Source organism: Streptomyces sodiiphilus, from assembly GCF_039529215.1.
Taxonomy (GTDB): Bacteria; Actinomycetota; Actinomycetes; order Streptomycetales; family Streptomycetaceae; genus Streptomyces; species Streptomyces sodiiphilus.
Window position 1 is genome coordinate 1 of record NZ_BAAAMJ010000070.1, and the last position, 54,550, is coordinate 54,550.

A 54,550-nucleotide genomic window follows, 5' to 3' on the forward strand; every position below is an offset into this window, starting at 1 on the left:
GCTGGTCGATGCGGTCCAGGCCCCAGGAGGGCGGGTTGGTCTGCGTGGCGGTGATGGACACCGTCTCGTTGGCGACCACCGACTCGACCGCCGGGTCGGCGGCCAGGGCCATGGCCTGCTTCTCGTCGGCCTCGATCGCGTAGCCGTTGAGGGCGTGCGTGTAGGTCTCGGTGATCTCCGCGTCGTACTTGTCGGCCAGCTTCTCGGCCTTCTTGGAGTCCGCGGTCATCACCGTGTCGCGCAGGGTGACGATGTAGCTGCCGTCGATCGCGTCGGGTGAGTCCGCGTTGGCGATGAACGCCGTGGGCTCCACCGGGGCCGCGGACGCGGCGGCGGGGAGTGCGGCGCCGACGCCGAGCGCGACGACTGCCGCGGCTGCCACGGCTGCCACGCTTCTCCGGCGGGGGGTGCGGGGGTGACGCATCGCTGCCATCGAGGGGTCCTCCTCAGAGGTAATGCGCTGACGTGGGGGACGATGCGCATCGGTCATGGACATGTTCACGACCGCTGCCGTCGTAAAGATTCAAGGACCCAGAGGAATCCGGCAAGAGGCCGACGCGTTGGACACGTACATGTCACATGTGCGTGACATGGCAACGTCAAATCTCACACCGAACCGCCACACCCGCGGCGCATGACGGGACGTCAAGTGCGTACGGTGAGCGGTCCGATCCACTCCGTCACAGTCGGGCGGGCGTCCGGATGCCCAGCAGCGCCATGCCCCGGTGCAGCGTGCGCGCCGTCAGATCGCACAGGAACAGACGGTTCTGCACGGCCGCCTCGCTGTCGGCGGTCAGCACCGGGCACTGGTCGTAGAACGTCGTGAAGTGCGACGCGAGTGTGTACAGATAGGCCGCCAGCCGGTGCGGCTCGTAGGTCTCCGTCACCGACCGCAGCGTCTGGTCGAACTCGTCCAGGTGCAGCGCCAGAGCCCGTTCGGCCGGCTCGGGCGTCAGCGAGGGATGCGCCAGCGGACGCACGGAGTCACCCCGGTCCGCGCCCTTGCGCAGGATGGACTGGATACGGGCGTAGGCGTACTGCAGGTAGACGCTGGTGTCGCCGTTGAGGGACACCATGCGGTCCAGGTCGAAGACGTAGTCCCGGGACATCGAGGTGGACAGGTCGGCGTACTTCACCGCGCCGATGCCCACCTGCGCCGCCCGCTCGGCGACCTCCGCCTCCGTCAGCTTCGGGTCCTTCTCCGCCACCACGCCGGCCGCCCGGCGCACCGCCTCCTCCAGCAGGTCGATCAGTCGGACCGACTCGCCCGCCCGGGTCTTGAACGGCTTGCCGTCCTTGCCCAGCACCGTGCCGAACTGGAGATGGACAGCCCTCACCTCGTCGTGGAGCCAGCCCGCCCGGCGCGCCGTCTCGAAGACCATCCGGAAGTGCAGCGCCTGCCGGGCGTCCACCACGTACAGCAGGGTGTCGGCGCCCAGCGTGCCCACCCGGTCGCGGATCGCGGACAGGTCGGTGGCCGCGTACCCGTAGCCGCCGTCGGCCTTCCGCACGATCAGCGGGACCGGCGAGCCGTCCTGGCCCTTGATGTCGTCGAAGAACACGCACAGCGCGCCCTGGGAGATCTCGGCGACCCCGGACTCCTCCAGCAGCCGGCAGGTCTCGTCCAGCATGTCGTTGTAGGCACTCTCGCCCACCACGTCGGCTTCCTCGATCTCCACGTCCAGCAGGTCGTATACCGCCCGGAAGTAGATCATGGACTCGTCGACGATCCGGTGCCACAGGTCCAGCGTCTCCCGGTCGCCGGCCTGCAGGCTCACCACCCGGGCGCGGGCGCGCTCCTTGAAACCCTCGTCGGAGTCGAAGAGCGCCCGGGAGGACTTGTAGAGGCGGTTCAGCCGGGACATCGCGGCCTCGCCGCCGTCCTCGCCGCCCCCCGTTTCCCCGCCGTGGTCCAGCTCCTGCGGATGCTCGGTCAGGTACTGGATGAGCATGCCGAACTGGGTGCCCCAGTCGCCGATGTGATGGCGCCGGATCACCTTCTCGCCGCGGTGCTCCAGGATCTTCACCAGCGCGTCCCCGATCACCGTGGACCGCAGGTGGCCGACGTGCATCTCCTTGGCCACGTTCGGCTGCGAGTAGTCGATCGCCGTGACACCGGGCCGCTGCGCGAACGGCACGCCCAGCCGGTCGTCCGCGGCCCGCTCGGCCAGCGTGGACAGCAGCGCCTCGTCGGACACCGTGATGTTCAGGAAGCCCGGGCCGGAGACCTCGACGGACGAGATCACCTCGCCGTCGCCGGCCGGCACCCGCTTCACCACCTCGGCGGCCAGCTCCCGCGGGTTGCGCCCCAGCCGCTTGGCCAGCGCCAGGATGCCGTTCGCCTGGAAGTCCGCGCGGTCGCTGCGGCGCAGCAGCGGGTCGGCCGCGACGCCCTCCCGCTCCGGCAGGACGGCCGCGAGGGCGTCCGCGAGGCGCTGGTCGACCAGGGAGGCGAGGGACTGAACCGCGGCCATGGGAGGGGGCACCGTTTCGTCGGGACGGACGCGCTGCACGCGTGGCTGTACCCGTCAGAGACTAGCGGGTCATGGCGGGACGCCGCGCAGGTGCACAATGGAGCCGCCAGGCTTACGAGCGCAGCAGAGCACAGCGAAGAAGGACGTGCTTCACGTGGAGCGGACCACCCCGGAGACCGACTGGGTCTCCCGACTCGCGGACGAGGTCATCGCCGAGGCGGAGCGCCGCGCCCCCGGCAAACCCGTCGTCTGCGCCTCGGGGCTCAGCCCGTCGGGGCCGATCCACCTGGGCAATCTGCGCGAGGTCATGGTGCCGCACCTGGTCGCCGACGAGATCAAGCGGCGCGGCATCGACTGCGTCCACCTGCTGTCCTGGGACGACTACGACCGCTTCCGCAAGGTGCCCGCCGGGATCGACCCGTCCTGGAACGAGCACATCGGCAAGCCGCTGACCTCGGTGCCCGCGCCGCCCGGCAGCGAGTACCCGAACTGGGCCGAGCACTTCAAGGCCCCGATGACGCGGGCGCTCGCGGAACTGGGCGTCGAGGTGCGCGCCGTCAGCCAGACCGAGCAGTACACGGCCGGTGCCTACCGGGACCAGATCCTGTTCGCCATGCGCGAGCGGCGGCGCATCGACGAGGTGCTGGACCGCTACCGGACCAAGGCCAAGGCGGCCCCGGCGGCCGGCGGCCGGAAGCAGGGCGCCAAGCCGCTGGACGAGGCCGAGGTGCAGGCGGCCGAGGGGTCCGGCGCGGCGGCCGAGGACGACGGCAGCGCGGCGGGCGGGGAGTACTACCCCTACAAGCCGTACTGCTCGGTCTGCGCCCGTGACCTGACCACGGTCACCGGCTACGACGACGACACCACCGAACTGTCCTACACCTGCGCCTGCGGGCACGGCGAGACCGTCAGTCTCACGGAGTACACCGGCGGCAAGCTGGTGTGGAAGGTCGACTGGCCGATGCGCTGGGCCCACGAGGGCGTGATCTTCGAGCCGGCCGGGGTGGACCACCACTCGCCCGGATCCTCCTGGGTGGTCGGCGGCCGGCTGGTCCAGGAGATCTTCGGCGGCGAGCAGCCGATCGGCCCGATGTACGCCTTCGTCGGCATCAGCGGCATGGCCAAGATGTCCAGCTCCAAGGGAGGGGTGCCGATCGCGGCCGACGCCCTGGAGATCATGGAGGCGCCGCTGCTGCGCTGGCTGTACGCCCGCCGCCGGCCCAACCAGTCCTTCAAGGTCGCCTTCGACAGCGAGATCCAGCGCACCTACGACGAGTGGGACGCGCTGGCCCGCAAGGTCGCCGAGGGCACCGCGCAGCCGGCGGACTCCGCCGCCTACAGCCGCGCGGTGCGCACCGCGGCCGGTGAACTGCCCGCCACACCGCGGCGGCTGCCGTTCCGGACACTGGCGTCGGTGGCGGACATCACCACCGGCGACGCGGAGCAGACGCTGCGGATCCTGAGCGAGCTCGACCCGGAGCAGCCGGTCCGCTCGCTGGAGGAGGTCCGGCCGCGGCTGGACCGCGCGGCGCACTGGGTGTCCACCCAGGTGCCCGAGGAGCAGCGCACCCGGGTGCGCCAGGAGCCCGACACCGAGCTGCTGGAGTCGCTCGACCAGGAGCAGCGGGAGTCGCTGCGGCTGCTGCTGGAAGGGCTGGACGAGCACTGGTCGCTGGACGGGCTGACCACCCTGGTCTACGGGGTGCCGAAGGTGCGCGTGGGGCTCGCGCCGGACGCCCGGCCGACGCCGGAGCTGAAGACCGCTCAGCGCGGCTTCTTCGCGCTGCTGTACCGGCTGCTGGTGGGCAAGGACACCGGGCCGCGGCTGCCCACCCTGCTGCTGGCGGTCGGGGCCGGCCGGGTCCGCAAGCTGCTGGGCGGCTGACGGGGCGGGGCGGCCGGCGGGGGCTCAGCCCGCGGTGCCCATCTCGGCTCGGTAGCGCATGCGGCACTCGCGCAGGTAGTCGCGGAGATAGGACTCGGTGAGCAGCGAGCCGTCGGCGTCCGTCACGCCGTGCCGCTCGTGCAGGAACCGGGAGAGCTGCCGGGCGTTGGGGAAGTCGCCCTGCTCCAGCACGTACTCGCGGTAGGCGGCGTAGAAGGCGTCGCCGTGCGGCGTGTCCCGCGGCAGCCCGCGCGGCTCGACGGCCGGGAGGGGCTCCTCCGGTGCGGGCGGGGCGGGCTCCGGTGCGGGCGCCGGGAGCGGGGCGGCCTCGGCCGGGGCGTTGCCGAGGCTGCGGCGCCGGCCGCCGTGCACGACGGGGACCGTCACCTCCTTGCGGCCGGCGCGCGGTCCGGCGGCGTAGACCGGCAGCGGCTGGTGCTCCTCGGCGGGCCGCGGCGCGGGTTCGGGTGCGGGCCGGGGCCGCGGCCCGGCGGTGTGCGGCGGGGGGCCGTCATGGGCGCCGGCCTGCCGGGGGACGGTGTCGTGTCCGGGGGCGGCGTCGTGTCCGGTGGTGTGCTCGCCGGGGTGCGGGTCCGGCTGCGGCGCGGCCGGCTCCGTGGGCCGCTCCGCGGGCCCCGGGGTGTGGTCGGTGAGTTCGTGCCGGGGCTGCGGGGCGGGGGCACGGCGGCCCGCGGCCGCGGCGGCCGTGCCGGCGGGGGCGGTCTCCGACAGCGGGACGCCGTAGCGGGCCAGCTTCAGCGGCATGCGGGCCTCGACCGGTGCCCGCCGGCGCCAGGCCCGGCCGTAGCGGGCCCGAAGCTGCGCCTGGTACACCAGGCGGTCCCGTTCGAGGTTGATGACCTCCTCGTAGGAGCGCAGCTCCCACAGCTTCATCCGACGCCACAGCCGGAAGGTGGGCACGGGGGAGAGGAACCAGCGCCAGAACCGGACGCCCTCCATGTGCCGGTCGGCGGTGATGTCGGCGATGCGGCCGATGGCGTGCCGGGCGGCCTCGACGGTGATGATGAACAGCACCGGGATGATGGCGTGCATGCCGACCCCGAGGGGGTCGGGCCAGGAGACGGCGCCGTTGAAGGCGATGGTGGCGGCCGTCAGCAGCCAGGCGGTCTGGCGCAGCAGCGGGAACGGGATGCGCAGCCAGGTCAGCAGCAGGTCCAGGGCGAGCAGCACCACGATGCCGGCGTCGATGCCGATCGGGAAGAACGGTGCGAACTGCCCGAAGCCCTTGCGCTCGGCCAGCTCGCGCACCGCGGCGTAGGAGCCGACGAAGCCGATGGTGGCGATCACCACGGCGCCGGCCAGCACGATGCCGACGAGTATGCGGTGCGAACGTGTCAGCTTGATCGCGGCCACTCGGCGGACCCTCCTGGATGGGAACTGGCGTTCTGGAGGGGCCCAGCCTGGCACACGCCGGGCGGTCGTGTACGCGCCGGAGCCCGGTTCCTCCGGGTATCCGGGGGAACCGGGCTCGCGATCGTTGCCTGCGGGGCGCGGCTCAGGAGTCGGTGCCGGCGCCCTCGGTGTCCTCGCCCCGGCGGGCGTCGGCCTCCTCGCCGTCGGGGTCCTCCGCGTCCTCCGCGTCCTCGCCGTCCGTCTCACCACCGTCCTCGCCGGTGGGAGCGGTGGCGTCCACCGCGGCGACCGCCTCCTCGGCGACGGCCTCCGCCGCCTCCTGGATGTCCTCGGCGCCGGGCGTCTTGGCGTCCTCGAAACCGGCACCCGAATAGTCGACGGTCACCACCACATTGGCGGTGCGGGCCACCACGCGGTGCTGGCGGTACTCCTGGCCGTCCTCGTCGTCGTCGCCGGACTTGGTCACGGTGTAGGCGAGGGTGTGGGCCTCGTCGCCGGCTCCGCCCCAGGGGGCGTCCTCCACCTCGGAGTTCTCCTCGTCGCCGGTGATCTCCGCGACCTGCTGCCGCAGGTAGTCGGCGGCGCGTTCGTCGCCGTGGCCCAGCGCGGTGTCGGAGTCGAACCGCTTCAGGGAGACCGTCAGGGAGCGGAACTGGTAGCCGTCCAGGCCGTTCCACAGGCAGGTGCCCGAACTCGTGGTGTCCTTGGAGTTCAGCGCCTGGCCGCCCTCCTGGTCGGCCTCGGGCACCACCTCGCCCACCGTGTCGGCGCCGACCGTGGAGCACGGGTCCGGCAGCCCGGTGTACTTCGCGGGCTGGGAGGGCGCGGGGGCGGGGGCCTGTTCGTCCGGCGTGCCGCTGCCGCCGGTGTCCGAGGAGCAGCCGGCGACCAGCAGCACGGGCACCGCGGCCCAGGCCAGCGCACGGACGGCGAGTCGCGAGACGGTACGGTCCATGGTTCCTTCGCTTCCGGATGGTCGGGGGACACCGTACGTCCCCGCTGGGAGGAACGGTACGCGGCCCGGCCGCCGGGCCGCCCGAACCCCGGCGGGCCGTGTCACCCGGGGGAGGTCAGGACGAGAAGCGCTCGGCGAGGTGCCGGGCCACCTCGGTGGCGCCCTCCTGCAGGCCGGCGCTGCCGGGGGACCGGGCGGGTTCGGTGACCGCCTGCGCGTAGCGCACGGTCACGATGACGTTCCCGCTGTGGAAGGCGAGGGTGACGTCCCGCCGGGCGCCGGACTGAGTGGTGGTCAGCCGGTCGTCCACGTAGGCGGCGTTGCCGATGCCTTCCAGGGCCCGCGGGGCGAACTCGCCGGCCGGCGCGTCGCTGGGGACCGGCCGCATCCTCTCGGGGGGCGGGCCGGCGGGCGCGGTGCCCTCCCGGGGGTCCAGCCGGATGCCCAGATCGGCGGCGCGCCGCCGGAAGTCCTGCGCGGCCTGGTCGTCGTCGCTGGTGCCGCGCACGTAGGAGACGACCCGTTCGAAGTCGATCTCCAGCCGGTGGGTGCCCGCGTCGGAGGGGCTGCGCCAGGTGCAGCCGACCCGGCGCCCGATGTCGTAGGTCAGGGCCGGTTCGCCGTCCAGCGCCTGGGGCGCGGCGTCCGGCAGCAGGCCGCTGAGAGTGCTTTCGGGGACCGCGCCGCAGGGCTCGGGCAGCACCGAGTGGCTGCCCGGCGCGGCCGTCGTGGACGCGGCCCCGGCCGCGCCGTTGCCTCCCGCGGTGTCCTCACCGGTCAGGCTCCCGGTGCAGGAGACGGCCACGGCGCCGGACAGCGCGACCGCGAGAGCGGCACGCGCCGCGGTGACCCTGCGCTGCACCTGTCGGCTCCCTCGGATCGGTGACGGCGGAACGCACCATGTCTACCGCAGAGAGCCGTGCCGCGTCCGGTCGCCGGTGCCCCTTGGGCGGAAAGGTCCGCAATGTGCGCCGCGCGGGGCGGGCTGGGGAGGCGCGGGGCGGGCGGGGTGGGGGGAAAGCCGCTCAGGGCCAGACGAGGCAGTAGGGCTGGTGGCCGGCCTCGTGCAGCCGGCGGGAGAAGTCCTGCCACTCGTTCAGCAGCCGGTAGACGTCGAACGCGTCGCTCGGGCCGCTGCGGTCGGGGACCGTGGACCAGATGAAGGCCGCGGCGCCCACCGTCTCGTCGCCGACCCCGCGCAGCGGGTCCACCACGGTTGTGGGCAACTTCACCACCGCGTAGTCCGAGTGGAGGACCACCAGCTCCAGCGGCGGCACCCGGTGCAGCGGTATCCCCTCGATGCCGGTCAGCACCATGGCGGCCATGGTCTCCGGCTTGATCCGGGTGAACATGCCCTGTCCGAGCTCGTCACCGCCGAGCTCCTCGGGGCGCATCGACAGCGGCACCCGTGCCGCCGTCGCGCCGTTGGGAGCGCCGAAGTACTTGTACGTCACGTCCATCCGGCCGGTGCTCCGCAGTTCGCTGCTGGCGCTCTCCTCCGCCTTGCGGCGATGACGTCCGCGGCGTGAGCGCGCGCGTGAGGAAGGCTCCGGTCCGAGATCCCCGGTTCCCTCACCAACTCCGCCACCGCGCTGCATGTCACCACCCGACTACTCGCGACCCCCGTCGCGTGACCCGATCATCGTCTCAGAGACTTCCCCCGCCGGACAGGGAGGAAAACGCCCGGGCCGGGCCCTTCTGTCCTGACGGACGGGAGGAGCACCGGGACCAGGAATCCGTCTCTGTCACCATGGACCGCGTGAGCTACTCCTACGACGCCCCAGTCTCGCAGACACTTTTCGACCGCGCTGCCTCAGTAACGCCCGGAGGCGTGAACTCTCCGGTACGCGCCTTTCGCGCCGTGGGCGGAACGCCCCGGTTCATGGTGTCCGGTACCGGTCCGTACCTGACCGACGCCGACGGCCGCCAGTACGTGGACCTCGTGTGCTCCTGGGGGCCGGTCATTCTCGGCCACGCCCATCCGGCGGTCGTGGAGGCGGTCCGGGAGGCCGTGGGGCACGGCACGTCCTTCGGCACCCCCGGCGTGGGCGAGGTCGAACTGGCCGAGGAGATCGTCGCCCGCGTTCCCCCTGTTGAGCAGGTGCGGCTGGTCTCCTCCGGGACCGAGGCCACGATGTCCGCGATCCGGCTGGCCCGGGGATTCACCGGCCGCGCGAAGATCGTGAAGTTCGCCGGCTGCTACCACGGGCACGTCGACGCGCTGCTGGCCTCGGCCGGTTCGGGCGTGGCGACGTTCGGGCTGCCGGACACCCCGGGCGTCACCGGGGCGCAGGCCGGCGACACGCTGGTGCTGCCGTACAACGATCTGGACTCGGTGCGGGCGGCGTTCGCCGCGCACCCCGGGGAGATCGCCTGTGTGATCACCGAGGCGTCGCCGGGCAACATGGGAGTGGTCCCGCCGGAGGAGGGCTTCAACGCGGGGCTGAAGGAGCTGTGCGCCGAGCACGGCGCGCTGTTCGTCTCCGACGAGGTGATGACCGGCTTCCGGGTCGGCCGCCAGGGCTGGTTCGGCATCGACGGCGTCGTGCCGGACCTGATGACCTTCGGCAAGGTGATGGGCGGAGGCTTCCCGGCCGCCGCGTTCGGCGGGCGCGCCGACGTGATGGCGCATCTCGCCCCGGCCGGGCCGGTGTACCAGGCGGGCACTCTCTCGGGCAACCCGGTGGCCACCGCCGCCGGCCTGGCCCAGCTGCGGCACCTCGACGACGCGGCCTACGCGGCGGTGGACACCGCGGCGGACCGGGTGCGGTCGCTGGTGACCGAGGCGCTGGCCAAGGAGGGCGTGGCGCACCGGGTGCAGAGTGCCGGAAACATGTTCTCGGTGTTCTTCACCGACCGCGAGGTCACCGACTACGATGCGGCCCGCTCCCAGGAGGCGTTCCGCTTCACCGCCTTCTTCCACGCGATGCTGGAGGGCGGCGTGTACCTGCCGCCCTCGGCGTTCGAGTCGTGGTTCGTCTCGGCCGCCCACGACGACCGGGCCGTCGAGCGGATCGCCGAAGCCCTGCCCGCCGCCTCGCGCGCCGCCGCCGAGGCCACCGAAGGATGAGTGACATGACCAACGGCGAGGCCGCCTCGGACATCACCGTCGTGCACCTGATGCGGCACGGCGAGGTCGACAACCCCGGTGGCGTGCTCTACGGCAGGATGCCCGGCTACCACCTGTCGGAGCTGGGCCGGAAGATGGCCGAGCGGGTCGCCGGGCACCTGGAGGGGCGTGACATCACCCACCTGGTGTCCTCCCCGCTGGAGCGGGCCCGGGAGACCGCCGAGCCGATCGCCGGGGCGCTGGACCTGGAGCCGGTCATCGACGGCCGGCTGATCGAGGCCGCCAACGTCTTCGAGGGCAAGACCTTCGGGGTCGGCGACGGCGCGCTGCGCAAGCCGCGGAACTGGCCGCACCTGCGCAACCCGTTCCGCCCCTCCTGGGGCGAGCCGTACGTCGAGCAGGTGGTGCGGATGAAGGCCGCGCTGGACGCGGCCCGGGACGCCGCCCGCGGCCACGAGGCGGTGTGCGTCAGCCATCAGCTGCCGATCTGGATCGTGCGCAGCTTCGTCGAGCGCCGCCGGCTGTGGCACGACCCGCGCAAGCGGCAGTGCAGCCTGGCGTCGCTGACCAGCTTCACCTACCACGGGGACGAGATCGTCGCGGTCGGCTACAGCGAGCCGGCCCGCGATCTGGTGCCCGCCCATCTGCTGCCGGGGGCCAGACAGCGGAAGGGCGCCCCGAAGGCCGGTGCCTGAGCAGCGGGGAATTCCGGACAAGGGGGGCGCGGAAGATCACGAACGGGCGCATGGGAAACTTTTCACATGAGCCCGAGCCGCGCCTCCCTCCGCCGTGTCCCGCGCCGTGCCGCCGTCCTCGCCGCGGCCCTGGCCGCCGGAACGCTGGCGCTGGCCGGGTGCACCGGCCAGCAGGCCGGTCCCTCCGGCGGCGACAGCAACATCGTCCAGGGCACCGGTGAGATCACCCGGGTGGCCGCCGCCGACCGGCAGCAGGCCCCCGACCTGACCGGGGAGGGCACCCACGGCGAACAGCTGGCGCTGGCCGACTACCGCGGGCAGGTCGTGGTGCTCAACGTCTGGGGGTCGTGGTGCGCGCCCTGCCGGGCCGAGGCCCCGAACCTCGCCAAGGTCGCTGCGGACACCGCCGGCCAGGACGTGCAGTTCCTCGGAATCAACACCCGCGACCGGGACGTGGTCAACGCCCAGCGCTTCGACGAGCGGTTCGGGATCGAGTACCCGAGCTTCTTCGACCCCAGCGGGCGGCTGATCCTGGAGTTCCCGCGCGGCAGCCTCTCCCCGCAGGCCATCCCCTCCACCCTGATCATCGACCGCGAGGGGCGGATCGCCGTCCGGGCGCTGAAGCCGCTCAGCGAGGAGGATCTGCGCGCGGCGCTCGACCCCGTGATCGCGGAGAAGTGACCCCCTGATGCAGTACCTCGCGGCGGTCACCGACGTCAACCAGACCGTGCTCGGCGGAGCGCTGCTGCTGGCGCTGCCCCTGGCGGCGCTCGGCGGCCTGGTCTCCTTCTTCTCGCCCTGCGTGCTCCCGCTGGTGCCGGGCTACCTCTCGTACGTCACCGGCGTCGGCGGCGCCGACCTGCAGGATGCCCGGCGCGGCCGGATGGTGGCGGGCGCCACGCTGTTCGTGCTCGGGTTCTCCGCCGTGTTCGTGTCCGGGGGCGCGCTGTTCGGCGGCTTCGGCGCCACGCTGCACGAGCACCGGGAACTGCTGTCGAGGATCTTCGGCGGGCTGACCATCGCGCTCGGCCTGCTCTTCATGGGGCTGGTGCCCCGGCTGACGCAGCGCGAGTTCCGGCTGCACACCCGTCCCGCCGTCGGGCTGGCCGGGGCGCCGATGCTGGGCGTGGTCTTCGGCATCGGCTGGACCCCGTGCATCGGGCCCACCCTGGCGGCCGTCAACGCCCTGGCGTTCAACGAGGCCAGCGCCGGCCGCGGGGCGCTGCTCACCGTCGCCTACTGCCTGGGCCTGGGGCTGCCCTTCATCGTCGCGGCACTGGCGTTCCGGCGGACCCTGGGGGCGTTCGGCTGGGTCAAGCGGCACTACGCCTGGGTGATGCGGATCGGCGGCGGGCTGCTGATCCTCACCGGGCTGATGCTGGTCACCGGCCTGTGGGACCGCATCGTCTACGACCTCCAGGTGTGGTCGTCCGAGTTCACCGTCTTCATCTGAGGGATGCGCGCATGACCGACGACGTACGGAACCGGCAGCCGGAGGGCCGGGGCCCGGATGCCGACGGCCCGGATGCCGACGCCCCGGCCGGGGCCGGCCTGTCCACGGCGCCCTCCCCGGAGGAGGCGGACGCCGGCAAGGCCGTCCCGGGCTCGTTCGGCGGTGTGCGGGCGCCCGGTGCGCGCGGCGCGGCGGCCTGGACGGCGCGGGAGGCCATCGGCTGGGGCCGCTGGTTCTGGCGGCAGCTGACGTCCATGCGGATCGCCCTGATCCTGCTGTTCCTGCTCGCGCTGGCCTCGGTCCCCGGCTCGCTGATCCCGCAGAACGGTGTGGACGCCACGCTGGTGGCCGACTTCCGGGCCCGCAACGAGACGCTCGCCCAGGTCTACGACCGGCTGCAGCTCTTCGACGTGTACTCGTCGGTGTGGTTCTCCGCGATCTACCTGCTGCTGTTCGTCTCGCTCATCGGCTGCATCGTGCCGCGCACCTGGCAGTTCGCGCTCCAGCTCCGCGGCCGGCCGCCGCGCGCCCCCCGGCGGCTGTCCCGGATGCCCGCGCACACCGCCTGGCGCACCCGGACCCCGCCGGCCGAGGTGCTGGACTCCGCGGAGCGCCTGCTGCGCTCGCGCCGCTTCCGGCGGGCCCGCGACGAGGACTCGGTGGCCGCCGAGAAGGGCTATCTGCGGGAGGCCGGCAACCTGGTCTTCCACGTCGCGCTGATCGTGATGCTGGTCGCCTTCGCGGCCGGCCAGCTCTACAGGTCCGAGGGCGGCAAGCTCGTCGTGGAGGGCGACGGGTTCACCAACACCCTCACCCAGTACGACGACTTCAACTCCGGCGTGCTGTTCGACGTGAACGAGCTGGAGCCGTTCGGTTTCACCCTGGAGGAGTTCCACGCCGCGTTCGTCCGCGAGCCCGGCCCGGACTTCGGCAGCCCCAGCGAGTTCCGCGCCGACATCACCTACTGGCGGGCCGGGGAGGACACCGAGACCGCCACGTCCATCGAGGTCAACCACCCGCTGACGGTCGGCGAGGCCAAGGTCTACCTGATCGGCCACGGCTTCGCGCCCGTCGTCACCGTCACCGACGGGCAGGGCGAGACCGCCTTCACCGGGCCGGTGCCGTTCCTGCCGCAGGACGAGGCGCTGCACTCCACCGGCGTCATCAAGGTCACCGACTACCGGGACGAGAACGGTGAGCCCGGCCAGCTCGGGTTCCAGGGCTTCTTCAACCCCACGTACGGCATCAACGCCGAGCGGGGACCGCACTCCACGTTCCCCGACCCGGACTTCCCGGTGCTCACCCTCAACGCCTTCCATGGTGACCTGGGCCTGGACTCGGGGCTGCCGCAGAACGTCTACCAGCTCGACACCACCAACATGGAGCAGTTCGAGGACGGCGAGGGCGACCTGTTCCGCCAGGACCTGCTGCCGGGCGAGTCCTTCGACCTGCCCGACGGCAAGGGCACGCTGACCTTCCACGGGTACGAGCGGTGGGCGAGCTTCCAGATCTCCACCCGGGCCGGCACCGGCTGGGCGCTGGCCGGTTCCATGGCCGCCGTCGTCGGACTGGCCGCCTCCCTGCTGCTGCAGCGCCGCCGGGTGTGGGTGCGCGCCACCGAGGGCCCCGACGGACGCACGATCGTGGAGATGGGTTCCCTGGGCCGTACCGAGTCGCCGCGGATCCCCGAGGAGCTGGCGGATCTGGCGGCCCGGCTGCACGCCATCGCGCCCGCCCTGCCCGGACCGCACCCCGCCCCGGGCACCGCCGGCGACCCTGCCGGTGCCCCCGCCTCCGACCAGGCCGACGGCTCTGCCGACGCCCCTGCCTCCGACCCAGCCGATGACCCCGCCGAAGGAGCACGCCGGTGATCCTGGCCGCCACCACCGAACAGAACATCGCCGACCTCAGCAATCTGCTGATCTACTCGGCCATGGCCGTCTACGCCCTGGCCTTCCTCGCGCACATCGCGGAGTGGATCTTCGGCAGCCGCAGCAAGGTGGCCCGCACGGCCGCCGCGCTGGGCGCCGGGGAGGCCGACGGGACCGTACAGCGGGACGCGGACGCCGCCGCGGCCGGTCCGCCCGCGGTGACCGTCCGCACCGCGTCCGGCACCTCGGTGCTGGAGCGCCCGGTCGTGAGCACCCGCTCCGGCACCCCGGACCGGGACGTCATCCCGGACGGCCCGGGCGCGGCCGGGGGCGACGAGCAGGGCGACCTGTACGGGCGGATCGCCGTCTCGCTCACGGTGCTGGCCTTCGCCATGCACCTCGGCGCGGTGCTGTTCCGCGCCTTCTCGGTGCAGCGCGCCCCCTGGGCGAACATGTACGAGTTCTCCACCGCGTTCTCCATGGTGGTGGTCGGCGCCTACCTCGGCTTCCTGCTGCTGAAGAAGAACGTCCGCTGGCTGGGCCTGCCGCTGGTCACCACGGTGCTGCTGGACCTCGGCCTGGCCGTCACCGTGCTGTACACCGAGAGTGACCAGCTCGTGCCCGCCCTGGACTCGGTGTGGCTGTGGATCCACGTCTCGCTGGCGATCGTCTGCGGCGCGCTGTTCTACCTGGGCATGGTCGCCACCGTGCTGTTCCTGTTCCGCGACCGTTACGAGAGCAAGCTGGCCGCGGGCAAGGTGCCCGGTGCGTTCGCCACCTCGGTGCTGGAGCGGCTGCCGTCGTCGGTGTCGCTTGACCGGTTCGCCTACCGCATCAACGCGGCCGTCTTCCCGGTGTGGACCTTCACGATCATCGCGGGCGCCATCTGGGCGGAGAACGCCTGGGGCCGCTACTGGGGCTGGGACCCCAAGGAGGTGTGGTCGTTCATCACCTGGGTCGCCTACGCCGCCTATCTGCACGCCCGCGCCACCGCGGGCTGGAAGGGCCGCAAGGCCGCCTACCTGGCCATCGTGGCCTTCGCGACCTTCCTCTTCAACTACTACGGCGTCAACATGTTCGTCGACAGCCTGCACTCCTACGCCGGCGTCGACTGACGGCGCCGCCGGGCCCGCCCGGACACGACGCGGCCCCCGCCCGGTCAGGGCGGGGGCCGCGTCGTGTCAGAGGTCCGTGCTGTCAGGGGGCCGTGCCCGGGGAGCCAGGGGACTCAGCCCTTGCCGGGCGGGTTGCTGTCCGGGGAGCCGTCGTCGCCGTCGTTGCGGCGCAGTTCCTCCTCGCGGCGGCGCAGGTCCTCCTCCCAGCTCTCCAGCAGTTCCTTGTCGCGCTGGTTCTCCTCGCGCAGCTTGTCCTCGTTGATGGACTGCAGGAAGTCGGGGTTGTCGTCCGGGGCGAGCCAGCCGCCCGGGCGGCGTCCGGCGGGGCTGCGGCCGGGGGCGCCGGCGCGGCCGGGCAGGCGCCGCTTGCGGCCGACCAGCAGCCAGGCCACCGGCCCGATCACCCAGGCCAGCACGATGACCATCAGCCAGACGAACTTCGGCAGGTGCTTGACGTCCTCGTCCTTGGTCGTGACGCAGTCCACGACCGCGTAGATGGTCAACCCGAGCAGTACCAGGATCATCAGTACCCTGAGCATGAATCTTGTCCCCCTGGGAGAGGTGAACCGGGCCGGGAGGAGGCCCCCTGACAAGGCCAGGGTAATGCGTCCGGAATACTGGGGGGCATGGCATACGACGACCTCCGCTCTCTGCTCCGCGCCCTCGAGAAGGACGGGGACCTGCGGCGGGTGCGGGCCGAGGTCGATCCGTATCTGGAAGTGGGCGAGATCACCGACCGGGTCAACAAGGCCGGTGGCCCCGCGCTGCTGTTCGAGAACGTCAAGGGCTCGGACCTCCCGCTGGCGATGAACGTGTACGGCACCGACCGGCGGCTGCTGAAGGCGCTGGGGCTGAAGTCCTACCGGGACATCAGCGACCGGATCGGCGGGCTGCTCAAGCCGGAGCTGCCGCAGGGCTTCGTCGGCATGCGGGAGGCGTTCGCCAAGCTCGGAGCCATGACGCACGTGCCGCCGAAGAAGGTCAAGAGCGGCCCGGTCCAGGAGGTCGTGCTGCGCGGCGACGACGTGGACCTCGACCGGCTGCCCGCGCTGTTCACCTGGCCCGAGGACGGCGGCTCGTTCTTCAACCTCGGCCTGACCCACACCAAGGACCCCGACAGCGGTGTGCGGAACCTGGGCCTGTACCGGCTCCAGCGGCACGACAAGCGCACCATCGGCATGCACTGGCAGATCCACAAGGACAGCCGCAACCACTACCAGGTGGCGGCCCGGCGCGGCGAGAAGCTGCCGGTGGCGATCGCCTTCGGCTGCCCCCCGGCGGTGACGTACGCCTCCACCGCGCCGCTGCCCGGCGACATCGACGAGTACCTGTTCGCCGGGTTCGTGCAGGGCAAGCGGATCGAGATGGTGGACTGCAAGACGGTCCCGCTGCAGGTCCCGGCGAACGCCGAGGTGGTCCTGGAGGGCTGGCTGGAGCCCGGCGAGATGCTGCCCGAGGGCCCCTTCGGCGACCACACCGGCTTCTACACGCCGCAGGAGCCCTTCCCCGCGCTCACCATCGACTGCGTCACCATGCGCGAGCGGCCGCTGTTCCAGTCGATCGTCGTCGGCCGCCCGCCGACGGAGGACGGCCCGCTGGGCCGGGCCACCGAGCGGTTCTTCCTGCCGCTGCTGAAGGTGATCATCCCGGACATCGTGGACTACCACCTGCCGGAGGCCGGCGGCTTCCACAACTGCGCGATCCTCTCGATCGACAAGAAGTACCCCAAGCACGCGCAGAAGGTGATGTCGGCGGTCTGGGGCGCGCACATGATGTCCCTGACCAAGCTGATCATCGTGGTGGACTCCGACTGCGACGTCCACGACCTGCACGAGGTCGCCTGGCGGGCGCTGGGCAACGTCGACTACGCCCGCGACCTGCTGCTCACCGAGGGCCCGGTCGACCACCTCGACCACGCCTCCTACCAGCAGTTCTGGGGAGGCAAGGCCGGCATCGACGCCACCGCGAAGTGGCCCGAGGAGGGCTACACCCGCGACGGCGGCTGGCCGCGGATGGTGGTGTCCGACCCGGACACCGCCGAGCTGGTCACCCGGCGGTGGAAGGAGTACGGCCTGTGAGCACGGCCCCGGAGGCGGTCTCCGCCCGCCGGGGACGGGTCCGCGCGTTCCTGAGGCTGGTGATGATCGAGCACTCGGTCTTCGCCCTGCCGTTCGCCTACATCTCCTCGCTGACCGCCATGTTCCTGGCGGACGGCTTTGTGCACTGGGATGTCCTGCTGCTGGTGACGGTGGCGATGGTGGGGCTGCGGACCTTCGCCATGGCCGCCAACCGGATCATCGACCGGGAGATCGACGCCCGCAACCCGCGCACCGCGGGCCGGGAGCTGGTCACCGGGGCGGTGTCGGTGCGCACCGCCTGGACCGGCGCCGCCGTCGCGCTGGCGGTGTTCCTGGCGGCCTGCGCGCTGCTCAACCCGCTGTGCCTGGCGCTGGCGCCGGTGGCGGTGGTGCCGATGGTCGTCTATCCCTACGGCAAGCGGTTCACCCACTACCCGCACGCCATCCTCGGGCTGGCCCAGGCCATCGGCCCGATCGGCGCGTGGCTGGCGGTGACCGGAAGCTGGTCCTGGGACGCGGTGATCCTCGGCCTCGCGGTGGGCGTCTGGATCGGCGGCTTCGACCTGATCTTCGCCTGCCAGGACGTGGCCGCGGACCGGGCCGAGGGCGTCCGCTCGGTGCCGGCCCGCTTCGGGATCGCCGCCGCCCTGTACGGGGCGCGCGGGGCGCACGCCGTCACGCTCGGCCTGCTGGTGTGGTTCGGGCTGGTCACCGGCGCCGGGGCGTTCTTCTGGGCCGGGCTGGCCGTGGTGGCGGCGGCGTTCGTCTACGAGCACGGCATCGTGCGGCCCGGGGACCTGTCCCGGCTCAACCGCGCGTTCTTCACGGTCAACGGTTTCGTCGGGATCAGCCTCTTCCTCTTCGCCCTGCTGGACCTGATCTCCCGCGGCCTGACCGTCTGACCCGCCCGGCCGTCCGGAGCGGCCGTCACGGGTAGCGCCGGAACCGCCCGGTCGGCACGGTGACCTCGACCGGCGCGGGGACCACCACCGGCTCGCCGAAGACGCCCTTGTGCACGGTCCGGTACTCCGTGCCCTCCGGATCGGTGTGCAGCCGCCAGGTTCCGTCGTTCGGATCGACCAGCAGGTAGACCGGGATGCCGCCCTGCGCGTAGATCTCGGGTTTGTCCTCGTAGTCACGGCGGATGGCAGGCCGGGTGGTGGACACCACTTCGAGAACGAACAGCACCAGTGCGGAGGGCAGTGCCGTGAAGTAGTCGTCACCGTGATCGGCGTGGGTGACGGTGAGGTCCGGATCCGGACGGTCGGTCTGCGCGGTGATGGCGACCGCCTGTGTGCTCCACGGCGCGAAGCGCTCGCCGGGAAAGCACCCCCGGACCAGATGGACGATCCGGTTGTGCACGGTGTCCGGGATCGCGGTCAGGACGATGTCGCCGCGGACGTACTCCATGGAGAAGCCCTCGACCGGGCCCAGGCGCTCGTACAGCTCCAGTCCGGGATCCCTGATGCCGCCCATCGCGAGATGCTCCGGTGTTTCACTGCCCGGGCCGGCCGGCGGCGGCAGGAGGCGGCGGGACGTCCTCGACGAAGTGGTCGAACTCGTTGTTCTGCACACCCAGGACGAACGCGTCCCACTTGGCCCGGGTGGTGGTGACGATCTTGTCGGGCTCGTCCGTCTGCCGGATGTGGATCAGGTCGCCCTCCCCGGCGGCGACCTCGAAGCAGTGCTCGTCGCTGCCGTCCTCGACCTCGGCCCGGATCCAGTCCAGCCCCTCCGTGTTGATCTCCGGCATGGCCGTGTCCACCCCTTCCTGTGACCGGTCCCCTGCGGACCGTTTCCGGCCCTCCACGCTAGCGCCTTCCGCAAGAGCGCGAAGCCGTCCGCACGTGCAGTTCTCCAGTGGTGCCACAACTGGCGAGAGGTAACGGAACGGACAGCAACTCGCAGCCCGTTGTCCCGGTTTGCGGTGATGTCATGTCATGGTGACAAGGTGTAATTTTCAGCTCGCCGGCAGTTCCCGGGCCGTCCATTGACAGCCGTTCACCTGTCACGGACAGTTCTCCGCATTCGACCGGGCTCAGCCTGAAAACCGTCCTGGACAGAAGGAGAACCCCGTGGGCAGACGATCTCCTGGCGCGCTGCTGCGGCGCACCACCGCCACCGCGCTCGCCGGCGGCGTGGCCCTGGCGCTCGTGGCATCCGAGAGCGCGCGGGCCGAAGGACAGGACGGCGGCAAGGAAACCCTCATCGTCGGGACGTCCGGCCTGGACAACATCCCGCACATGAACCCGCTGGACTCCGGCTGGCTCATCCAGGGCGAACTGAACAACCTCATGTACGACCCGCTGATCCGCTGGGGCCAGGACGACTACAGCCCCTCGCCGGGCATAGCCGAGTCCTGGGAGCACTCCGAGGACCAGCTCACCTGGACCTACCGCATCGACCCCGACGCCCGGTGGTCCGACGGCGAGCCCATCACCGCCCACGACGCGAAGTTCACCTACGACCTGCTCATCGAGAACCCGGTCTTCAACAGCCGTCACGGCGACCTGGTCAACAACTTCGCGTCCGTCGAGGCCCCCGACGACCACACCCTGGTCATCGAGGTGGAGCGGCCCAGCGCCACCATGGCGCACCTCAAGGGCACCAGCATCATGATCATGCCGCGGCACGTCTGGGGCGAACTGGAGGCACCCGAGGAGTACTTCGCCGAGCCGGGCCGGCCGACCTCCGGCGCCTTCCGCCTCGCCGAGTTCCGCGAGGGCGAACGCGTGGTGCTCACCGCCAACGAGGACTACTGGGCCGGGCCCGTCGCCTACGACGAGTTCGTGCTGCAGAACTTCGAGACCCCCGAGGCCATGGTGCAGGCGCTGCAGAGCGGCGAGGTCGACCTCGTCGGCGGGCTCAACCCGCAGCAGTACTCCGCGCTGGAGGCCGCCGACTCCATCACCACCAGCACCGGCCCCGGCCGCCGCCTGCAGTCCCTCACCTTCAACACCGGCGCGCGGACCAAGGACGGCGAGGAGTTCGGCAACGGCCACCCCGCGCTGCGCGACCCCGAGGTGCGCCGCGCCATCCACCACGTCATCGACAAGGAGCACCTGGTCGACGTCGTCATGGACGGCCACGGAGTTCCCGGCGTCAGCTATGTGCCGCCGATCTTCTCGGACTTCGCCTGGGACCCGGGTGCGGACCGCATCGCGCCGGACGCCGAGGAGGGCAACCGCATCCTCGACGAGGCCGGCTACGACGAGCGCGACGGCGACGGCATCCGCGTCGACCCCGAAAGCGGACTCCCCCTGGAGTTCCGCCTCTTCTACCACTCGGACCGCCCGTCCTACGCCATCATCCAGGACTTCGTCGTCGACTGGGTCGCCGACCTCGGCATCCGCCTGAACGCCGTCGCGATGGACACCACCCCGCTCAACGAGGAGAGCGAGGCCGGGAACTTCGACATCGCCTTCGGCACCTGGAACGTCGGCCCCGACCCCAGCGAGACCCTCGCCTACCACACCTGCGACCGGCTGCCCGACGAGGCCCAGCCCACCGACCTCACCTTCTCGTTCTACTGCGACGAGGACTACGACGAGCTGTACCGGGCGCAGCTCGCCGAGTCCGACCTGACCGCCCGCGGCGACATCGTCCGGGACATGCAGCGCCTGCTCTACGACGAGACCCCCGCCATCCAGATGTACTACGAGAACCAGCTGGAGGCGTACAGCTCCGAGCGCTGGAGCGGCTTCGAGACCCAGCCCTCCGCCGGCGGCATGATCCGCGAGCAGCAGGGCGCCTTCGGCTACCAGTCGGCCGTCCCGGCAGGGGCCTCGGCGGACACCGACGGCGCGGCAGGAGGGGACGACTCCGGTTCCGGGGCCATGCCCTGGATCCTGGGCGGCCTGGTGGTCGTGCTGCTGGCCGGCGGCGGCTACTACCTCGTGCAGCGCCGCAAGACCGCCGACGAGCGGGAGTAAGGAACCACCGGCCCGATGGACATCCAGCCCACCACCGGGGTGCCGGCACCGCCGCACGGCGAGTCCGGCACCCCCGGTGGGGACTCCCGCCACCGCCCGGCCGGTGCGGCCGGCGACTTCTGGCGCTTCCTCGCCCTGAAGGCGTCGGGCGCCGCGGTCTCCCTCGTCCTGGTGCTGTTCAGCGCCTTCTTCATCTTCCGCGTCATCGGCGGCGACCCGGTCAAGGCCATCGGCGGCGACTCCGCGATGACCCCCGAGCAGCGCGCCGAGATCGAGGAACGGCTGGGCCTGAACGAGCCGTTGAGCGTCCAGTTCTGGGAGTACCTGCGGTCGGTGTTCACCCTCGACTGGGGCACCTCCTACGTCAACAACCAGGACGTGACGGCCCTGCTGTGGGACCGGCTGCCGGCCACGCTGCTGCTGACCGGCACCGCGCTGGCCGTCGCGGCCGGCCTCGGGGTGTGGATCGGGGCCCGCGCGGGCTGGACACAGGGCAGCCGCTTCGAGCGCGTCCAGGTCGGCCTCTCCCTCGCCCTGTGGTCCGCGCCGACCTTCTGGCTCGGCATGATCGTCATCATCGTCTTCGCCCGCTACCTGGACCTCTTCCCGGTCAACGGCATGCGCTCGGCCCGCGGCGTCGGCGGCGACGCCCTCTCCCAGGCCCTGGACGTGGCCCACCACCTGGTGCTGCCCGCCCTCACCATGGCCGCCGTGATCTACGCCCAGTACGTGCTGATCATGCGCTCCTCGATCCTGGAGGAGAAGGGCAACGACTACCTCACCGTGGCCAAGGCCAAGGGCCTGCGCGACGACGTGGTGCGCCGCCGCCACGCCATGCCCAACGCCCTGCTGCCCACCGTCACCCTCATCGCCCTGCAGTTCGGTGCCATTTTCAACGGGGCGCTGCTGACCGAGACCATCTTCAGCTGGCCCGGCCTCGGCCTGCTCTTCTACCAGGCCATCCGCATCCCCGACATCCCGCTGCTGCAACTGCTGTTCATCTTCTTCGCGGGAACCACGATCCTCGCCAACCTGCTGGCGGACATCCTGTACCGCTTCCTCGACCCGAGAGTGCGCACGTCCGCATGAGCCCCCACGCACCCGGGAGCACCGGGAACCCCGAAGGCGGCGGGACGCCCCAGGACGCCCGTCCCGCCGCCCCCGCCTCCCCCCGGGCCATCGCCTGGGCCCGCCGCCGCGCCGCCCTCGCCGCCTTCTGGCGCTCCTACCGGCGGCAGCGGGCCGGCGTGGTCGGCCTGGTGCTGCTGGTGGGCATCGCCGTGATGACCCTGGCCGCCCCCCTCTACACCGACGAGTCCGAGCTGCGCGCGGTCAACGCTCCCGGCGGCCGGCTGGAGCCGCCCGGCACCGAGTTCTGGCTCGGCACCGACGAGGTGGGGCGCTCGATCCTCCTCCAGGTCATCTGGGGGGCGCGGGTGTCCCTCCAGGTCGGGGTGGTCGCCGCGCTGCTCGCCGTCGTCCTGGGAACCCTGGTCGGGATGTTCGCCGCACACTTCGGCGGCACGCTGTCCTGGCTGCTGATGCGGCTGACCGACTGGTTCATCGTGCTGCCCAGCCTGGTCCTGGCCATCGCCCTGGTCATCGCGCTGGGGTCCAGCCGCTCCACCATCATCGTCGCCATCGCCCTCACCTCCTGGGCGGGCACCGCCCGGCTGGTGCGCGCCCAGACCATGGCCATCGAGGGCCGCCCCTACCTGGAACGCGCCCGTGCCCTGGGCGCCGGCCACTGGCACCAGATGTCCCGGCACGTCCTGCCCAACCTGATGCCGCTCATCCTGGCCAGCGCCACCCTCCAGGTCTCCAGCGCCATCCTGTCCGAGGCGTCGCTGTCCTTCCTCGGCCTGGGCGACCCCAGCCAGATCTCCTGGGGCACCTTGCTGGAACGCGCCTTCCACGCCGGCGCCATCTCCTACGGCGCCTGGTGGTACATGCTCCCGCCGGGCGCCGCCATCCTGGTCGTGGTGCTCGCCTTCACGCTGTGCGGCCGCGCCATGGAGGCCGTCCTCAACCCGCGGCTGCGCGGAGGTCAGTGATGCCCGTGCCGGTACTGGAAATCGACGACCTGCGGGTCACCTACCGCGGCTCGCGCGGCGAGATACCCGCCGTGCGCGGCGTCTCGCTCAGCCTCCGGCCGGGCGACACGCTCGGGGTGGCCGGGGAGTCCGGCTGCGGCAAGTCGACGGTCGCCGCCGCCGTGCTGCGGCTGCTGCCCCCCGGCACCGAGGTCACCGGGCGCGTCCTCCTCAACGGCGAGGACACCCTGGCCATGTCGTTCGGCCGGCTGCGCGCCGTGCGCTGGGCGGGCGCCTCCATCGTCTTCCAGGGCGCCATGCACTCCCTCAATCCGGTGCACCGGATCGCCCGGCAGGTCGCCGAACCCCTCGTCCTGCACGAGAAGCTGTCCCGCCAGGCGGCCGAGAAGCGGGCCGTGGAACTGCTGCGGCAGGTCGGCCTGCCCGACTGGCGTGCCCGCAGCTACCCGCACGAACTCTCCGGCGGGCAGCGGCAGCGCGTCATGATCGCCATGGCGCTGGCCTGCGCGCCCGACCTGATCATCGCCGACGAGGCCACCACCGCCCTGGACGTGATGATCCAGGCCCAGGTGCTGCGCCTGCTCAAGGGGCTTGTCAGCGAACGGGACATCGCCCTCGTCATGATCAGCCACGACCTGTCGGTGCTCGCCGACACCTGTGAGCGGCTGGCCGTCATGTACGCCGGGAGGATCGTCGAACAGGGGCCCTCCCGGGAGGTGTTCGCTGCCGCCCTGCACCCCTACGCGCAGGCGCTGTCGGCCGCGTTCCCCACCGTCGGCGACCCCGCCGAGCGCCGCAACCCCTCCGGCCTGGCCGGAGACCCGCCCGACCCGGCGGCCCTCCCCGGCGGCTGCCCGTTCCACCCGCGCTGCCCCGTGGTCATGCCCGAATGCTCCACCACGGCAGTGCGGATGCGCCGCGCCGCCGACGGCCGGCACGCCGCCTGCCTGCGCGTCGAGGACCAGCCCGCACCGGCGGGGCACGACGAGCACCGGGCCCACCCGGCCGGCCAGGAGAGCACATGAGCGAGACGACCGGGAAGCGCCGGACGAGCGAGATGAGTGAGACGGGCGGGGCCGGCGCGATGGGCGGGGCCGGCGAGACGGGCGGGACGAGCGAGTCCATCATCGGCGCCCGCGATCTCGTGGTCCGCTTCCCCGCCCCCGGCGGCCGCACCGCCCGCGCGGTGGATGGCGTGCACCTCGACCTCGCCCCCGGCGAGATCCTCGCCCTGGCGGGGGAGTCCGGCTGCGGCAAGACCACCGTCGCCCGCACCCTGCTCGGCCTGGAGAAGCCCACCGCGGGCCAGGTCTTCTTCCAGGGCAAGCCGCTGTCGTACCGGGGCAGGGACCTCAAGGCGTACCGCCGCGAGGCCCAGCTGGTGCTCCAGGACCCCAGCGGCGCGCTCAACCCCCGCCACACCGTCTACGACGCGGTGGCCGAGGGCCTGCGCATCCACGGCATGCACCGCGACGAGCGCGAGCGGGTGGCCGACGCCCTGTCCCGCGCCGGGCTGCGGCCCGCCGAGAAGTTCTTCCTGGCCTACCCGCACGAACTCTCCGGCGGGCAGCGGCAGCGCGTCGTCATCGCCGGGGCACTCGTCCTGGACCCCAAGGTGATCATCGCGGACGAGCCGGTCGCCTCCCTCGACGCGTCGGTGCGCGGCGAGATCCTCGCCCTGCTGCTCCGGCTGCGCGACGAACTGGGCCTGGCCGCCGTCGTCGTCACCCACGACCTCGGCCTGGCCTGGAACATCGCCGACCGCATCGCGGTGATGTACCTGGGCCGGATCGTGGAGTACGGCACGGTCGACGAGGTGCTGACCGCGCCGCGGCACCCCTACACCCGGGCGCTGGTCTCCGTGCTGCCCGACAGCCCGGTCGGCCGCTCCCAGGTCCTGACGGGTGAGCCACCGGACGCCACCACCGTTCCCGGCGGCTGCCGCTTCCACCCGCGCTGCCCCGCCCTGGCGAGCGGCGCGGCCGAGGAGGCCGGCGTCGCGGACGACTGCCGGAGCACCCCGCTGCCCCTCCTCGACCCCCACCGGCCGGGCGCCGCTTGCCACTTGATCGCCGCCGGGCACAAGGTGTGACACGCTGGCCCTGAGCCGCCCGCAGCGGCGAGGGGCCCGCGACAGGGCAGTTGAAGAACGTGGGGAGACGGGCGATGGCGGCAGGCCGCACACGTATCCACCGGACGGCGGCGGCGACCCTGCTGGCCGCCGTGCTGGCATCCTGCGCCTGGGGCCCGGCAGCGGACCGGGCCGGCGACCAGCCCCCGCCCCCACCGGACCAGGGCAACGGCGACATCCCCGGCCCCGGCCCCACCGGCGACGGCGGCCCCGGAGACGGAGGCACGCCCGAACCGGACCCCACCCACACCGTCCCCGACCCCGAGCCGCCCCCCGCCGAGGGCAGCGTCAAGGTCGAGGAGATCGTCGCCGAGAACCTGAACTCCCCCTGGGGCCTGGCCCGGCTGCCCGACGGCGACCTCCTGGTCGGCTCCCGCGACACCGGCACCATCCACCGCGTCGACCACACCACCGGCACCCTCACCGAGGTCGGCACGGTCCCCGGCGTCGAATCCGGGGGTGAGGGAGGCCTGCTGGGCCTGGCCGTGGACTCCGGCTACATCTACGCCTACTACACCACCGCCTCCGACAACGGGGTTTCCCGCTTCGTCTATCAGGAAGCCAGACCCGAAGGCAACCAACTGAGTGCCGCCGACCACGTCCTCACGGGCATTCCCAGAGGGCTGGTCAACAACGGCGGCGCCATCGGATTCGGGCCTGACGGCATGCTCTACATCGGTTCCGGCGATGCGGGTGAGCCGAACGCCGCCCAGGACCCCGAATCTCTGGCAGGAAAGGTTCTCCGCCTGGAACCGAACGGTCGCACCCCCGATGAGGGCAACCTGGCGTCTGCATCCCCCGTGTACTCGCTTGGGCACCGGAACGTGGTGGGCTTGGCCTGGGATACGACCGGGCGTCTGTGGGCCGCCGAGACCGGCACCGAATCGTCGGGCGAACTCAACCTGCTCGATTCCGGGGGCGACTACGGATGGCCGACTGCGGCCTTTCGGTCCATCGACCCCGTGGTCATGTGGGACGCCGCCCAGAACTCACCCGGAGGACTGGCTTACACGGACGGTTCTCTGTGGGTGACGGCTCTGCGAGGAGAGGGCCTCTGGCGGGTGCCCATGGATGGTGCGGAGCCCTTGGCAGAACCCGAACTCTTCCTCGCGGAGGAGTTCGGGAGCCTGCGACAGGTGGTCCCCACCAACGACGGTGGCCTTTGGGTTCTGACCGGCAACACCGGTGGGCCGGGCAGCCCGGGAGCCGGGGACGATCGGTTGTTGCGGCTGGCCGTCCACTGACCTCTCAGACCGCCATGCCGTAGACGATGGTGAACAGGGTGCCGAGTGAGCCGATGATGAACACGCCGGTCAGCCCTGCGACGATCAGGCCCTTGCCTTGCTCGGCGCTGAACGTGTCACGCATGGCAGTGGCGCCGATGCGCTGCTTGGCTGCTCCCCAGATGGCGATCGCCAGACAGATGATGATGGCCAGTGCCATGATCACCTGGACCATTGTCCGGGCCTCGTTGCCCAGGGTGGCGAAGGGCCCCCAGTCCGGTGCGATTCCACCGATGATGGTAGTGATATCGCGTTCTTCCGCTGCCAGGAACATCCGGGCTCACCGCCTCTCGCGCTGTACTCCTTCGGATTGTGCCACGACGAACTGACCGAAGTAGACGGCAACGAGGGCGGATTCAGGCCAGGCGAGGCCCCGCCGAGGCCAGCGCGAGCAGCCCGCGCAACCGATCCTGCGAGGTCACGAGCACCAGCGCCGGGGACTCGGACTCCCGCAGGAGCACCGGGCCATCCGGCACGGAGGCCAGTTCCAGGCAGGCGGAAGCATCAACGCTGTAGGAAGACTTCTGCCAGGTGAGCGCGCCGACTGACATGTCGATCTCCATCCCGTGCGGTTGCCGTACAGCAGCCGAGCTCACACGCGAGCGTTCGATGCGAGGGTGAGCAGGGCGCGGAGCCGTTCTGGAGCTGTGGAGAGCACGGTCTTCGGTTCGTCCGATTCCCGGACCAGCAGAAGGCCGCCAGCCGTCCATGCCACCTCCAGGCAGGCGCTACCTTCGCTGCTGTATGAGGACTTCTGCCAGGGAAGAAGGAGGAAGTTCACGGGCTCTGCCTTCCAGCGTGGTGGACCAGCAGTGCCTTTGCTTAGAGGTTGACGTTCGACGCGAGGGTGAGCAGAGCACGGAGCCGTTCCGGGCCGGAGGCGAGTACGGTGCCGGGGGCCTCTGATTCTCGGAGAAGGACCCGCCCGCTGCCGTCGGCAGAGAGTTCGACACAGTTGTTGCCCTGACTGCTGTACGAGGACTTCTGCCAGTCGGCAGACTCGGGGAGCGTGGACACAGGGGCCTCCATCACATGGTCTTGAGAACGCGGTGGATGATGTCTCTGGCGCTCGCAGAAGCAAGTCCTGCTTCCTCGAAGCGCCTCAAGAAGGTTCGGTAGTTGCTCAACTGGATGGATGAGTGCAGTAGTTCAGATCCATGTTCGCTGTCCAGCTGGACAGTGTCCAGAGACGGAACTGGACCCTCGGCGTAGAGCACCGACTGGCCTGAGCCCGGGCAGTCGTCTGTGCTGAACGGAATGATCCTGAGCGTGATGTTGGGCCGTTCGCTTGTCTCCGCCATGTGGACCAGTTGCCGCCGCGTGGTCTCCAGTCCCCCGAACCGCATGTGCAGTGCCGCCTCGTGGACCGTGGCGGTGTAAGAAGTGCCGGTCTCCAGGATGACGTGCTGTCTCTTGATGCGGTGAGAGGTGCGATGTTCAAGCATCGAGAGAGACAGCTCAGGGACGTTCTGCCGGAAGACCGCCCGTGCGTAGTCCACGGTCTGCAGGAGGCCGGGGAGGTGGGATACCTGCGCGGTGCGGATCGCGTGGGCGTGGTGTTCAAGTTCTGCCAGGTCCAGAAGCCCGGCGGGAAGGATGTCGCGGTACTCGTCCCACCAGTGGCGCCGTCTCCCCTTGGTCATGTCGGCGAGAGCGTCGACGAGGGCGAGATCGTCGCAGCCGTAGGCGCGTGCGAAGGTCCGCACGCGCTCCCCGCTCACCCCGTAGCGCCCGGCTTCAATGGCGCTGATACGCGACTGGCCCACGTTCAGCCGACGAGCTGCCTCGACGGTCGACAGGCCGGCATTTTCGCGGAGTTTCCGCAGCTCGGAACCCAGTCGGCGCTGACGCCCGGTGGGGGCGCTTCTCGGGGGCACGGAACCTTCCTTCCTCACTGAACTGGTGTACGGAGTCGCTAGGTCACGACGTGGGTAGCAACTAGGCCACTGCGCCTCCTACGCTCGGCATCCAGTCAATCACCCTTCGTGTCGAACGGGGGGTGGAAGCAGCAAGTTCCTCATGACGTCCGACTTGTCGCCGTCTTCGGTCCGAAGCCCATCGCAGGTGTCCGGAGAGGCGGGGGAGCCGGACATTGACCGGACTCAGCCACGCATGTGGGAGGAAGAAACAGTGAACGTGATGATGACTCAGCCCGTGTACTGCCCGGAGGACTGGGAGGTCAGTCTGCATCTTCAGTCGGACGCGCACGCGCCCCGGCTGTGCAGGCGGACGGCCGTGCACGCCGTGCGGGAGTACGGACTGCCGTATCTGGCCGATGCGGCAGCGCTGTTGACCAGTGAGCTGGCGACCAATGCCGTGCGGCACGGCAAGGGGCCGCTGGCCTACCGGGTGGCCTGGTACGCGGGACGGGGTCGTCTGCGGCTGACGGTGTGGGACGAGGGGGAGGGGCGGGCACCGGTCAATCCCTCGCCACCACCCGGACTTCCCGAATGCGGCCGAGGGCTGCTCATCGTCGCCGTGATCGCGGAGGACTGGGGGCAGCACAGCACGCCGGGAGGCGGGAAGGCCCTGTGGGCGGAACTCGGCGTGCCGCAGTCGCCTCCTTGAGCGGTGGCGGGCCCCTGAGCGACGGGCCGGTGCACTGACCCCTGCCGCCCGGTCCCGGCCGTGTGGGATGGTCGGGGCATGGATGCGCTGCGGTCGGTGGATCCGGCCCGGATCGGGCCGTTCACGCTCCTGGCCCGGCTGGGGGCGGGCGGTATGGGACGGGTGTATCTCGGCCGTTCCCCGGGCGGGCGGCTGGTCGCGGTGAAGGTGATCCGCGAGGACATCGCCGAACATCCCGAGGCCATGGCCCGCTTCCGCCGCGAGGTGGCCACCGTGCGGGCCGTGCGCAGCGCGTGGACGGCGAACCTCGTGGACGCCTCGCTGGACGCTCCGCCGCACTGGCTGGCCACCGAGTACGTGCCGGGACCGACACTGCTGCGTGCCGTGAAGGGGGCGCCGCCGATGGCGGCCGGGGCGGCGGCGGGGCTGTTCGCGGCGCTCGCCGAGGCGCTGGCGGACGTGCACCGGTACGGGGTGGTGCACCGTGACCTGAAGCTGCACAACATCATCCTCGCCCCCACCGGCCCTCGTCTGATCGACTTCGGCATCGCACGGGCCGACGGGCACACGGCCCTCACCCGCACCGGGCAGGCGCCCGGAACTCCCGGGTACACCGCGCCGGAACTCCTCACCGGCGGGGAGGCGGGGCCCGCAGCGGACGTCTTCGCGCTCGGCGCCACCATGGCGAGGACGGTGACCGGCAGGCCTCCCTACGGCAGCGGCGAGTGGGCGGCCGTCAGCTACCGGGTGGTGCACGGCGAGATCGATGTGGCCGGTGTCGAGCCGTGGCTGGCCGGGCTGATCCGGGACTGCGTGGCGCGGGACCCGGAACGGCGGCCCGGCCTCCGGTCGGTGATCGAGCGGTGCGGTGTGACCACCGCGCTGGCCGACACCCCGGCCTACCGGGTGCTGGCGTCCGGCGGCGACCGGGCCCCCTCCGATCTGGCCACGGCCACGGCCGCCGGCCTGGTTCCGCCCGGGCACGGTGGGGCGGGCGAAGCGGCGCCGCAGCCGGTGCCGACGCCCACGCAGTTGGATGCGGGGCCGTGGCGCTCGCGGAGCCGGACAGGTGCTGTCGCGGCAGGCGTTGCTGCGGCTGCCGTCCTCGTCGGCGTCGCTCTCTGGGTCCTTCCCGGGAGCGACCCAGGAGGTGAAGAGGCATCGCAGGGTGAAGCGCGGGTCCCGGAGACGGGGGAGACCGACCGGGCGGAAGCTCCGGACAGGGGTACGGAGGGCGTGTCCGGAGGCGGCGAGGAGCAGGGACAGGATGCCGGCCGGGAGACCCCCGGGGAGGGAAGCGATGAGGGAAGGCCGGGGGACGGGGACAGCGGGACCGGAACAGGGACGCCTCCCCGACTCGACCCCGGTCTGGTGGTGCGGGAGTTCTGGTCACCGTCCACCGGCTTCTGCAACCTGCCGCCGGAACAGCGGAACGAGCACTTCCAGTGGAGCGTCTCGGCCGATGAGGTGTCGGAGGGAACGGCAAGGATCGGGTGGCGGCTCAGCTACGACTCCGGACAGCTCTCGTCTCCCTACTACGTGGCCATGGCGGTCCGGCCGCCCAGCGAGGGGGGAGGGTCGTCACATCTCGGTGCCGTCTTCCTCTCGGAGCCGGAGGACCTCTTCGACGGCACTCCCGAGGAGTGGGCGTATGCGACATACCCGGATGACTTTCCGGACGCGCTTCCGCTGACGGAGGACCCCGGAGCCTGGACGGTTGTCTATTTTCATGTCCAGTCGTCGGAGCAGTACGAGAGCATTGCCTGTGACGGTTTTACGGTGCCCTGAGGCACCGACGGCCCGCGAGGGGGGATGGACAGCACATGCGGAAGATCGCGTTGGCGGTTGGTCTCGGCTTCGGGGCCGTGCTGTGCTTCATGGCGCTGCTCGTGATCGGGGTCTACAGCGCAGCGGCCGGTCTGCTCGGAGGGGGCAGCAGGGCCGGAGGGCAACTCCAGCGCAACGCGGTACCCGCCGAGTACGCCGACCTGGTGCAGCAGTGGGGGAATCTCTGCCCCGAACTCACCCCGGCGCGACTGGCGGCACAGCTCAACCAGGAGAGCGGCTGGCGCCCGGATGTGTCGAGCGGGGCCAACGCTCAGGGCATAGCCCAGTTCATCCCCGGCACGTGGGCCACGCATGGGCTTGACGCCAATGGTGACGGCAAGGCAGATGTCTGGGACCCGGAGGACGCGATCCCGTCGGCAGCCTCCTACAACTGTTCTCTCGCCGAGTACGTCCGGCATGTGCCGGGTGATCCCGTGGACAACATGCTCGCCGCGTACAACGCGGGGCCCTATGCCGTCATCCAGTACTCCGGGATACCCCCCTACCAGGAGACGCAGAACTACGTGCGGGTCATCCGGGCGGCGGAGGAGAGCTTCGCGGCGCCGGTGACGGAGGAGCGGCTGCCGCCGTCCGAACTGGCGGCCGGGGCCGTGCACTTCGCGCAGGAGCACCTGGGGACGCCGTACCTGTGGGGCGGGGACGGGACGCCGGAGGACGACGGGCGGTTCGACTGTTCGGGTCTGACCAAGGCCGCCTACGAGGCAGTCGGCATCGAGCTGCCGCGGGTGGCCAACGACCAGTGGCACGCGGGTCCGCATCCGGAGCGGGACGAGCTGCTGCCGGGTGATCTGGTGTTCTTCTCCACGGATCTGACGGACTCCCGGGCGATCCATCACGTGGGGCTGTACGTCGGGGGCGGTTACATGATCAACGCGCCGTACACGGGTGCGGTGATCCGGTTCGACCCGATCGACTCCCCGGACTACTTCGGGGCGACCCGGCCGTCCGCTTCCTGAGACGATCCTGCACACTAGGTGAACCTCCCCCCAAAGCTGCGCGGTTGAAGTGCGACGATGCGTCTCTCTTCGATAACACTGTGGTGATCTTTGGGTGGATGTCGGAACGCCGGAGGGTATGCATGCAGTTTCCTGTTGTGCAGCGCGTTCCACCCTCTGCCGCCCCCTCGGCAGGACGCCTGTCCCTCCCCCACATTCCCCCACAACGATGAAGGGGCCGCACGGCACATGGCTGGAATGGACAACCCCGACGTCGACGTCCTTCGGCGGATCAACCGGATCGCCGACTCCCTGCCCGACTGGTCGTACGGCGGCGTGCGCCTGATGGGTGAATTCGGCTTCCCCCTGCTGCTCGGCCTCCTGGTGGTTCTCGCCTGGTGGTCGGTGCGCCGCAGACCCGATGCCCCGCAGGCCGTCGCCGCAGTGGCCTGGGCGCCGCTGGCCGCTGTCCTGGCCTACCTGGCCAACAGTCCGATCCGGGAGTTCGTCGCCCGGCCCAGACCGTTCCTCGATCACGACCTGCACGTGATGCTCGACGGCAAGACCGGTTACTCCTTCGTCAGCGACCACGCGACGGGGGCCATGGTGCTGGCCGTCGCGCTCTTCCTGGTCCACCGCCGGATCGGCGCGATCGCGCTGGTGCTGGCACTGGGCCAGGGCTTCGCGCGGGTCCTGATGGGCCTGCACTACCCCACGGACGTGATCGGCGGCTACGCACTGGGAACGGCCGTGGTGCTGCTGCTCTCCCCGGCCGCCCTGGCGGTGCTCACTCCGCTCGCCCGGGTCTGCTCGCGGACCCGCGGGCTGGGCTGGCTGGTGTGCCCGCGGGAGGAGCCCGCGGGGCCCGGACCGTCCGGGGACGGGCCGGGCAGCTCCCGCGGCCACGGGCAGGAGGAGCGGGCGGACGAGCCGCCGGCCGGTCCGGTGCCGCCCGGCACCGGCCGGCACCGGGCGCGGGCGAAGGCGCGGGACTACGCCGCCTAGCTGTATTGCCCTGACCGGCCGCCGCGCGAACGAGGGCGGTACGGAGAGGACGAAACACGCGGGCCCGCCCCCGGTGATCCACCGGGGGCGGGCCCGTGGCGTGTGCGCGGTGCGGGGTCAGGCGGCCTCGGACTCGGCCGCGACGTGCGCGGCGGCCTCGTCGCGGGCCAGCGGCCGGGACCGCCGGGCGGGCCCCGACCAGCCGCAGGAGCAGCGGGGGGCGAGGAAGGGGCCGCGCTCGGAAAGAGTGATGTGGTGGGTGGGGTGCTGTTCCCGCTGGGCCGGCGGGGGCGGATGTTCTTTCCTCCGGTAGTGCACGCCACCACCGTATCGAGGCACAGGCGCGCCGCGCCCGTGACGGTCGCCCCGGGACCTCGTTAAACGGTACGACTTTGAACGACGGCTGTTGGGGGTCGCGGGCCATGGTGGTGCGGCAGCACGGGCGGACGGGACGGAACGCCGTGGTGGCTGCGGGGTGCGCGGGCCTGCTCCTGGCACTTCTCGCGGTCAGCGGCTGCTCGGAGCAGGGCGCCGCCGCCGACAGCGGGGGCGGCGCGGTGACGCGGGCGGAGCCGCAGGAGGTGCTGCGGCAGGCGGCGGACGTGCTCGCGGGGACCGGCAGCTCCCAGGCCCGTACCGCCATGCGGATGGCGTCGGGGGGCACGCGGATCACCCTTCACGGCGAGGGCGGCTTCGACTACACGCGGGGCGTCGGCGAGCTGCTGGTGAGCCTGCCCAACCAGGAGGAGCCCGTCACCGAGCTGTTCGTGGACGGCGCGCTGTACATGAAGAACCGGGGCGCGGGGGTGCCGGCCGACAAGTGGGTCCGGCTGGAGACCGCCGAGCTGTCGGACGGCAACCTGGTCACCGGCGGGGCCACTCATCCGATGGCCGCCGCCGAGCTGCTGCGGGGCGTGCAGCAGGCCGCGGAGCTGGGGACGAAGGAGGTGGACGGCGAGATCCTGTGGCGCTACCAGGGGGTCACCGACATCGCCGTGGCCGCCGAGGCGGCGCAGGGCCGGGCGGGGGAGCAGCTCGCGGCCGCCATCGGCGGTTTCATGGACACCGCGGTGCCGTTCGAGGCGTATGTGGACGGGAACGGGCTGCTGCGCAAGGTCCGTCACCGCTTCCGGTTCGCCAGCAGCTCCGCCGGATTCCCGGACGGCATCGACGTGGTCTCCACGGTCACGGTGTACGGCTTCGGGACGCCGGTGCGGGTGGCGCTGCCGGAGCCGGGGGACATCTACGCGGGCACGATCGGCGCGTCCGTGGGCTGAATCCCCGCCCCCCGGTCCGCAGCCGGTCCGCCGCAGCCGCCACGCCGGCGGCGCGGTCAGGTGCGCAGCAGGCGGGCGATGGCCGCGGTGGCCTCCTGGACCTTGGCGTCGATCTCCGGACCGCCCTCCTCGGCGGCGTGGGCGACGCAGTGCCGCAGGTGCTCCTCCAGCAGTCGCAGGGCGAAGGACTGCAGGGCCTTGGTGGAGGCGGAGACCTGCGTCAGTATGTCGATGCAGTAGACGTCCTCCTCGACCATCCGCTGCAGGCCCCTGATCTGCCCCTCGATGCGGCGCAGCCGCTTGAGGTGGGAATCCTTGTCCTTGCTGTACCCGTGGGGGCCCGGGGCGCCCTGCGGGTGCTGCACGACGGTGCTTTCCTCGACAGTGGTCATGGCGTCCTCCCACGGACAGTGGTTCCCGGAGGTTCTTCCCAGCGGATATATACCCCTCAAGGGTATAGCGTACCGAATGCCCGGTGCGGTGCGGCAGGGTGCGCAGGTGGTCATTCTGCCGCCGGAGGCACCGGTGTGTCGCGGGGGCGGTCCGGGGGGTTCCCGCCCGGACAGGTTTCCGTCCGGCGGCCGCCCGGAATGACTGCACAGCGTGGGAGGGCGGGTGCCCAGGGCTATCGTTCCAGGGCGGGTCACCGGCCCGACCCGAGCGGTTCATCTTCTGTTCACTTACGACCGTCGGCCACTTCACCTGTTCTGCCTACGTTCATTTCGTAAGCATGTCTCCGTGGCGAGCCCCGCCTTACGGGAAGGAACTGAACGACAGTGAAGCTTTCGCGCGCGATCCGGCCCCGCGCACTGCCTGTCGGCGCGGCCGCCGTTCTCGGCGCCCTGGTCCTCACTGCCTGCGGTACCGACGACAACACAGGGCTGCCCGGGGCGATCGACTACACCAATGAAAACGTCGAGTGCGGCCCGGAGGGTTCCCTGCTGGCCTCCGGCTCCACGGCCCAGGCCAACGCCATGGAGGTCTGGGTGAACGCCTACCAGGCCAACTGCGACAACAGCCACATCAACTACAAGGCCACCGGCTCCGGCGCGGGCATCCAGGAGTTCCTGCAGGGCACCACGGCCTTCGGAGGCTCCGACTCGCTGCTGGGCGAAGCCGAGATCGCCGAGTCCGAGCGGGTGTGCCGCGACGGCGGCCGGGCCATCCACCTGCCGATGGTCGCCGGGCCGATCGCCATCGGCTACAACCTGCCCGGCATCGACGACCTGGTGCTCGACGCGGACACCCTGGCGAAGATCTTCGACTCGCAGATCACCCGGTGGGACGACCCGGCCGTCCAGGAACTCAACCCGGATGCCGATCTTCCGGACATGAGGATCACCCCGTTCCACCGGTCCGACGGCTCGGGCACCACCGACAACTTCACGTCCTACCTGCACGCCGCGGCGCCCGACGTGTGGCGCTACGAGCCGGACAAGAACTGGCGCGGCAAGGGCGGCCAGGCCGCCGACGGCTCCTCCGGCCTGGTCGGCATGGTCCAGCAGAACGCCGGGGCGATCAGCTACTTCGAGCTGTCCTACGCCTACGAGAACGGCATCAGCGCGGTGACGCTGGACACCGGGGCCTCCGAGCCGGTGGTGGCCACCGTGGAGAACGCCTCCACCGCGATCGCCTCCGGTGAGGTGATCGGCACCGGCAACGACCTGGCCCTGGAGCTGGACTACGCCACCACGGCCGAGGGCGCCTACCCGCTCGTCCTGGTCGCCTACGAGATCGTGTGCGACCGGGGCAACGCCCCGGGGACGCTGGATCTCACCAAGGCCTTCCTCACCTACACCTCCAGCGAGGACGGACAGGAGACCCTCAAGGAGATCCACTACGCGCCGATCTCCGAGAACATCATCGAGCAGGTCCGCGAGCGCGTCGCCGCGCTCTCCTGAGGCCTCACGAGCCTCGCCGCCCCCACGGCCCCCGGCCCCGCACCGAAAGATCACAGGGAATGTCCGCGTCACAGTCCGTCCAGCCACCGCCGTCCAGCGGCCCGGCGGCCACGCCGGCCAAGAAGGCCGTCCGCCCCGGCGACCGGATCTTCAGCGGCCTCTCCAAGGGCTCCGGCATCGTCCTGCTGGTGATCATGGCCGCGATCGCGGTCTTCCTCACCATCCGGGCAGTCGTGGCCATCCGCGCGAACGAGGGGAACTTCCTCACCACCTTCGAGTGGAACGCCAACGCCACGCCGCCCTACTTCGGCATCGCGGTCCTGCTCTTCGGCACGGTCGTCAGCTCGGTGATCGCGATGATCCTGGCGGTGCCGGTGGCGGTGGGCATCGCGCTGTTCATCTCGCACTACGCGCCGCGCCAGCTGGCCGGGCCGCTCGGCTACGTCATCGACCTGCTGGCGGCCGTGCCCAGCATCATCTACGGCCTGTGGGGCGCGCTCTTCCTGGTGCCGCGGCTGACCGGACTCTACGAGTGGCTGGACATGACGTTCGGCTGGACCGGGGTCTTCGCCTACGACGGCACCCCGGCCCGCTCGCTGATGACCGTCGGCATCCTGCTGGCGATCATGATCCTGCCGATCATCACCAGCGTCACCCGGGAGGTCTTCAAGCAGACCCCCAAGGCCCACGAGGAGGCCGCGCTGGCGCTGGGCGCGACCCGCTGGGAGGTGGTGCGGATGACCGTGCTGCCGTTCGGGCGGTCCGGGGTGATCAGCGCGTCGATGCTCGGCCTGGGCCGCGCGCTGGGCGAGACCATGGCCGTGGCCACCGTGCTGTCCCCGGCGTTCCTCATCCAGATCAGCCTGCTGGAGTCCGGCGGCGGGACCTTCGCGCAGAACATCGCGAGCCAGTTCAAGGAGGCCGGCGCCATGGGCCGGGACGCGCTCATCGCCTCCGGGCTGGTGCTGTTCGTCCTGACCCTGCTGGTCAACGGCGCGGCCCGGCTGATCATCGCCCGCCGCAAGGAGTACTCGGGGGCCAACGCATGAACAAGACCACCCTTCGTGACGCTCAGCGGGCCGGGAGCACCGGGCCGCAGGGCAAGCGCTCCCGGAAGTCCGGGGGCTCCCCGGCCGTGACCCGCCCCGCCACGCTGCGCCAGCCGCGGCTGCCGCGCTGGGCCCCGCTCGCCATCATCACGGTCTCCGTGGCCCTGGGCGCCCTGATCGGCCTGGTCGCCGGGCTGGAGAGCCGCGTCCAGTGGGGCCTGCTGGCGGTGATCATCTTCGTGGCCGGCACGTTCGCGCTCACCAGCGCGGTGGAGGGCCGGCGGCAGGCCGTGGACCGGCTCGCCGGCAGCTTGGTGTGGAGCTCCTTCGTCGTCGCCGTGCTGCCGCTGGCCTCGCTGCTGTGGGAGACCATCGCCCGCGGCATCCCCGGGGTGAGCTGGTACTTCCTGACGCACTCCATGAACGGCGTGCTCAGCTGGCAGGACGGCGGCGGTATCTACCACTCCATCCTGGGCACCGTGCAGCAGGTGCTGATCGCCTCCGCGATCAGCATCCCGATCGGTCTGCTGACGGCCGTCTACCTGGTGGAGTACGGGCGCGGGCGGCTGGCCAAGGCCATCACCTTCTTCGTCGACGTGATGACCGGTATCCCCTCGATCGTGGCGGGCCTGTTCATCCTCAGCATGTGGATCATGATGCTGGGCTTCGGCTACTCCGGCTTCGCCGGCGCCATGGCGCTGTCCATCCTGATGATGCCGATCGTGGTCCGTTCCACCGAGGAGATGCTCAAGCTCGTCCCCAACGAGCTGCGGGAGGCGTCCCTGGCGCTCGGGATCCCCAAGTGGCGCACCATCCTGAAAGTGGTGCTGCCGACCGCCATCGGCGGGATCACCACCGGCGTGATGCTGGCGCTGGCCCGGATCGCGGGCGAGACCGCGCCGCTCATCCTGCTGGTCTTCGGCAGCAATATGATCAACGCCAACCCGTTCGAGGGCGCGCAGTCCTCGCTGCCGCTGTTCGTGTACGAGCAGTGGGCGTTCGGCACCGAGTCGGCCTACGACCGGGCCTGGGCCGCCGCCCTGGTACTGATCGTCTTCGTCATGCTCCTCAACCTGCTGGCCCGCGGCATCGCCCGCTGGAAGGCACCCAAGACCGGCCGCTGACGGCCATCGAAGAGATAAGCGAGAACCAGCCATGGCCAAGCGCATCGACATCACCGGCCTGAACGCCTACTACGGGGCCCACAAGGCCATCGACGACATCACGATGACGGTCGAGCCCCGCTCGGTCACCGCCTTCATCGGGCCCTCCGGGTGCGGCAAGTCCACCTTCCTGCGCACCATCAACCGGATGCACGAGGTCACCCCGGGCGGCCGGGTCGAGGGCAAGGTGATGCTGGACGACGAGGACCTGTACGCCCCCGGGGTGGACCCGGTGTCGGTGCGCCGGACCATCGGCATGGTCTTCCAGCGGCCCAACCCGTTCCCGACCATGTCGATCTACGACAACGTCGCGGCCGGGCTGAAGCTCAACGGCTCGTACAGCAGGTCCGAGCTGGACGACATCGTGGAGAAGAACCTGCGCGGCGCGAACCTCTGGAACGAGGTGAAGAACCGCCTGGACAAGCCGGGCTCCGGTCTCTCCGGCGGCCAGCAGCAGCGGCTGTGCATCGCCCGCGCCACCGCGGTGGAACCGGACGTGCTGCTGATGGACGAGCCCTGCTCGGCGCTGGACCCGATCTCCACGCTGGCCATCGAGGACCTGATCGACCAGCTCAAGTCGCGGTTCACCATCGTCATCGTGACGCACAACATGCAGCAGGCCGCCCGGGTCTCGGACCGCACGGCCTTCTTCAACCTGTCGGCCATCGGCGAGCCGGGCAAGCTCATCGAGATCGACGACACGGAGAAGATCTTCTCCAACCCCTCGGTGCAGGCCACCGAGGACTACATCTCCGGCCGTTTCGGCTGATCCCCGGAGCCGCCGTGAACGCGGACCGCCGCCCGGCGCTGCCGGGCGGCGGTTCTCGCGGGGGGCCCCGGCCCTCCCGGCGGTGCCGCGGGCACCTATCCGCGCAGGGCGGCGAGGGTGGCGTTCAGGTCGCCGGAGGGCCGCCGGTTGTGCGGAAGCCTGCCCAGCAGCACGGCCATTCCGCAGGTGTTCGTCACGGCGGAGAAGACCAGACCGGCCGCCACCCCGCCGGCCAGCAGCAGGGCGGGGGTGAAGAACAGCCCGGCGACGACCCCGGTCAGGACCAGCAGCCCGGCGGTCAGGCGGACCTGGCGCTCCATGGCCCATCCGGTGCGGGCAGCGGCCGGGCGCTCGACCTCGTTGCCCTGCGTCTGCCAGGCGATCGTCCCGCCGGTGAGCGTGGTGGCGGGGATATGGTGCTCGGCGAGAAGCGCGCAGGCCGTCGCCGAACGGCTGCCGGAGGCGCAGACCACCAGCAGGTCTCCCCGCCCTGCGGCTTCCTTCAGGGCGGGCAGCGCCTGCTGGAGCTGGTCCAGCGGGATGTTGTGGGCACCGGGCAGGTGCCCGGCGGAATACTCGGCGGGGGTGCGCACGTCGATGACGGTGAGCTCGTCGAGCCGGCTGCTTGCCTGATCGGGGGCGAGTGCGGAAGGCGTGGGCATGTGAGGGAAGCCTCTTCTCATGTCGGGCAGGGGTTTCGGGACCCGCGGGTATGATACCGGCGGGGGTATGAGAGGCAGGTAGGCATGCAACTGGAGATGGCAGCCGAGGAGCTGAAGACGGTCGTCAACCGGCTGCGCCGGGCGCAGGGCCAGATCGCCGGTGTGATCAAGATGATCGAGGAGGGCAGGGACTGCGAGGAGGTCGTCACGCAGCTCGCCGCCGCCTCCCGGGCGCTGGACCGCGCGGGGTTCGCCATCATCGCCACCGGCCTGCAGAACTGCCTGGCCGACCTGCAGGAGGGCGACGGCTCCGCCGAGACGGCCGTCGACCGCGACCGCACCCGTGCCCGCCTGGAGAAGCTCTTCCTCTCCCTGGCCTGAGCAGCCGTCCGTCCGGCGCACGTCCGCCCGCACGCCATCCGCGTGCGTNCGGACGTGCGTGCGGGCGAGGGTGCGGTCGGTGCGCAGCCGGAAGGGGTCAGACGACGGTGCCCGGACGGCCGCGGCCGTCCACGACCGGCAGGCCGGCCCTGGACCAGGCCGACATCCCGCCGGCCACGTCCGTCACCGCCACGCCGCGCCCGGCCAGCAGCCGGGCGGCCTGCCGGGACCGGGCGCCGGACCGGCACACCGCCACCACCGGGCGGCCCTGGGCCTTCTTCGGCAGCGCGGCTCCGGTGCTCAGCCGGGACAGCGGCAGATGGACGGCCGCGGGCGCGTGCCCGGCACGCCACTCGTGGGCCTCGCGCACATCCAGCAGTACCGCCTCGCCCGCCTCGGTGCGGCGGGCGGCCTCGGCCGGGGCGACCCGGCTCCGGCGGCGGCGCAGGAACGTCAGCACGGTGTTCTCCTCCGGTCTTCTCGCTTGCGGGATCCGGTTACTGGCTCCGGGGTTGTTCCCGACCGGGAACATGACAGGCCCGGGCGCGGAACGCTCGAGGGGAACGGCGTTCCGTGCCCGGGCCAGGGGCCCGTCCGCCCACGGCGCGAAACCAGGACAGGGCGGACGGGGGCTGTCGGCCGCCGGGATCAGCCGCCGGTGACCACGGGGAGGCCGGCCTCGGCGGCGGCGTCGAAGCCGTCGTCGATGGCGACGACACTGCGGCCGGTGGAGTCCAGCAGTGAGGCAGCGATGCCGGCCCGCATGCCGCCGGCGCAGTGCACCCACACCTGCCCGGCCGGTATCTCACCGAGGCGGGTGCGCAGCTGGTGGACGGGGATGTGCACCGAGCCCTCGATGCGGGCGCCGGCCCGCTCCGAGCCGCGCCGCACGTCCAGCACCACGACCTGCTCGCCGCGCTCCCTGGCCGCGGCCAGGTCGGCGAACACGGCCCGCGGGAAGGAGGCGAGCTTCTCGCCCTCGGTCACCCAGGTCTCCGGGTCGCCGGTCGCCGCGGCGGCCGGCCGGTCGATGCCGACCCTCACCAGTTCGCGCTGCGCGGCGGCGAGCTGCTCGGGGGACTCGGCCAGCAGCGTGACCGGCTTGCCCCACGGGATCAGCCAGGCCAGGTAGGTCGCGAGCTGCCCGTCGGCCTCGAAGTTGACCGTGCCCGCGACATGGCCCTCGGCGAACGCCACCCGGTTGCGCAGGTCCACGACCCACTCCCCGCCGGCCAGCCGGTCGGCGATCTCCGCGGCGTCCGCGAGGCGCGGCGGCGTGAGGTCCACCGGAGCCGGGCCCTCCGCGTTGGCGGGGCCCATGTGCGCGTAGTAGGCGGGAATGTCGTCCAGTCCGGCCAGCAGCCCGGCCACGAAGGCGTCCACGTCCTGGGTGAACGCGGCGTTGGTCTCGCGCTCCTTGCCGATGGTGGTGGCGCTGCCCTCCGCCTGGGACGAGGAGCAGAAGCTGCCGAAGCCGTGCGTGGGCAGCACCTCGACCTCGTCGGCCAGCAGCTCGGCGAGCCGGTGGGCGGAGGCGTGCTGTGCGCGGGCGAGGTGCTCGGTGAGCCGCGGCTCCACCAGGTCGGGGCGGCCCACGGTGCCGATCAGCAGTGATCCGCCGGTGAACGCGGCAACGCCCCGGTTGTCCTCCTGCAGGACGTAGGCGGTGTGGTGGGGAGTGTGTCCCGGGGTGGCCACGGCGCGCAGGGTGAGGTCGCCCTCCAGGGGGACCACGTCCCCGTCCGACACCGGGACCCGCTCGAAGGAGACGCGGGCGGAGGCCGGCACCAGGTAGCGGGCGCCGGTCAGCCGGGCGAGCTCCAGGCCGCCGGTGACGTAGTCGTTGTGCAGGTGGGTCTCGACCACCAGGCCGATCCGTACGCCGCGCCGTGCGGCTGCCGCGATCACCTGGTCGACGTCGCGGGGCGGGTCCACGGCCACGGCCACCGACTGTCCGCCTGCCAGGTAGCTCCGGTTGCCCAGTCCGGCCACCTCGATCGTGTCGACGAAGAACACCGTTTTCTCCTTCCGATGGGGTACCCCCTGGGGTATCTGTTGACCACCATAACAGGAATACCCACGGGGGTATTTCCAGGTGCGTTCGACGGGCGTGTCGCGAGACGGGGAAGGGCGCCGGCGGTGGTCACCGGGACAGGGAAACGCGCAGGCCACAGCGTCGGAAGGGCGTTGCCTGGGCGCGGGGCGGCGGGCCGCCGGAGGATCAGACGAAGACCGCGCGCAGCAGCCAGGAGAAGACCGCGGCCACGGCCGCCGCAGCCGGGAGAGTGACGAGCCAGCTCATGACGTAGCTCCTCGCGACCGCCCAGCGGACCGCGCTCAGCCGCCGGGTCGCGACCACGCCCATGTTCGCCGAAGTGATCACATGTGTGGTGGAGACCGGCGCCTGGAACAGGTACGACGAGGTGTACAGGACGGCCGAGGCGGCCGTCTCCGCGCAGTGCCCGCGCGGCGGGTCGAGCTGGATGACGCGGCGGCCCAGCGTCCGCACCAGGCGCCCGCCCCCCGCCCAGGTGCCCGCCGCCAGCGCCGTGGCGCAGGCGATCCGCACCCACAGCGGGACGGACGCCCCCTGCTCCTCGGTGCCCGCCACCACCAGCGCCAGCACCACGACGCCCATCGTCTTCTGCGCGTCCTGCAGGCCGTGCCCCAGCGACAGACCCGCCGCCGAGACCGTCTGCGCGATACGGAACCCGCGCTGCGCCCGGTGCGGGTTGGCCCGCCGGAACGCCCACAGCAGACCCACCATCGTGAGGTAGGCCAGCAGCAGAGCCGCCACCGGGGCGGCCAGCAGCGGCAGCACGACCAGCGTCAGCAGGGCGTCCCAGTGCACGACGCCGGCCCCCGCCACCACGGCCCCGGCCAGCGCGCCGAGCAGCGCGTGGGTGGACGCGGCGGGCAGCCGGACGTACCAGGTGATCACATGCCAGGCCATCGCGCCCGCCAGGGCGGCCAGCAGGATCAGCAGACCGGGCAGGCCGTCGGGCGGGTCCACCAGGCGTTCGCCGACCGTCCGGGCGATCCCGGTGCCGAGGAAGGCGCCGGCGAAGTTCATCAGGGCCGCCATCAGCAGCGCGATCCCGGGCGTCAGTGAGCGGGTCGACACCGAGGTCGCCACCGTGATCGACGCGTCCCGGAAGCCGTTCGTGCAGGTGAAGAACAGCGCCGCCGCGACGACGACGACGAGCGTCCAGGTGTCCACCGCTGTCAGGACTCCTTGACCACGATGGTCTCCACCGTGTTCGCCACGTGCTCGAAGGCGTCGGCCGCCTCCTCCAGCACGTCCACGATCTGCTTGAGCTTGAGCACCTCGATGGCGTCGTAGGCGCCGTTGAACAGATGCGCCAGCAGCTTGCGGTGCACCCGGTCCGCCTGGTTCTCCAGGCGGTTCACCTCGATCCAGTACTCGGTGAGGTTGTCCATGGTGCGCAGCTGCGGCATCGCCTCGGCGGTCAGCTCGGCGGCCCGGTGCAGCACCTCGATCTGCTGCTCCACGCCCTTGGGCAGCTCGTCGATCTCGTACAGCACGACCAGATCGACGGCCTCGTCCATGAAGTCCATGATGTCGTCGAGCCGGGAGGCGAGCCGGTAGATGTCCTCGCGGTCGAACGGGGTGATGAACGACGAGTTGAGCTGGTGGAAGATCGCGTGCGTGGTGTCGTCACCGGCGTGCTCGGCCGCACGCATGCGCTCGGCGATCTCCGTACGGGTCGCCGCGTCCGCCGCCAGCAGCTCCATCAGCAGCTTCGAGGCACCCAGGATGTTGTCCGCGGACGTGGCGAACAGTTCGTAGAAACTGGTCTCCCTCGGCGTCAGGCGAAAGCGCACTCGGGTTCCTCGGAAGTTCATCGGCGGACGTACCCGATGATGCTAAGGGCAGATTCCGGCCACGGCGAGTGAAAGAAGAGGCTTTGTTACCAGTGGTGTGAGATACCGCTCATCGCCCGCCGTTCCAGGGGCCGTAGGGGCCGTCGCTGCTGCTGCCGCCCTTGCGGAACCCGCCGCCCCCGCCGGTGATGGCCTGGATGGCCGGCCGGACGTCGACGATGTAGACGATGGCGGCGATGGTGCCCGCGAGCACCAGCAGCAGCCAGGGCACGAACAGCTGCACGGCCACCGTCAGCCCGAGGATGATCAGCCAGAACTGCTTGGTCTGCTTGTCCGCCGCGGGGAACGCGTCGGCCCGCTGCAGGGCGGCATGCACGAAGGCGAAGATGCTCAGCACCAGCAGCCCCAGGAAGATAAGGCTCACCAGGGAGCTGAAACCCGACATCAGCATGCTGCCCACCACCGTCTCGTGCGTCTTCGGACATCCTCCACGCTACCGGCCGCGCGGCCGGGCCGTCAGCCCGCCCGCGCGACCGATGCGATCACGCCCCGCGCTCACGCCTGCGGCGGCGTCTTCCGGGGGCTCTTGGGCGCCGTCTTGCGGGCCGACGTCGCCTTGCGCGGCTTGGGGGTCGTCGGGGACTTGCGGTCCTTGGCCGGTCCGGCCGCCGGACCCGCCGTCGTCTCCCCGGCCTCCGTGCCGGCCTCTTCCCCGGCCGCGGTCCCGGCCGCGGTCCCGGCCGCGGTGCCCGTCTCCGTGGCGGCGTCGACCTCGGCGGCCTTCTCCGCGGCGGGCGCGCCGTTCACGCTCTCCGCGGCCGGTTCCGCCACGGGCTCGGCGGCCGGCTCGGTGAACGGCTCCGTCACCGGCTCCGTCACCGGCTCGGTGAACGGCGCCGACTGCCCGGCGCGCTCGACGGTCACCTCGGGGGCGTCCTCGCCGTTCTTCTCCGCGCGCCTGCCCTCCAGGGCCTCCTTGCCGCGCTCGGCGAGCTCGTCGTAGGTCTCGCGGGCCTTGACGGCGTACTCGATCGCCAGGCCCGCGCCCTGCAGTGCCAGGGTCTGCGCCTGCTCGCGCAGCCGGGGCAGCTCGACCTCGCGGACGGCCTGCAGCCGCTCGGGGGCCTGCTCGCGCAGCTTGTCGAAAGTGGCCGGCAGCGTGCGCAGCTTCTCCGCGGCGAGGTCGACGGTGCCGGCGGCGAAGTACAGCGGAGTGGAGTTGCTCAGGGTCTTGCGGAGGTCGTCGGTGATAGCCATGTCGTTCGCCTGCTCCCAGGTCAGTTGCTGTCCGGGCCGGTTCGGTCCGGGTCGGTTCGCTCCGGGCCGGCGCGGTCCGGCTCCGTGTCGTTCTCCCGGCGGAAGGCTTCGTAGATCTGGAGCAGCGCCTGCCGCTGCGGGTCGGTGAGCCCGGGGTCGGCGGCGACCGCCTCCCGGACCCCCGGCCGCCGCGCACCGTGCGCGGCCTGCTCCGGGTCCCGCTCGTCGAGTATTCCGGCCTGCACGTACAGCGTCTCCGCGGAGATCTGCAGGCCCTTGGCGATCTGCTGCAGGATCTCCGCGCTCGGCTTGCGCAGCCCGCGCTCGATCTGGCTGAGATACGGATTCGAGACCCCGGCCGCGTCGGCGAGCTGCCGCAGCGACAGCTTGGCCTGCCGCCGCTGCTCCCGGAGGAACTCGCCGAGGTTGCCGACATCGAACGAAGCCATGCCTCCAGCGTGCACCCGCGTGCTAACAAATGCAAGCACATGCTTGCTGGAGTGTCGCACCCCACACCCGCACCGCTCGTGCGAAGGGCGCCCCCCGGGGCGACTTGCTTGATGCGGTGACTTGCCTATAAGTGTAAAGTAGCCTTCATCGGCAAGTTTGCTGGATGGTGCGAAACTTAACTGTTGGGGATGGGTGCAATGGCCGGCGGGCTTCACAGTGAGCGGGAGTTGCTTCAAGCCGGCTTGGCGCGCCTTCGTGACCTTCTGGGGGACGGCTGGGCGGTTGCCCCACTGCTCACTGAGTTCTCGGGGACGCGCGGCGGGCGATTCGATGCCCTCGTCGAGGTGAGTTCTCCGGGGGGTGAAGATGGCCACTCCGCGCGGTTGCTGGCCGAGGTGAAGACCCACATCACTCCCAAGGACGTCGAACAGGTGCTCCTGCCGATGAGGGATGCGATGCGGCGAGTGGGGTCGGACAGCCGGCTTCTGGTCATCTGCCCCTGGGTGTCACCCAGGGCCCAGCAGGTTCTCCGGGACCATGGCATCGGTTACCTCGACATGACCGGGAACGCGTGGCTGAGACTTGACCGGCCGGCGGTCGTCGTGCGCACGGACGGGGCGGTCCGGAGCCCTCGCCCGCATTCCGCCCGTTCCCCGAAGCCGCAGCTGGCCGGGGCGAAAGCCGGTCGCCTGGTGAGGCTTCTGGCCGATGTCCGCCCTCCCTATCGCGCCGATCCGCTCGCCAAGGCTTCCGGTCTGAGTCTCCCCTATGTTTCCCGGCTTCTCGATGCGCTGGAGGAACAGCTTCTGGTGCGGAGGGACAGCCGTGTCGTCACCGAGGTGGACTGGCCCGGGATTCTGCGCCTGCGCGCCGGGCAACTCAGCCTTCTCAAGAGTCATACGTATGTCAGTGCGATCGCCCCCTCCGGGCCGCAGCAGGTCGTCAACCGGCTCCGGCATCAGGTGGCCGTTGCGGGCCGGGAATTTGCGGTGACCGGAACTCACGCCGCTCATACCGTCGCTCCGCTGGCTGTGGGCGGGCAGCTGATGATCTATGTGCCCGACTCGCCCGGCGCTGCCGAGCAGATGATCCAGGAAACAGGGCTGCTGCCGACCGACGAAGGCGCCGACGTTCTTCTTCTGCGAGCCCGGGACGAGGTGGTCTTCCAGCGTGCCCGCACAGTCGACGGAGTGCGGTACGTCGCGCTGAGTCAACTCGCCCTTGACTGCTTGTCGGGTCCCGGTCGCATGCCTGCCGAAGGCGAGGCCGTGGTGAGCTACATGGCCGGCAACGAGTCGGAGTGGAGGGTCGGTTCCCTCGAGGAAGTGCGCCCGGGCGGCTCGCCGGAATAGGATGCACGCTCCGCTGAAACACATTCAAGGAGTGTCGTGTTCAAGGTTCCGGAAGGTGTGGATCCCGGTGAACTGACCGTCATTGCCAGGCGTGTACTCCTCGACGGAGTAACCGCGCTCATACACCAAATCGATGCTCTGACGATTGTGGGTGCACAGGCGGTTCACCTTCGAACATCTGAATCGCCCTTGCGTGGTGCGTCATTCACATCGGACGCCGATATCAGTATCGATCCGAAGCGTCTGGGGGACGAGCCGCTCCTGCAGGAAGCTCTTCGCGAAGCCGGCTTCGAGCTGATGGCCCCGCACCAGCCGGGGTTGTGGGCCCGTACCGAGTGTGTCGGGGGAAAACCCGTGCCCATCGAACTCGACCTGCTCGTTCCCGAGCGGCAGGCACCCACAGCCGGACGCCGCAGTGCGGAGATGCCGCCGCACCACAAGATGGCCGCGCGTCGCGTACCGGGCCTCGAGGTCGCTTCCGTGGACCGTTCCCTGATGCTCGTTCCCAGCCTGGAACCGCGAGAGACGCGGTGTGTGCCGGTTCACGTGGCCGGGCCGGTGGCTCTGTTCGTGGCGAAGGCGTTCAAGATCAGAGACCGTCTGACGCAGGGCGGCGACCGGGACCGGCTGACCGACAAGGACGCCGGGGATGTCCTGCGCCTGATGACAGCGGTTCCCGTCACGGAAGCAGTCGCGTCCTTCTCCGAGTTGCGCGAGGAGCCGGATGTGGGGGACATCGCGGACGAGGGTGCCGGGCTGCTCGGGTCTCTCTTCGGAGGGCGACGCACCCCGGGAGTGGACATGGCGGTCAGGGCTCTGGCCGGTGACATGCCCGAGCAGCGGGTCCGGGCACTGGCACCGGCCTACGTGGCAGGCCTGAAGCAGTCGCGGAGCCCGGCGCTGTGAGCCGCTGCCCCGCCGGGCGGGAAATCGCTGGGGGGAGCAGCGCGGGCGTTGCTAACCCCTCGCGGCGCTCGGCGCACTGGACGAGGCGGCGCTCGCCATGGCCGGGGGCGACCCCGGGGCGGACGACCGCTACGCCGCCGCGCTGGACGCCGCCGCCCGGCTCGACGCGTGGGACGCCGCACGCCGCGTCGATGTGGCACTGCAGGCGCTGGGCGCCTGCACCGACCCGGACCGGCCGCTGGCCACGCTGTCGGTCGGGCAGCGCTACCGGGTCCGGCTGGCGTGCCTGCTGGGTGCATGGCGTCACCGTCGCCGGGCGGCTGGCCGGTCCGGTCGATCTCATCCTCGACGGCGGCGACCGGCTGCTCGTCACCGGAGGGAACGGCGCCGGCAAGTCCACGCTGCTGGCGGTCCTGTCCGGCGCTCTCCGGCCCACGGAGGGGTACGTGCGGACGGCGGAGGGGGCGCGGGTCGTCAGGGTCTGCCAGGAGACCGCGGCACTGGATCCGGCACTCACTGCCCGGGAGGTGCACGCCCGCCACGTGGGGCGGCTGGTGGCCCGCGGGGTGCTCCGCGACAGCGAGGCCGCGCCGCTCGGAGGGCTCGGGCTGCTGAGCTCAGAGGCGATGCGCGTTCCGGTGGGACGGATGTCGCAGGGGCAGCGAAGGCGCCTGGACCTGGCGCTGGCACTGGCAGGGCGGCCCGGCCTGCTTCTGCTGGACGAGCCGACCAACCACCTGTCGTCGCTCCTGGTGGACGAGCTGACCGAGGCGATCCGCGGGACGACCGCCGCTGTCGTCGCGACGCACGACCGGCAGCTGCTGCGGGACCTCGCCGACTGGCCCCGGCTGGAGCTGAGACAGGCCCGGTAGGGGGGAGAGGAGCTGCTTGCCCGTCGCCCGGGTACCCACTTTTTTGTGGGTACTTGGCGGCGGGCGGCGGCGGGGGGACTCTGGTGGAGGGCGGCAGGAGGGCCGCCTGATCCGGAGGAAGCGGGGGACGGGGTGGAGTGTCATGGGCTGGGCCGGGCCCCGGTGAGTCTCTCCAGGCGGCGGTGGCCCCAGTCGGAGAGGGGAGCCAGCGCCTCGGACAGGTCCCGGCCGAACGCGGTCAGGGAGTACAGGGTCTTCAGGGGGAGGACGTCGTGCACCTCGCGGTGCACCAGCCCGTCGGCCTCCATCTCGCGGAGCGCCTGAGTCAGCACCTTCTCGCTCAGGCCCGGCAGCCGCCGGCGCAGCTCGCCCGGGCGCTGCGGGCCGGATTCCAGCAGCCACAGCAGGGTGGTCTTCCACTTGCCGTCGATCACTGCGATAGCGGCGGTCACCCCGCAGACATCCGTGTCCCGGGCGCGGCCACGCGTCATGTTCCGCCTCTTTCCGATGCCATGTTTCCGCAATTCTCATAGGAGTCGATATGTCCTCGCACGCCGGACAGTCTGCCGTCACCGTCCTCGGTCTGGGGCCGATGGGCCGGTCCCTGGCGGGCGCGTTCCTGGACGCCGGGCTGCGCGTCACGGTCTGGAACCGGACACCGGGACGGGACCGGGAGCTGGTCGCGCGGGGTGCGGCCGGTGCGCGGTCGGCCGCGGAAGCGGTCGCCGCGAGCACGGTGACCGTGGTCTGCGTGGTGAACAACGACGCGGTGGACGCCATTCTGCGACCGGAAGCGGTCACCGCCGCGCTCAAGGGGCGCACGGTGGTGAACCTGACCGCCGACACGCCGGACCGGGCCCGGGACGCCGCCGCGTGGGCGGCCGGGCACGGAGTGCGCTACCTCGACGGCGCGATCATGACGCCGGCCGCGACCATCGGGACCCCGGCCGCGGTCTTCCTGCACAGCGGCCCGGAGGCTCTCTACCGTGAGCACCTGCCCGTGCTGGAGGCGCTGGGCGGCACCCACACCCACCTCGGTGAGGAGACCGGCCGGGCGGCGGCGTACGACATCGCGCTGCTGGACATCTTCTGGACCGCGATGGCGGGCTGTGCGCACGCCCTGGCGGTGGCGCGGGCCGAAGGCATCACCGGGCAGGAGCTGGCACCGTTCGCCAAGGGCATCGGCGACATCCTTCCCGCGATCTTCGAGGAGATGGCGCGGGAGGCCGACGGCGGGGACTTCCCCGGCGACGACAACCCGATCACCTCGGCCGTCTCCTCCATGGCGCACATCGTCCACACCTCCGAGGCGCACGGGATCGACGCGGGCGTGATGCGGGCGGCCGAGGGCATGGCCCGCCGGGCCGTCGGCCGGGGACACGGCGCCGACGGCTTCACCCGGATCGCCGAACTCCTGGGCCGCCGCTGAGTCCTGCCCGCGCACCGTCAGGGGCGGAGGTCGCGCACGGTGCAGCGCAGCCCGGGGGCAGCGGCGATCTTCTTGTCCAGGGTGACGAGGTCGGCGCGCAGAAGTTCGGCCAGAGCGGCACAAGCGGCGTCCCTGCGGACGATCACCCGGCGCGGGCTTCCCGGGCGGTCCGGAGGGTGTCCAGGATGTCGTGGGCGGTGACGCCGCTGCCGGCGGCGATGTCGCGGGTCTCTGCCAGTGCCTCGTCCAGGGTCGGGATGCCGGCCTCGGTTTCCCTTATGTCCGACACGTACGCCTGCGGGGGCGTGCTTGCCCGGGCTGCGTCGGCCCTGAGGGTGTCCTCGCGGACCTCGCGGACTTGAATCGTGGCCATGCGGGCATTTTCGTCCCATGCGGGGGCGAGGCAAGCGCGGAGGCGCGCCGTGCTCCCCGGGGCGGAAAAGCGGTTGCCGGGTGGGGGCGGGTGTGTGAGGGTTTCGGTGCATCTGTTGTCGCAGTGATGGAGCAGGCCGATGCGGCACCGCAGCATTCACCAGGTCCCGCGGCCCACGGTGGCCGTACCGCCCCCGAATGCTCCGGAGCTCGCGCATGCCCACCCAGATCACCGCCCTCGACCTCACCAAGTCCTACGACGGCCGGGTCGTCCTCGACTCGGTCAGCTGCTCGCTCGGAGCCGGTGAACGCACCGGGATCGTCGGCGAGAACGGCTCCGGCAAGAGCACCCTGCTGCGCCTGCTGGCCGGGCGGGAGCGGCCCGACACCGGAGAGGTCGTCGTCCGCGCCCGGGGAGGCGTCGGGTATCTCCCCCAGGACGAGCCGCTGCCGCCCGGCCTGACCGTCCAGGGCGTGGTCGACCGCGCCCTGCGCGAACTGCGGTCCGTCGAGGCCCGGTTGCGCGTGCTGGAGTGCGCCATGGCGGACGGCGACACGTTCGGTCTCGCCGAGTACGGCGAGCTGCTGACCGTCTTCGAACTGCGCGGCGGCTACGACGCCGACGCTCGGGTGCAGCGCGCCCTGCACGGCCTCGGCCTGGCACACCTGGGCCGTGAGCGGCACGTGGCCGGGCTCTCGGGAGGCGAGCGGGCGCGGCTGCGGCTGGCCGCCGTGCTGTCCGCCTCGCCGGAGGTGCTGCTGCTGGACGAGCCGACGAACCATCTCGACGACAGCGCGCTCACCTGGCTGGAGGACCACCTGCGCACCCGGCGCGGCACCACCGTGGCGATCTCCCACGACCGGCTCTTCCTGGAGCGCGTCGCCAACGTTCTGCTGGAGGTGGACGCCGACCGGCACACTGTCGTCCGCTACGGCGGCGGCTACGCCGGATACCTCGCCGGCAAGGCCGCCGCCCGGGAGCGCTGGGCGCAGCGGTACGCCGCGTGGCAGGCCGAGGTGGACCGGGTGCGGGAGGCGGCGGCGACCACCGCGCGCCGGGTCGCGCCCGGCCGGGCCATGACCGACCGGAACAAGATGGCGTACGGCCGGGCCGCGGGGCGCGTGCAGGCCTCCCTGGCGAGCCGGGTGCGCAACGCGGAGGAACGGGTGCGCCGCCTGCTCGCCGACCCGGTGCCGCCACCGCCCGAACCGCTGAGCTTCACCCCCGTCCTGGGCGCCGGGGAAGTGCGGGGCACCGTCCTGGAGGCCTGCGGGGCAGCGGTCACCGGGAGGCTCGGGCCGGCGAGCCTCACCCTGGAAGCGGGCCGGCGGCTGCTGGTGACGGGCCCGAACGGGTCGGGCAAGAGCACCCTGCTGCGGCTGCTCGCCGGTGAACTCGCCGCCGACCGGGGGCAGGTGACCCGCCGTGGCCGGATCGGGTACCTGCCGCAGGAGCCGGACGCGGGCCGGCCGGACCGCACGGTGCTGGAGGCGTTCGCCGAAGGCCGGCCGGGTACTCCGGCCGAGCACAGCCGGCGCCTGGTGTCCCTGGGCCTGATCGCCCCCGAGCGGCTGACGGCGCGGGTGGGTGCGCTGTCCACCGGGCAGCGCCGGCGCCTGGCGCTGGCGCGGGTGCTGGCCGAGCCCGTCGACGTACTGCTGCTCGACGAGCCGGCCAACCACCTCTCGCTCGCGCTGGCCGAGGAGCTGGAGGCCGCCCTGGACGCGTGGGACGGCGCCCTGGTCGTCGTCAGTCACGACCGCCGGCTGCGGCAGCGCTGGCGGGGCGCCCGCCTCCACCTGGGCGCGGACGCCGGGGTCGTCACGCCGTGAGCCGGTGGCGGGCGGGGGCGCCGAACCAGCGGGGCAGCACGCCGAGCAGTTCCCGCTGATCCTCGCCCGCCCAGGCCACATGGCCGTCGGGCCGCAGCAGCACCGCCGGTGCGTCCGGTTCCCCGGCATCGCCGACGACGTGGACTGTCCGGTCTGCCCAGCCTGTCACCGAGAGCCGGCCGGTCCGGTCGAGCAGCAGCCCCCGGCCGTCCCGCATCAGCTCGTAGAGGCGTCCTGGCCCCAGCTCCATGTCCCGCAGCCGCCGGCCGAGCAGCGGGTGCCCCTCACCGAGGTCGTAGCGGACCCCGATCGCGGTGATCTTCTCCATCAGATGCCGGTTGACGACCTCGAAGTCCATCAGCTCCGACAGCAGCCGGCGCACCGAGCGGGAGCCCGGTTCGGTGGACATCAGCTGGATCTGCGCGCGGGTGTTGTCCAGCACGTCGGCCGCCACCGGGTGCCGTTCGGCGTGGTAGCTGTCCAGCAGCCCTTCCGGCGCCCAGCCGTTGACCTCGGCGGCCAGTTTCCAGCCGAGGTTGAAGGCGTCCTGGATGCCGAGGTTGAGGCCCTGTCCGCCGGCCGGCGGGTGGATGTGTGCCGCGTCCCCGGCCAGCAGCACCCGGCCGGTGCGGTAGCGCTCGGCAAGCCGGGTGGCGTCGCCGAAGCGGGAGAGCCACCGCGGCGTGTGCACCCCGAAGTCCGTTCCGGCGACCAGCCGCAGCTGCCGCCGGAAGTCCTCCAGGTCCGGCGGGGCCGTGCGGTCCCCGGCCACGCCCTCCGCGGGCACCACCACCCGGTACACCCCGTCCCCGAGCGGCATGAGGCCGAACCGCTGCTCCCTCTCCCGGACCTCGGCCACCACGGCGGTCACCTCTTCCGGCGGTGCGGTCAGCTCCATCTCGCCCAGCAGGGTCTCGACCCGGGAGGGCTCGCCGGGGAAGCCCACCCCGAGCAGGGCGCGGACGGTGCTGCGTCCGCCGTCGCAGCCGACGAGATGGCGTGCGCGCAGCCTGGTGCTCCCGTCGGCGAGCACGGCGGTCACTCCGTGCTCGTCCTGGCTCAGCCCGGTCAGCGCGGTGCCGCGCCGGATCACGGCGCCCAGCCGGGTCGCGTGCTCGGCCAGCAGACGGTCCGTCACCGTCTGTGGAATGCCCAGGACATAGCCGTGCGCGGTGTCCAGCCCGCCGGGCGGGGGCTTGGCGATGCCGGCGAAGAAGCCGCCCGCGGGATACGTCCGGCCGTGCTCCAGGAACCGCTCCAGCAGCCCGCGCTGGTCCATGATCTCGATGCTGCGCACATGCAGCCCGAGCGCCCGGACCTCCCGGGGCGGCTCCGCCTCCTTCTCCAGTACGAGCGTGCGCACGCCGCGCAGCCGCAGTTCGATGGCCAGCATCAGCCCGGTGGGCCCGCCGCCGACGATGATCACATCGGTATCTGCCATGAGAACCTCTGTTCCGGTCGGGCCGTCAGCGGCCGGTGAGTACGACGAGTTGCCCGGTCGCCCTGGTCATCGCCACGTAGCGGTCGACCGCGCCCTCGGTGCCGGTGCCGAATGTCTCGGGGTCGATGAGGACGACCAGATCGAACTCCAGGCCCTTGGCCAGCTCCGGCGTCAGCGACCGGACGCGGTGGTCCAGCCGGAACGTGACGCCACCGGTGTCCCCGGCGCCGATGACGCAGGCCGTCCCCTCGGCGTGTGCGGCGAGCCAGGTGCGGAGGACCGAGTTCAGCTCCGCGGCCCGGCCGTGCACCACCGGGGCGCCGCCGCGGACGGACAGGGGCACGTTGGCGTCCGGGAGCGCGGCCCGGATGACCTGTTCGGCCTCCGCCATGACCTCCCGCGGGGTCCGGTAGTTGATGGTCAGCGAGGCCACGTCGATCCGGTCGAGCCCGATGCGCTTCAGCCGTTCCTGCCACGACTCGGTGAATCCGTGCCGGGCCTGGGCGCGGTCGCCGACGATGGTGAAGCTGCGCGAGGGACAGCGCGCCAGCAGCAGCTGCCACTCGGCATCGGTCAGTTCCTGCGCCTCGTCCACCACGATGTGCGCGAACGGACCGGCCGGCGGTCCGGGATCGGTGGAGGGCAGCGCGGTCTCGTCGATCAGGCTCTCCCGCAGGTCCCGGCCGTGCAGCATGGTGACCGCGCCCTCACCGTCGTCATCGGCCCGGAGCACGTTGTCGATGACATCGGCCATGCGCGCGCGTTCGGCGGCGAGGGCGGCGCCGCGTCGGCGTGCGCGCCGTTCGGCGTTCACGTCGCCGAGCCGCTGCCGCGCCGCGTCCAGGAGCGGCAGATCGGAGAGCG

59 protein-coding genes (1 of these 59 cut by a window edge) are annotated in these 54,550 nt (G+C 71.6%); 30 read left to right on the forward strand and 29 right to left on the reverse strand.

The features are described 5' to 3' along the window. Both ABD299_RS22460 and argS read right to left on the reverse strand, forming a co-directional pair. Window positions 1–382: protease inhibitor I9 family protein (locus ABD299_RS22460; protein ID WP_344265754.1), on the reverse strand; the 382-nt coding region annotated here is incomplete at its 3' end. Window positions 383–680: 298 nt separating this feature from the next. After that, window positions 681–2,474, reverse strand: a complete 1,794-nt coding sequence (gene argS, locus ABD299_RS22465; RefSeq protein ID WP_344265757.1) for an arginine--tRNA ligase — start codon at window positions 2,472–2,474, stop codon at window positions 681–683. A gap of 154 nt (window positions 2,475–2,628) precedes the next feature. Here argS and lysS point away from each other — a divergent pair, with 154 nt between their 5' ends. Then, window positions 2,629–4,359, forward strand: a complete 1,731-nt coding sequence (lysS, locus tag ABD299_RS22470; protein ID WP_344265760.1) for a lysine--tRNA ligase — start codon at window positions 2,629–2,631, stop codon at window positions 4,357–4,359. A gap of 24 nt (window positions 4,360–4,383) precedes the next feature. Here lysS and ABD299_RS22475 read toward each other — a convergent pair whose 3' ends face one another. The 4 genes from ABD299_RS22475 to ABD299_RS22490 form a co-directional block, all read right to left on the reverse strand. Then, on the reverse strand, window positions 4,384–5,733 hold the full coding sequence (locus ABD299_RS22475; protein ID WP_344265763.1) for a DUF2637 domain-containing protein: 1,350 nt from the start codon (window positions 5,731–5,733) through the stop codon (window positions 4,384–4,386). 142 nt (window positions 5,734–5,875) lie between these two features. Next, window positions 5,876–6,688 carry a DUF3558 domain-containing protein gene (locus ABD299_RS22480; RefSeq protein WP_344265766.1) on the reverse strand — a complete coding sequence of 271 codons (813 nt, stop codon included), beginning with the start codon at window positions 6,686–6,688 and terminating at the stop codon, window positions 5,876–5,878. A gap of 115 nt (window positions 6,689–6,803) precedes the next feature. After that, window positions 6,804–7,550 (reverse strand): hypothetical protein, encoded by a 747-nt coding sequence (locus tag ABD299_RS22485; protein WP_344265769.1) that lies wholly within the window; start codon window positions 7,548–7,550, stop codon window positions 6,804–6,806. Between the two features lie 163 nt (window positions 7,551–7,713). Next, entirely contained in the window at window positions 7,714–8,286 is a 573-nt protein-coding gene (locus tag ABD299_RS22490; RefSeq protein ID WP_344265772.1) for a hypothetical protein, read from the reverse strand. 152 nt (window positions 8,287–8,438) lie between these two features. Between ABD299_RS22490 and hemL the strand changes: the two genes are divergently transcribed. The 6 genes from hemL to ccsB all read left to right on the forward strand — a co-directional run bounded on the left by hemL (window position 8,439) and on the right by ccsB (window position 14,892). Continuing rightward, entirely contained in the window at window positions 8,439–9,758 is a 1,320-nt protein-coding gene (gene hemL, locus ABD299_RS22495) for a glutamate-1-semialdehyde 2,1-aminomutase (RefSeq protein ID WP_344265774.1), read from the forward strand. 5 nt (window positions 9,759–9,763) lie between these two features. Beyond that, complete coding sequence (locus tag ABD299_RS22500; protein WP_344265776.1) at window positions 9,764–10,453, forward strand: histidine phosphatase family protein; 690 nt, start codon at window positions 9,764–9,766, stop codon at window positions 10,451–10,453. Between the two features lie 66 nt (window positions 10,454–10,519). Then, window positions 10,520–11,134, forward strand: a complete 615-nt coding sequence (locus tag ABD299_RS22505; protein ID WP_344265778.1) for a TlpA family protein disulfide reductase — start codon at window positions 10,520–10,522, stop codon at window positions 11,132–11,134. Between the two features lie 7 nt (window positions 11,135–11,141). Beyond that, window positions 11,142–11,906, forward strand: coding sequence for a cytochrome c biogenesis CcdA family protein (locus ABD299_RS22510; RefSeq protein ID WP_344265780.1), 765 nt, complete (start codon window positions 11,142–11,144; stop codon window positions 11,904–11,906). A gap of 11 nt (window positions 11,907–11,917) precedes the next feature. Continuing rightward, window positions 11,918–13,777 (forward strand): cytochrome c biogenesis protein ResB, encoded by a 1,860-nt coding sequence (resB, locus tag ABD299_RS22515; RefSeq protein ID WP_344265782.1) that lies wholly within the window; start codon window positions 11,918–11,920, stop codon window positions 13,775–13,777. Continuing rightward, window positions 13,774–14,892 (forward strand): c-type cytochrome biogenesis protein CcsB, encoded by a 1,119-nt coding sequence (ccsB, locus tag ABD299_RS22520; protein ID WP_344265784.1) that lies wholly within the window; start codon window positions 13,774–13,776, stop codon window positions 14,890–14,892. The genes resB and ccsB overlap by 4 nt, the downstream gene beginning before the upstream one ends. A gap of 113 nt (window positions 14,893–15,005) precedes the next feature. On the opposite strand, the gene ABD299_RS22525 is transcribed toward ccsB, so the two are convergent. Further along, window positions 15,006–15,431: a PLD nuclease N-terminal domain-containing protein gene (locus ABD299_RS22525; protein WP_344265786.1), complete on the reverse strand. Its 426-nt coding sequence runs from the start codon at window positions 15,429–15,431 to the stop codon at window positions 15,006–15,008. An 87-nt stretch (window positions 15,432–15,518) separates the two neighbouring features. Here ABD299_RS22525 and ABD299_RS22530 point away from each other — a divergent pair, with 87 nt between their 5' ends. Together ABD299_RS22530 and mqnP are read left to right on the forward strand one after the other, a co-directional pair. Then, complete coding sequence (locus ABD299_RS22530) at window positions 15,519–16,970, forward strand: menaquinone biosynthesis decarboxylase (protein WP_344265789.1); 1,452 nt, start codon at window positions 15,519–15,521, stop codon at window positions 16,968–16,970. Next, the gene (gene mqnP, locus ABD299_RS22535; protein WP_344265792.1) at window positions 16,967–17,872 is read left to right on the forward strand and encodes a menaquinone biosynthesis prenyltransferase MqnP; all 906 of its coding nucleotides are present in this window, start codon (window positions 16,967–16,969) and stop codon (window positions 17,870–17,872) included. Before ABD299_RS22530 ends, mqnP begins: the two co-directional genes overlap by 4 nt. A 25-nt stretch (window positions 17,873–17,897) precedes the next feature. On the opposite strand, the gene ABD299_RS22540 is transcribed toward mqnP, so the two are convergent. Beyond that, window positions 17,898–18,446 carry a Uma2 family endonuclease gene (locus tag ABD299_RS22540; RefSeq protein ID WP_344265795.1) on the reverse strand — a complete coding sequence of 183 codons (549 nt, stop codon included), beginning with the start codon at window positions 18,444–18,446 and terminating at the stop codon, window positions 17,898–17,900. Window positions 18,447–18,465: 19 nt separating this feature from the next. Continuing rightward, the gene (locus tag ABD299_RS22545; protein WP_344265798.1) at window positions 18,466–18,723 is read right to left on the reverse strand and encodes a DUF397 domain-containing protein; all 258 of its coding nucleotides are present in this window, start codon (window positions 18,721–18,723) and stop codon (window positions 18,466–18,468) included. A gap of 322 nt (window positions 18,724–19,045) precedes the next feature. Here ABD299_RS22545 and ABD299_RS22550 point away from each other — a divergent pair, with 322 nt between their 5' ends. The 6 genes from ABD299_RS22550 to ABD299_RS22575 all read left to right on the forward strand — a co-directional run bounded on the left by ABD299_RS22550 (window position 19,046) and on the right by ABD299_RS22575 (window position 26,331). Next, window positions 19,046–20,902 (forward strand): ABC transporter substrate-binding protein, encoded by a 1,857-nt coding sequence (locus ABD299_RS22550; protein WP_344265801.1) that lies wholly within the window; start codon window positions 19,046–19,048, stop codon window positions 20,900–20,902. Between the two features lie 15 nt (window positions 20,903–20,917). After that, complete coding sequence (locus tag ABD299_RS22555; RefSeq protein WP_344265804.1) at window positions 20,918–21,991, forward strand: ABC transporter permease; 1,074 nt, start codon at window positions 20,918–20,920, stop codon at window positions 21,989–21,991. Further along, window positions 21,988–22,956 (forward strand): ABC transporter permease, encoded by a 969-nt coding sequence (locus tag ABD299_RS22560; protein WP_344265807.1) that lies wholly within the window; start codon window positions 21,988–21,990, stop codon window positions 22,954–22,956. Before ABD299_RS22555 ends, ABD299_RS22560 begins: the two co-directional genes overlap by 4 nt. Further along, window positions 22,956–23,981 carry an ABC transporter ATP-binding protein gene (locus ABD299_RS22565; RefSeq protein ID WP_344265812.1) on the forward strand — a complete coding sequence of 342 codons (1,026 nt, stop codon included), beginning with the start codon at window positions 22,956–22,958 and terminating at the stop codon, window positions 23,979–23,981. Before ABD299_RS22560 ends, ABD299_RS22565 begins: the two co-directional genes overlap by 1 nt. A 59-nt stretch (window positions 23,982–24,040) precedes the next feature. Then, a complete protein-coding gene (locus tag ABD299_RS22570; RefSeq protein WP_344265958.1) occupies window positions 24,041–25,048 on the forward strand; it encodes an ABC transporter ATP-binding protein in 1,008 nt (335 codons plus the stop codon). A gap of 74 nt (window positions 25,049–25,122) precedes the next feature. Continuing rightward, window positions 25,123–26,331: a PQQ-dependent sugar dehydrogenase gene (locus ABD299_RS22575; RefSeq protein ID WP_344265814.1), complete on the forward strand. Its 1,209-nt coding sequence runs from the start codon at window positions 25,123–25,125 to the stop codon at window positions 26,329–26,331. A gap of 4 nt (window positions 26,332–26,335) precedes the next feature. On the opposite strand, the gene ABD299_RS22580 is transcribed toward ABD299_RS22575, so the two are convergent. The 5 genes from ABD299_RS22580 to ABD299_RS22600 all read right to left on the reverse strand — a co-directional run bounded on the left by ABD299_RS22580 (window position 26,336) and on the right by ABD299_RS22600 (window position 28,247). Then, window positions 26,336–26,644, reverse strand: coding sequence for a hypothetical protein (locus ABD299_RS22580; protein WP_344265817.1), 309 nt, complete (start codon window positions 26,642–26,644; stop codon window positions 26,336–26,338). Between the two features lie 82 nt (window positions 26,645–26,726). Continuing rightward, window positions 26,727–26,921 carry a DUF397 domain-containing protein gene (locus ABD299_RS22585; protein ID WP_344265819.1) on the reverse strand — a complete coding sequence of 65 codons (195 nt, stop codon included), beginning with the start codon at window positions 26,919–26,921 and terminating at the stop codon, window positions 26,727–26,729. A 41-nt stretch (window positions 26,922–26,962) separates the two neighbouring features. After that, the gene (locus ABD299_RS22590) at window positions 26,963–27,151 is read right to left on the reverse strand and encodes a DUF397 domain-containing protein (protein ID WP_344265822.1); all 189 of its coding nucleotides are present in this window, start codon (window positions 27,149–27,151) and stop codon (window positions 26,963–26,965) included. 41 nt (window positions 27,152–27,192) lie between these two features. Beyond that, the gene (locus ABD299_RS22595) at window positions 27,193–27,387 is read right to left on the reverse strand and encodes a DUF397 domain-containing protein (protein ID WP_344265824.1); all 195 of its coding nucleotides are present in this window, start codon (window positions 27,385–27,387) and stop codon (window positions 27,193–27,195) included. Between the two features lie 11 nt (window positions 27,388–27,398). Next, complete coding sequence (locus ABD299_RS22600) at window positions 27,399–28,247, reverse strand: helix-turn-helix domain-containing protein (protein ID WP_344265827.1); 849 nt, start codon at window positions 28,245–28,247, stop codon at window positions 27,399–27,401. Window positions 28,248–28,509: 262 nt separating this feature from the next. Between ABD299_RS22600 and ABD299_RS22605 the strand changes: the two genes are divergently transcribed. The 4 genes from ABD299_RS22605 (at window position 28,510) to ABD299_RS22620 (ending at window position 32,726) form a co-directional block, all read left to right on the forward strand. Continuing rightward, window positions 28,510–28,938, forward strand: a complete 429-nt coding sequence (locus ABD299_RS22605; protein WP_344265830.1) for an ATP-binding protein — start codon at window positions 28,510–28,512, stop codon at window positions 28,936–28,938. Between the two features lie 78 nt (window positions 28,939–29,016). After that, window positions 29,017–30,726: a serine/threonine protein kinase gene (locus ABD299_RS22610; RefSeq protein ID WP_344265833.1), complete on the forward strand. Its 1,710-nt coding sequence runs from the start codon at window positions 29,017–29,019 to the stop codon at window positions 30,724–30,726. Between the two features lie 35 nt (window positions 30,727–30,761). After that, window positions 30,762–31,742: a C40 family peptidase gene (locus ABD299_RS22615; protein ID WP_344265836.1), complete on the forward strand. Its 981-nt coding sequence runs from the start codon at window positions 30,762–30,764 to the stop codon at window positions 31,740–31,742. Between the two features lie 228 nt (window positions 31,743–31,970). Then, entirely contained in the window at window positions 31,971–32,726 is a 756-nt protein-coding gene (locus ABD299_RS22620; protein ID WP_344265839.1) for a phosphatase PAP2 family protein, read from the forward strand. 117 nt (window positions 32,727–32,843) lie between these two features. Here ABD299_RS22620 and ABD299_RS22625 read toward each other — a convergent pair whose 3' ends face one another. Beyond that, window positions 32,844–33,044 (reverse strand): hypothetical protein, encoded by a 201-nt coding sequence (locus ABD299_RS22625; RefSeq protein ID WP_344265974.1) that lies wholly within the window; start codon window positions 33,042–33,044, stop codon window positions 32,844–32,846. Between the two features lie 104 nt (window positions 33,045–33,148). Here ABD299_RS22625 and ABD299_RS22630 point away from each other — a divergent pair, with 104 nt between their 5' ends. Next, window positions 33,149–34,003: an SCO4651 family lipoprotein gene (locus ABD299_RS22630; RefSeq protein WP_486388916.1), complete on the forward strand. Its 855-nt coding sequence runs from the start codon at window positions 33,149–33,151 to the stop codon at window positions 34,001–34,003. Window positions 34,004–34,059: 56 nt separating this feature from the next. Here ABD299_RS22630 and ABD299_RS22635 read toward each other — a convergent pair whose 3' ends face one another. Further along, entirely contained in the window at window positions 34,060–34,395 is a 336-nt protein-coding gene (locus ABD299_RS22635; RefSeq protein WP_344265845.1) for a metal-sensitive transcriptional regulator, read from the reverse strand. Window positions 34,396–34,779: 384 nt separating this feature from the next. Between ABD299_RS22635 and pstS the strand changes: the two genes are divergently transcribed. Genes pstS through pstB form a run of 4 tightly spaced genes read left to right on the forward strand, consistent with a single transcriptional unit; the run spans window position 34,780 to window position 38,885 of the window. Then, window positions 34,780–35,904, forward strand: a complete 1,125-nt coding sequence (gene pstS / locus ABD299_RS22640; protein ID WP_344265848.1) for a phosphate ABC transporter substrate-binding protein PstS — start codon at window positions 34,780–34,782, stop codon at window positions 35,902–35,904. A 59-nt stretch (window positions 35,905–35,963) separates the two neighbouring features. Continuing rightward, window positions 35,964–36,953 (forward strand): phosphate ABC transporter permease subunit PstC, encoded by a 990-nt coding sequence (gene pstC / locus ABD299_RS22645; protein WP_344265851.1) that lies wholly within the window; start codon window positions 35,964–35,966, stop codon window positions 36,951–36,953. After that, window positions 36,950–38,077, forward strand: coding sequence for a phosphate ABC transporter permease PstA (pstA, locus tag ABD299_RS22650; RefSeq protein ID WP_344265854.1), 1,128 nt, complete (start codon window positions 36,950–36,952; stop codon window positions 38,075–38,077). Before pstC ends, pstA begins: the two co-directional genes overlap by 4 nt. Before the next feature lie 31 nt (window positions 38,078–38,108). Further along, window positions 38,109–38,885, forward strand: coding sequence for a phosphate ABC transporter ATP-binding protein PstB (gene pstB / locus ABD299_RS22655; protein ID WP_344265857.1), 777 nt, complete (start codon window positions 38,109–38,111; stop codon window positions 38,883–38,885). 95 nt (window positions 38,886–38,980) lie between these two features. Here pstB and ABD299_RS22660 read toward each other — a convergent pair whose 3' ends face one another. Continuing rightward, complete coding sequence (locus tag ABD299_RS22660; RefSeq protein WP_344265860.1) at window positions 38,981–39,547, reverse strand: rhodanese-like domain-containing protein; 567 nt, start codon at window positions 39,545–39,547, stop codon at window positions 38,981–38,983. Between the two features lie 84 nt (window positions 39,548–39,631). Here ABD299_RS22660 and ABD299_RS22665 point away from each other — a divergent pair, with 84 nt between their 5' ends. Further along, window positions 39,632–39,928, forward strand: coding sequence for a metal-sensitive transcriptional regulator (locus tag ABD299_RS22665; protein WP_344265863.1), 297 nt, complete (start codon window positions 39,632–39,634; stop codon window positions 39,926–39,928). Window positions 39,929–40,025: 97 nt separating this feature from the next. Here the strand turns inward: ABD299_RS22665 and ABD299_RS22670 are convergent, their stop codons facing one another. The 7 genes from ABD299_RS22670 to ABD299_RS22700 form a co-directional block, all read right to left on the reverse strand. Further along, window positions 40,026–40,385: a rhodanese-like domain-containing protein gene (locus tag ABD299_RS22670; protein ID WP_425581402.1), complete on the reverse strand. Its 360-nt coding sequence runs from the start codon at window positions 40,383–40,385 to the stop codon at window positions 40,026–40,028. Window positions 40,386–40,576: 191 nt separating this feature from the next. Further along, the gene (locus ABD299_RS22675; protein ID WP_344265869.1) at window positions 40,577–41,944 is read right to left on the reverse strand and encodes an MBL fold metallo-hydrolase; all 1,368 of its coding nucleotides are present in this window, start codon (window positions 41,942–41,944) and stop codon (window positions 40,577–40,579) included. A gap of 205 nt (window positions 41,945–42,149) precedes the next feature. Then, window positions 42,150–43,148 carry an inorganic phosphate transporter gene (locus tag ABD299_RS22680; RefSeq protein WP_344265872.1) on the reverse strand — a complete coding sequence of 333 codons (999 nt, stop codon included), beginning with the start codon at window positions 43,146–43,148 and terminating at the stop codon, window positions 42,150–42,152. 5 nt (window positions 43,149–43,153) lie between these two features. Beyond that, the gene (locus ABD299_RS22685) at window positions 43,154–43,774 is read right to left on the reverse strand and encodes a DUF47 domain-containing protein (RefSeq protein ID WP_344265875.1); all 621 of its coding nucleotides are present in this window, start codon (window positions 43,772–43,774) and stop codon (window positions 43,154–43,156) included. A 109-nt stretch (window positions 43,775–43,883) separates the two neighbouring features. Further along, window positions 43,884–44,225, reverse strand: coding sequence for a DUF2516 family protein (locus ABD299_RS22690; protein WP_344265961.1), 342 nt, complete (start codon window positions 44,223–44,225; stop codon window positions 43,884–43,886). Between the two features lie 104 nt (window positions 44,226–44,329). Next, window positions 44,330–45,031 (reverse strand): hypothetical protein, encoded by a 702-nt coding sequence (locus tag ABD299_RS22695; RefSeq protein WP_344265878.1) that lies wholly within the window; start codon window positions 45,029–45,031, stop codon window positions 44,330–44,332. 20 nt (window positions 45,032–45,051) lie between these two features. After that, window positions 45,052–45,480: a helix-turn-helix domain-containing protein gene (locus tag ABD299_RS22700; RefSeq protein ID WP_344265881.1), complete on the reverse strand. Its 429-nt coding sequence runs from the start codon at window positions 45,478–45,480 to the stop codon at window positions 45,052–45,054. 198 nt (window positions 45,481–45,678) lie between these two features. On the opposite strand from ABD299_RS22700, the gene ABD299_RS22705 reads away from it, so the two are divergent. From ABD299_RS22705 to ABD299_RS22715, 3 genes are all read left to right on the forward strand, one after another. Beyond that, window positions 45,679–46,833: a helix-turn-helix domain-containing protein gene (locus ABD299_RS22705; RefSeq protein WP_344265884.1), complete on the forward strand. Its 1,155-nt coding sequence runs from the start codon at window positions 45,679–45,681 to the stop codon at window positions 46,831–46,833. A 354-nt stretch (window positions 46,834–47,187) separates the two neighbouring features. After that, window positions 47,188–47,739 carry a hypothetical protein gene (locus ABD299_RS22710; RefSeq protein WP_344265887.1) on the forward strand — a complete coding sequence of 184 codons (552 nt, stop codon included), beginning with the start codon at window positions 47,188–47,190 and terminating at the stop codon, window positions 47,737–47,739. 293 nt (window positions 47,740–48,032) lie between these two features. Next, the gene (locus ABD299_RS22715) at window positions 48,033–48,611 is read left to right on the forward strand and encodes an ATP-binding cassette domain-containing protein (RefSeq protein WP_344265890.1); all 579 of its coding nucleotides are present in this window, start codon (window positions 48,033–48,035) and stop codon (window positions 48,609–48,611) included. Between the two features lie 140 nt (window positions 48,612–48,751). On the opposite strand, the gene ABD299_RS22720 is transcribed toward ABD299_RS22715, so the two are convergent. Next, window positions 48,752–49,102, reverse strand: a complete 351-nt coding sequence (locus tag ABD299_RS22720) for a winged helix-turn-helix transcriptional regulator (protein ID WP_344265893.1) — start codon at window positions 49,100–49,102, stop codon at window positions 48,752–48,754. Between the two features lie 50 nt (window positions 49,103–49,152). On the opposite strand from ABD299_RS22720, the gene ABD299_RS22725 reads away from it, so the two are divergent. Beyond that, entirely contained in the window at window positions 49,153–50,040 is an 888-nt protein-coding gene (locus ABD299_RS22725) for an NAD(P)-dependent oxidoreductase (RefSeq protein WP_344265895.1), read from the forward strand. Window positions 50,041–50,057: 17 nt separating this feature from the next. Here ABD299_RS22725 and ABD299_RS22730 read toward each other — a convergent pair whose 3' ends face one another. Further along, on the reverse strand, window positions 50,058–50,186 hold the full coding sequence (locus tag ABD299_RS22730; protein ID WP_344265898.1) for a hypothetical protein: 129 nt from the start codon (window positions 50,184–50,186) through the stop codon (window positions 50,058–50,060). Beyond that, a complete protein-coding gene (locus tag ABD299_RS22735) occupies window positions 50,183–50,413 on the reverse strand; it encodes a hypothetical protein (RefSeq protein ID WP_344265901.1) in 231 nt (76 codons plus the stop codon). Before ABD299_RS22735 ends, ABD299_RS22730 begins: the two co-directional genes overlap by 4 nt. A gap of 215 nt (window positions 50,414–50,628) precedes the next feature. Here ABD299_RS22735 and abc-f point away from each other — a divergent pair, with 215 nt between their 5' ends. After that, a complete protein-coding gene (abc-f, locus tag ABD299_RS22740) occupies window positions 50,629–52,245 on the forward strand; it encodes a ribosomal protection-like ABC-F family protein (protein ID WP_344265904.1) in 1,617 nt (538 codons plus the stop codon). Here abc-f and rox read toward each other — a convergent pair. Together rox and helR are read right to left on the reverse strand one after the other, a co-directional pair. Next, window positions 52,235–53,686: a rifampin monooxygenase gene (gene rox, locus ABD299_RS22745; protein WP_344265907.1), complete on the reverse strand. Its 1,452-nt coding sequence runs from the start codon at window positions 53,684–53,686 to the stop codon at window positions 52,235–52,237. The two genes, abc-f and rox, sit on opposite strands and share 11 nt — an antisense overlap. A 25-nt stretch (window positions 53,687–53,711) precedes the next feature. After that, a protein-coding gene (gene helR / locus ABD299_RS22750) for an RNA polymerase recycling motor ATPase HelR (RefSeq protein WP_425581399.1) crosses the window boundary here: on the reverse strand, window positions 53,712–54,550 show its 3' portion. Its footprint extends 1,360 nt past the window's final position; only the last 839 of its 2,199 coding nucleotides appear in the window; its start codon lies off the right edge, out of view; it ends in the stop codon at window positions 53,712–53,714.

What these genes read in the sequence shown, in the direction of transcription:
- hemL (WP_344265774.1), top strand. Translation starts at nt 8,439, where the DNA reads ATGGACCGCGTGAGCTACTCCTACGACGCCCCAGTCTCGCAGACACTT.
- ABD299_RS22700 (WP_344265881.1), bottom strand. Translation starts at nt 45,480, where the DNA reads ATGGCTTCGTTCGATGTCGGCAACCTCGGCGAGTTCCTCCGGGAGCAG.
- ABD299_RS22555 (WP_344265804.1), top strand. Translation starts at nt 20,918, where the DNA reads ATGGACATCCAGCCCACCACCGGGGTGCCGGCACCGCCGCACGGCGAG.
- argS (WP_344265757.1), bottom strand. Translation starts at nt 2,474, where the DNA reads ATGGCCGCGGTTCAGTCCCTCGCCTCCCTGGTCGACCAGCGCCTCGCG.
- ABD299_RS22510 (WP_344265780.1), top strand. Translation starts at nt 11,142, where the DNA reads ATGCAGTACCTCGCGGCGGTCACCGACGTCAACCAGACCGTGCTCGGC.
- ABD299_RS22490 (WP_344265772.1), bottom strand. Translation starts at nt 8,286, where the DNA reads ATGCAGCGCGGTGGCGGAGTTGGTGAGGGAACCGGGGATCTCGGACCG.
- ABD299_RS22615 (WP_344265836.1), top strand. Translation starts at nt 30,762, where the DNA reads ATGCGGAAGATCGCGTTGGCGGTTGGTCTCGGCTTCGGGGCCGTGCTG.
- ABD299_RS22500 (WP_344265776.1), top strand. Translation starts at nt 9,764, where the DNA reads ATGACCAACGGCGAGGCCGCCTCGGACATCACCGTCGTGCACCTGATG.
- ABD299_RS22560 (WP_344265807.1), top strand. Translation starts at nt 21,988, where the DNA reads ATGAGCCCCCACGCACCCGGGAGCACCGGGAACCCCGAAGGCGGCGGG.
- resB (WP_344265782.1), top strand. Translation starts at nt 11,918, where the DNA reads ATGACCGACGACGTACGGAACCGGCAGCCGGAGGGCCGGGGCCCGGAT.
- ABD299_RS22690 (WP_344265961.1), bottom strand. Translation starts at nt 44,225, where the DNA reads ATGCTGATGTCGGGTTTCAGCTCCCTGGTGAGCCTTATCTTCCTGGGG.
- ABD299_RS22505 (WP_344265778.1), top strand. Translation starts at nt 10,520, where the DNA reads ATGAGCCCGAGCCGCGCCTCCCTCCGCCGTGTCCCGCGCCGTGCCGCC.
- ABD299_RS22695 (WP_344265878.1), bottom strand. Translation starts at nt 45,031, where the DNA reads ATGGCTATCACCGACGACCTCCGCAAGACCCTGAGCAACTCCACTCCG.
- ABD299_RS22530 (WP_344265789.1), top strand. Translation starts at nt 15,519, where the DNA reads ATGGCATACGACGACCTCCGCTCTCTGCTCCGCGCCCTCGAGAAGGAC.
- pstB (WP_344265857.1), top strand. Translation starts at nt 38,109, where the DNA reads ATGGCCAAGCGCATCGACATCACCGGCCTGAACGCCTACTACGGGGCC.
- ABD299_RS22630 (WP_486388916.1), top strand. Translation starts at nt 33,149, where the DNA reads ATGGTGGTGCGGCAGCACGGGCGGACGGGACGGAACGCCGTGGTGGCT.
- abc-f (WP_344265904.1), top strand. Translation starts at nt 50,629, where the DNA reads ATGCCCACCCAGATCACCGCCCTCGACCTCACCAAGTCCTACGACGGC.
- ABD299_RS22620 (WP_344265839.1), top strand. Translation starts at nt 31,971, where the DNA reads ATGGCTGGAATGGACAACCCCGACGTCGACGTCCTTCGGCGGATCAAC.
- ABD299_RS22635 (WP_344265845.1), bottom strand. Translation starts at nt 34,395, where the DNA reads ATGACCACTGTCGAGGAAAGCACCGTCGTGCAGCACCCGCAGGGCGCC.
- ABD299_RS22705 (WP_344265884.1), top strand. Translation starts at nt 45,679, where the DNA reads ATGGCCGGCGGGCTTCACAGTGAGCGGGAGTTGCTTCAAGCCGGCTTG.
- ABD299_RS22575 (WP_344265814.1), top strand. Translation starts at nt 25,123, where the DNA reads ATGGCGGCAGGCCGCACACGTATCCACCGGACGGCGGCGGCGACCCTG.
- ABD299_RS22540 (WP_344265795.1), bottom strand. Translation starts at nt 18,446, where the DNA reads ATGGGCGGCATCAGGGATCCCGGACTGGAGCTGTACGAGCGCCTGGGC.
- ABD299_RS22525 (WP_344265786.1), bottom strand. Translation starts at nt 15,431, where the DNA reads ATGCTCAGGGTACTGATGATCCTGGTACTGCTCGGGTTGACCATCTAC.
- ABD299_RS22725 (WP_344265895.1), top strand. Translation starts at nt 49,153, where the DNA reads ATGTCCTCGCACGCCGGACAGTCTGCCGTCACCGTCCTCGGTCTGGGG.
- ABD299_RS22585 (WP_344265819.1), bottom strand. Translation starts at nt 26,921, where the DNA reads ATGTCAGTCGGCGCGCTCACCTGGCAGAAGTCTTCCTACAGCGTTGAT.
- pstC (WP_344265851.1), top strand. Translation starts at nt 35,964, where the DNA reads ATGTCCGCGTCACAGTCCGTCCAGCCACCGCCGTCCAGCGGCCCGGCG.
- ABD299_RS22720 (WP_344265893.1), bottom strand. Translation starts at nt 49,102, where the DNA reads ATGACGCGTGGCCGCGCCCGGGACACGGATGTCTGCGGGGTGACCGCC.
- ABD299_RS22735 (WP_344265901.1), bottom strand. Translation starts at nt 50,413, where the DNA reads ATGGCCACGATTCAAGTCCGCGAGGTCCGCGAGGACACCCTCAGGGCC.
- ABD299_RS22480 (WP_344265766.1), bottom strand. Translation starts at nt 6,688, where the DNA reads ATGGACCGTACCGTCTCGCGACTCGCCGTCCGTGCGCTGGCCTGGGCC.
- ABD299_RS22570 (WP_344265958.1), top strand. Translation starts at nt 24,041, where the DNA reads ATGGGCGGGGCCGGCGAGACGGGCGGGACGAGCGAGTCCATCATCGGC.
- ABD299_RS22660 (WP_344265860.1), bottom strand. Translation starts at nt 39,547, where the DNA reads ATGCCCACGCCTTCCGCACTCGCCCCCGATCAGGCAAGCAGCCGGCTC.
- ABD299_RS22580 (WP_344265817.1), bottom strand. Translation starts at nt 26,644, where the DNA reads ATGTTCCTGGCAGCGGAAGAACGCGATATCACTACCATCATCGGTGGA.
- ABD299_RS22605 (WP_344265830.1), top strand. Translation starts at nt 28,510, where the DNA reads ATGATGACTCAGCCCGTGTACTGCCCGGAGGACTGGGAGGTCAGTCTG.
- ABD299_RS22610 (WP_344265833.1), top strand. Translation starts at nt 29,017, where the DNA reads ATGGATGCGCTGCGGTCGGTGGATCCGGCCCGGATCGGGCCGTTCACG.
- ABD299_RS22665 (WP_344265863.1), top strand. Translation starts at nt 39,632, where the DNA reads ATGCAACTGGAGATGGCAGCCGAGGAGCTGAAGACGGTCGTCAACCGG.
- rox (WP_344265907.1), bottom strand. Translation starts at nt 53,686, where the DNA reads ATGGCAGATACCGATGTGATCATCGTCGGCGGCGGGCCCACCGGGCTG.
- ABD299_RS22565 (WP_344265812.1), top strand. Translation starts at nt 22,956, where the DNA reads ATGCCCGTGCCGGTACTGGAAATCGACGACCTGCGGGTCACCTACCGC.
- ABD299_RS22545 (WP_344265798.1), bottom strand. Translation starts at nt 18,723, where the DNA reads ATGCCGGAGATCAACACGGAGGGGCTGGACTGGATCCGGGCCGAGGTC.
- pstA (WP_344265854.1), top strand. Translation starts at nt 36,950, where the DNA reads ATGAACAAGACCACCCTTCGTGACGCTCAGCGGGCCGGGAGCACCGGG.